The organism is Acidimicrobiia bacterium, from assembly GCA_041394025.1.
Classification (GTDB): Bacteria; Actinomycetota; Acidimicrobiia; order IMCC26256; family JAOSJL01; genus JAOSJL01.
This window is the reverse complement of record JAWKJA010000002.1, coordinates 576,717-633,851: the sequence shown is the minus strand read 5'-3', so window position 1 is coordinate 633,851 and position 57,135 is coordinate 576,717. Positions and strand designations below refer to the sequence as shown.

At 69.7% G+C, this 57,135-nt stretch carries 58 protein-coding genes and 1 pseudogene (2 of these 59 running past the window's edge); 19 read left to right on the top strand and 40 right to left on the bottom strand.

Features of this window, described 5'->3' with window-relative positions:
• From R3A49_02895 to R3A49_02870, 6 genes are all read left to right on the top strand, one after another.
• Positions 1–240: the 3' portion of a MerR family transcriptional regulator gene (locus tag R3A49_02895; GenBank protein ID MEZ5169678.1), read on the top strand. Its footprint begins 306 nt before the window's first position; only the last 240 of its 546 coding nucleotides appear in the window; its start codon lies beyond the left edge, outside the window; its stop codon occupies positions 238–240.
• A gap of 33 nt (positions 241–273) precedes the next feature.
• Positions 274–681, top strand: a complete 408-nt coding sequence (locus R3A49_02890; protein MEZ5169677.1) for a hypothetical protein — start codon at positions 274–276, stop codon at positions 679–681.
• A complete protein-coding gene (gcvT, locus tag R3A49_02885; protein ID MEZ5169676.1) occupies positions 678–1,772 on the top strand; it encodes a glycine cleavage system aminomethyltransferase GcvT in 1,095 nt (364 codons plus the stop codon). Before R3A49_02890 ends, gcvT begins: the two co-directional genes overlap by 4 nt.
• Positions 1,773–1,919: 147 nt before the next feature.
• The gene (gene gcvPA / locus R3A49_02880) at positions 1,920–3,260 is read left to right on the top strand and encodes an aminomethyl-transferring glycine dehydrogenase subunit GcvPA (protein ID MEZ5169675.1); all 1,341 of its coding nucleotides are present in this window, start codon (positions 1,920–1,922) and stop codon (positions 3,258–3,260) included.
• Complete coding sequence (gcvPB, locus tag R3A49_02875; protein ID MEZ5169674.1) at positions 3,257–4,822, top strand: aminomethyl-transferring glycine dehydrogenase subunit GcvPB; 1,566 nt, start codon at positions 3,257–3,259, stop codon at positions 4,820–4,822. Before gcvPA ends, gcvPB begins: the two co-directional genes overlap by 4 nt.
• Positions 4,819–5,712, top strand: coding sequence for a TIGR03564 family F420-dependent LLM class oxidoreductase (locus tag R3A49_02870; GenBank protein MEZ5169673.1), 894 nt, complete (start codon positions 4,819–4,821; stop codon positions 5,710–5,712). The genes gcvPB and R3A49_02870 overlap by 4 nt, the downstream gene beginning before the upstream one ends.
• On the opposite strand, the gene R3A49_02865 is transcribed toward R3A49_02870, so the two are convergent.
• Both R3A49_02865 and R3A49_02860 read right to left on the bottom strand, forming a co-directional pair.
• Complete coding sequence (locus tag R3A49_02865) at positions 5,701–6,330, bottom strand: hypothetical protein (protein ID MEZ5169672.1); 630 nt, start codon at positions 6,328–6,330, stop codon at positions 5,701–5,703. The two genes, R3A49_02870 and R3A49_02865, sit on opposite strands and share 12 nt — an antisense overlap.
• 87 nt (positions 6,331–6,417) lie before the next feature.
• Positions 6,418–6,882, bottom strand: coding sequence for a hypothetical protein (locus R3A49_02860; protein MEZ5169671.1), 465 nt, complete (start codon positions 6,880–6,882; stop codon positions 6,418–6,420).
• A 296-nt stretch (positions 6,883–7,178) separates the two neighbouring features.
• On the opposite strand from R3A49_02860, the gene R3A49_02855 reads away from it, so the two are divergent.
• Positions 7,179–7,577 carry an SHOCT domain-containing protein gene (locus R3A49_02855; GenBank protein MEZ5169670.1) on the top strand — a complete coding sequence of 133 codons (399 nt, stop codon included), beginning with the start codon at positions 7,179–7,181 and terminating at the stop codon, positions 7,575–7,577.
• A gap of 212 nt (positions 7,578–7,789) precedes the next feature.
• Here the strand turns inward: R3A49_02855 and R3A49_02850 are convergent, their stop codons facing one another.
• The 5 genes from R3A49_02850 to R3A49_02830 form a co-directional block, all read right to left on the bottom strand.
• A complete protein-coding gene (locus tag R3A49_02850; protein MEZ5169669.1) occupies positions 7,790–8,269 on the bottom strand; it encodes a GNAT family N-acetyltransferase in 480 nt (159 codons plus the stop codon).
• Positions 8,270–8,287: 18 nt separating this feature from the next.
• Positions 8,288–8,845, bottom strand: coding sequence for a hypothetical protein (locus R3A49_02845; GenBank protein MEZ5169668.1), 558 nt, complete (start codon positions 8,843–8,845; stop codon positions 8,288–8,290).
• Between the two features lie 30 nt (positions 8,846–8,875).
• Complete coding sequence (gene lnt / locus R3A49_02840; protein MEZ5169667.1) at positions 8,876–10,474, bottom strand: apolipoprotein N-acyltransferase; 1,599 nt, start codon at positions 10,472–10,474, stop codon at positions 8,876–8,878.
• Positions 10,475–10,476: 2 nt separating this feature from the next.
• Positions 10,477–11,016: a DUF4193 family protein gene (locus R3A49_02835; protein ID MEZ5169666.1), complete on the bottom strand. Its 540-nt coding sequence runs from the start codon at positions 11,014–11,016 to the stop codon at positions 10,477–10,479.
• A gap of 408 nt (positions 11,017–11,424) precedes the next feature.
• A complete protein-coding gene (locus tag R3A49_02830; protein MEZ5169665.1) occupies positions 11,425–13,029 on the bottom strand; it encodes an FAD-dependent thymidylate synthase in 1,605 nt (534 codons plus the stop codon).
• A gap of 131 nt (positions 13,030–13,160) precedes the next feature.
• Here R3A49_02830 and R3A49_02825 point away from each other — a divergent pair, with 131 nt between their 5' ends.
• Positions 13,161–14,579 carry a hypothetical protein gene (locus R3A49_02825; GenBank protein ID MEZ5169664.1) on the top strand — a complete coding sequence of 473 codons (1,419 nt, stop codon included), beginning with the start codon at positions 13,161–13,163 and terminating at the stop codon, positions 14,577–14,579.
• Here the strand turns inward: R3A49_02825 and R3A49_02820 are convergent.
• Genes R3A49_02820 through R3A49_02790 form a run of 7 tightly spaced genes read right to left on the bottom strand, consistent with a single transcriptional unit; the run spans position 14,550 to position 19,489 of the window.
• On the bottom strand, positions 14,550–15,296 hold the full coding sequence (locus tag R3A49_02820) for a hypothetical protein (protein MEZ5169663.1): 747 nt from the start codon (positions 15,294–15,296) through the stop codon (positions 14,550–14,552). The genes R3A49_02825 and R3A49_02820 overlap by 30 nt on opposite strands.
• Before the next feature lie 3 nt (positions 15,297–15,299).
• Positions 15,300–17,465, bottom strand: coding sequence for a DEAD/DEAH box helicase (locus R3A49_02815; protein ID MEZ5169662.1), 2,166 nt, complete (start codon positions 17,463–17,465; stop codon positions 15,300–15,302).
• A gap of 9 nt (positions 17,466–17,474) precedes the next feature.
• The gene (locus tag R3A49_02810; protein ID MEZ5169661.1) at positions 17,475–17,756 is read right to left on the bottom strand and encodes a hypothetical protein; all 282 of its coding nucleotides are present in this window, start codon (positions 17,754–17,756) and stop codon (positions 17,475–17,477) included.
• A complete protein-coding gene (gene tatC / locus R3A49_02805; GenBank protein ID MEZ5169660.1) occupies positions 17,753–18,484 on the bottom strand; it encodes a twin-arginine translocase subunit TatC in 732 nt (243 codons plus the stop codon). Before tatC ends, R3A49_02810 begins: the two co-directional genes overlap by 4 nt.
• Before the next feature lie 9 nt (positions 18,485–18,493).
• On the bottom strand, positions 18,494–18,868 hold the full coding sequence (locus R3A49_02800; protein MEZ5169659.1) for a twin-arginine translocase TatA/TatE family subunit: 375 nt from the start codon (positions 18,866–18,868) through the stop codon (positions 18,494–18,496).
• A gap of 37 nt (positions 18,869–18,905) precedes the next feature.
• Complete coding sequence (locus R3A49_02795; GenBank protein ID MEZ5169658.1) at positions 18,906–19,133, bottom strand: hypothetical protein; 228 nt, start codon at positions 19,131–19,133, stop codon at positions 18,906–18,908.
• A gap of 11 nt (positions 19,134–19,144) precedes the next feature.
• Entirely contained in the window at positions 19,145–19,489 is a 345-nt protein-coding gene (locus R3A49_02790) for a hypothetical protein (protein ID MEZ5169657.1), read from the bottom strand.
• Between the two features lie 158 nt (positions 19,490–19,647).
• Here R3A49_02790 and R3A49_02785 point away from each other — a divergent pair, with 158 nt between their 5' ends.
• Positions 19,648–20,334, top strand: coding sequence for a glycerophosphodiester phosphodiesterase (locus tag R3A49_02785; GenBank protein MEZ5169656.1), 687 nt, complete (start codon positions 19,648–19,650; stop codon positions 20,332–20,334).
• A 3-nt stretch (positions 20,335–20,337) separates the two neighbouring features.
• On the opposite strand, the gene lepB is transcribed toward R3A49_02785, so the two are convergent.
• The 10 genes from lepB to arc form a co-directional block, all read right to left on the bottom strand.
• The gene (gene lepB, locus R3A49_02780) at positions 20,338–20,964 is read right to left on the bottom strand and encodes a signal peptidase I (GenBank protein MEZ5169655.1); all 627 of its coding nucleotides are present in this window, start codon (positions 20,962–20,964) and stop codon (positions 20,338–20,340) included.
• 30 nt (positions 20,965–20,994) lie between these two features.
• On the bottom strand, positions 20,995–21,930 hold the full coding sequence (locus R3A49_02775; GenBank protein ID MEZ5169654.1) for a WYL domain-containing protein: 936 nt from the start codon (positions 21,928–21,930) through the stop codon (positions 20,995–20,997).
• The gene (locus tag R3A49_02770; GenBank protein MEZ5169653.1) at positions 21,927–22,871 is read right to left on the bottom strand and encodes a WYL domain-containing protein; all 945 of its coding nucleotides are present in this window, start codon (positions 22,869–22,871) and stop codon (positions 21,927–21,929) included. Before R3A49_02770 ends, R3A49_02775 begins: the two co-directional genes overlap by 4 nt.
• A 57-nt stretch (positions 22,872–22,928) precedes the next feature.
• Positions 22,929–24,020: a DUF3866 family protein gene (locus tag R3A49_02765; GenBank protein MEZ5169652.1), complete on the bottom strand. Its 1,092-nt coding sequence runs from the start codon at positions 24,018–24,020 to the stop codon at positions 22,929–22,931.
• A 60-nt stretch (positions 24,021–24,080) separates the two neighbouring features.
• On the bottom strand, positions 24,081–25,439 hold the full coding sequence (gene pafA / locus R3A49_02760; protein MEZ5169651.1) for a Pup--protein ligase: 1,359 nt from the start codon (positions 25,437–25,439) through the stop codon (positions 24,081–24,083).
• A gap of 81 nt (positions 25,440–25,520) precedes the next feature.
• Entirely contained in the window at positions 25,521–26,201 is a 681-nt protein-coding gene (gene prcA, locus R3A49_02755; protein MEZ5169650.1) for a proteasome subunit alpha, read from the bottom strand.
• Positions 26,198–27,034 carry a proteasome subunit beta gene (prcB, locus tag R3A49_02750; GenBank protein MEZ5169649.1) on the bottom strand — a complete coding sequence of 279 codons (837 nt, stop codon included), beginning with the start codon at positions 27,032–27,034 and terminating at the stop codon, positions 26,198–26,200. The genes prcA and prcB overlap by 4 nt, the downstream gene beginning before the upstream one ends.
• 25 nt (positions 27,035–27,059) lie before the next feature.
• Positions 27,060–27,251 carry a ubiquitin-like protein Pup gene (locus tag R3A49_02745; GenBank protein ID MEZ5169648.1) on the bottom strand — a complete coding sequence of 64 codons (192 nt, stop codon included), beginning with the start codon at positions 27,249–27,251 and terminating at the stop codon, positions 27,060–27,062.
• Positions 27,252–27,263: 12 nt separating this feature from the next.
• A complete protein-coding gene (gene dop / locus R3A49_02740; GenBank protein ID MEZ5169647.1) occupies positions 27,264–28,751 on the bottom strand; it encodes a depupylase/deamidase Dop in 1,488 nt (495 codons plus the stop codon).
• 31 nt (positions 28,752–28,782) lie between these two features.
• Positions 28,783–30,540: a proteasome ATPase gene (gene arc, locus R3A49_02735; GenBank protein ID MEZ5169646.1), complete on the bottom strand. Its 1,758-nt coding sequence runs from the start codon at positions 30,538–30,540 to the stop codon at positions 28,783–28,785.
• A gap of 246 nt (positions 30,541–30,786) precedes the next feature.
• Here arc and R3A49_02730 point away from each other — a divergent pair, with 246 nt between their 5' ends.
• Entirely contained in the window at positions 30,787–31,023 is a 237-nt protein-coding gene (locus R3A49_02730; protein ID MEZ5169645.1) for a ferredoxin, read from the top strand.
• 9 nt (positions 31,024–31,032) lie between these two features.
• Here R3A49_02730 and R3A49_02725 read toward each other — a convergent pair whose 3' ends face one another.
• The 9 genes from R3A49_02725 to R3A49_02685 form a co-directional block, all read right to left on the bottom strand.
• The gene (locus R3A49_02725) at positions 31,033–32,196 is read right to left on the bottom strand and encodes a MarP family serine protease (protein MEZ5169644.1); all 1,164 of its coding nucleotides are present in this window, start codon (positions 32,194–32,196) and stop codon (positions 31,033–31,035) included.
• Entirely contained in the window at positions 32,193–33,047 is an 855-nt protein-coding gene (locus R3A49_02720) for a tRNA (adenine-N1)-methyltransferase (GenBank protein MEZ5169643.1), read from the bottom strand. Before R3A49_02720 ends, R3A49_02725 begins: the two co-directional genes overlap by 4 nt.
• A 4-nt stretch (positions 33,048–33,051) precedes the next feature.
• Positions 33,052–33,234, bottom strand: a complete 183-nt coding sequence (locus R3A49_02715) for a hypothetical protein (GenBank protein MEZ5169642.1) — start codon at positions 33,232–33,234, stop codon at positions 33,052–33,054.
• Between the two features lie 34 nt (positions 33,235–33,268).
• Entirely contained in the window at positions 33,269–33,493 is a 225-nt protein-coding gene (locus R3A49_02710; protein MEZ5169641.1) for a hypothetical protein, read from the bottom strand.
• Complete coding sequence (locus R3A49_02705; GenBank protein ID MEZ5169640.1) at positions 33,490–33,879, bottom strand: phage holin family protein; 390 nt, start codon at positions 33,877–33,879, stop codon at positions 33,490–33,492. Before R3A49_02705 ends, R3A49_02710 begins: the two co-directional genes overlap by 4 nt.
• Before the next feature lie 90 nt (positions 33,880–33,969).
• Positions 33,970–35,379 carry a D-alanyl-D-alanine carboxypeptidase/D-alanyl-D-alanine-endopeptidase gene (gene dacB, locus R3A49_02700; GenBank protein MEZ5169639.1) on the bottom strand — a complete coding sequence of 470 codons (1,410 nt, stop codon included), beginning with the start codon at positions 35,377–35,379 and terminating at the stop codon, positions 33,970–33,972.
• Positions 35,376–37,565, bottom strand: a complete 2,190-nt coding sequence (locus R3A49_02695; GenBank protein MEZ5169638.1) for an acetate--CoA ligase family protein — start codon at positions 37,563–37,565, stop codon at positions 35,376–35,378. The genes dacB and R3A49_02695 overlap by 4 nt, the downstream gene beginning before the upstream one ends.
• Before the next feature lie 70 nt (positions 37,566–37,635).
• Entirely contained in the window at positions 37,636–38,085 is a 450-nt protein-coding gene (locus R3A49_02690; GenBank protein ID MEZ5169637.1) for a hypothetical protein, read from the bottom strand.
• A gap of 9 nt (positions 38,086–38,094) precedes the next feature.
• On the bottom strand, positions 38,095–38,697 hold the full coding sequence (locus R3A49_02685) for a TetR/AcrR family transcriptional regulator (GenBank protein ID MEZ5169636.1): 603 nt from the start codon (positions 38,695–38,697) through the stop codon (positions 38,095–38,097).
• 367 nt (positions 38,698–39,064) lie between these two features.
• On the opposite strand from R3A49_02685, the gene R3A49_02680 reads away from it, so the two are divergent.
• From R3A49_02680 to R3A49_02665, 4 genes and pseudogenes are all read left to right on the top strand, one after another.
• Positions 39,065–41,203, top strand: coding sequence for a hypothetical protein (locus tag R3A49_02680; protein ID MEZ5169635.1), 2,139 nt, complete (start codon positions 39,065–39,067; stop codon positions 41,201–41,203).
• Between the two features lie 127 nt (positions 41,204–41,330).
• A pseudogene (locus R3A49_02675) lies at positions 41,331–42,074 on the top strand (hypothetical protein).
• Positions 42,075–42,081: 7 nt separating this feature from the next.
• Positions 42,082–42,417, top strand: coding sequence for a hypothetical protein (locus R3A49_02670; protein ID MEZ5169634.1), 336 nt, complete (start codon positions 42,082–42,084; stop codon positions 42,415–42,417).
• Positions 42,344–43,258, top strand: coding sequence for a transketolase C-terminal domain-containing protein (locus R3A49_02665; GenBank protein ID MEZ5169633.1), 915 nt, complete (start codon positions 42,344–42,346; stop codon positions 43,256–43,258). Before R3A49_02670 ends, R3A49_02665 begins: the two co-directional genes overlap by 74 nt.
• A gap of 13 nt (positions 43,259–43,271) precedes the next feature.
• Here the strand turns inward: R3A49_02665 and R3A49_02660 are convergent, their stop codons facing one another.
• Positions 43,272–43,955 (bottom strand): mismatch-specific DNA-glycosylase, encoded by a 684-nt coding sequence (locus R3A49_02660; protein ID MEZ5169632.1) that lies wholly within the window; start codon positions 43,953–43,955, stop codon positions 43,272–43,274.
• Between the two features lie 87 nt (positions 43,956–44,042).
• Between R3A49_02660 and zwf the strand changes: the two genes are divergently transcribed.
• Complete coding sequence (gene zwf / locus R3A49_02655; GenBank protein MEZ5169631.1) at positions 44,043–45,527, top strand: glucose-6-phosphate dehydrogenase; 1,485 nt, start codon at positions 44,043–44,045, stop codon at positions 45,525–45,527.
• Complete coding sequence (gene pgl / locus R3A49_02650; GenBank protein MEZ5169630.1) at positions 45,524–46,234, top strand: 6-phosphogluconolactonase; 711 nt, start codon at positions 45,524–45,526, stop codon at positions 46,232–46,234. The genes zwf and pgl overlap by 4 nt, the downstream gene beginning before the upstream one ends.
• A gap of 24 nt (positions 46,235–46,258) precedes the next feature.
• On the opposite strand, the gene R3A49_02645 is transcribed toward pgl, so the two are convergent.
• The 4 genes from R3A49_02645 to R3A49_02630 are packed head-to-tail and all read right to left on the bottom strand — an operon-like array spanning position 46,259 to position 51,183.
• Positions 46,259–47,887, bottom strand: a complete 1,629-nt coding sequence (locus tag R3A49_02645) for an AMP-binding protein (GenBank protein ID MEZ5169629.1) — start codon at positions 47,885–47,887, stop codon at positions 46,259–46,261.
• A gap of 15 nt (positions 47,888–47,902) precedes the next feature.
• Entirely contained in the window at positions 47,903–49,183 is a 1,281-nt protein-coding gene (locus R3A49_02640) for a thiolase family protein (GenBank protein ID MEZ5169628.1), read from the bottom strand.
• Entirely contained in the window at positions 49,183–49,971 is a 789-nt protein-coding gene (locus R3A49_02635) for a nitroreductase family protein (protein MEZ5169627.1), read from the bottom strand. The genes R3A49_02640 and R3A49_02635 overlap by 1 nt, the downstream gene beginning before the upstream one ends.
• A gap of 9 nt (positions 49,972–49,980) precedes the next feature.
• Positions 49,981–51,183 carry an acyl-CoA dehydrogenase family protein gene (locus tag R3A49_02630; protein ID MEZ5169626.1) on the bottom strand — a complete coding sequence of 401 codons (1,203 nt, stop codon included), beginning with the start codon at positions 51,181–51,183 and terminating at the stop codon, positions 49,981–49,983.
• A gap of 129 nt (positions 51,184–51,312) precedes the next feature.
• Between R3A49_02630 and cofH the strand changes: the two genes are divergently transcribed.
• The 3 genes from cofH to R3A49_02615 are packed head-to-tail and all read left to right on the top strand — an operon-like array spanning position 51,313 to position 55,780.
• Positions 51,313–53,760: a 5-amino-6-(D-ribitylamino)uracil--L-tyrosine 4-hydroxyphenyl transferase CofH gene (gene cofH / locus R3A49_02625; protein ID MEZ5169625.1), complete on the top strand. Its 2,448-nt coding sequence runs from the start codon at positions 51,313–51,315 to the stop codon at positions 53,758–53,760.
• Positions 53,757–54,749 (top strand): adenosine kinase, encoded by a 993-nt coding sequence (locus R3A49_02620; protein MEZ5169624.1) that lies wholly within the window; start codon positions 53,757–53,759, stop codon positions 54,747–54,749. Before cofH ends, R3A49_02620 begins: the two co-directional genes overlap by 4 nt.
• A gap of 2 nt (positions 54,750–54,751) precedes the next feature.
• Positions 54,752–55,780: a TIGR00730 family Rossman fold protein gene (locus tag R3A49_02615; GenBank protein MEZ5169623.1), complete on the top strand. Its 1,029-nt coding sequence runs from the start codon at positions 54,752–54,754 to the stop codon at positions 55,778–55,780.
• A gap of 60 nt (positions 55,781–55,840) precedes the next feature.
• Here R3A49_02615 and R3A49_02610 read toward each other — a convergent pair whose 3' ends face one another.
• The gene (locus tag R3A49_02610; protein ID MEZ5169622.1) at positions 55,841–56,038 is read right to left on the bottom strand and encodes a hypothetical protein; all 198 of its coding nucleotides are present in this window, start codon (positions 56,036–56,038) and stop codon (positions 55,841–55,843) included.
• Positions 56,022–57,135 carry the 3' portion of a (Fe-S)-binding protein gene (locus tag R3A49_02605; protein MEZ5169621.1) on the bottom strand. 146 nt of this gene lie beyond the right edge of the window, so the window shows 1,114 of its 1,260 coding nt (coding positions 147–1,260); the start codon falls outside the window, past its right edge; its stop codon occupies positions 56,022–56,024. Before R3A49_02605 ends, R3A49_02610 begins: the two co-directional genes overlap by 17 nt.

Genomic DNA, 57,135 nt, shown 5'->3' with positions numbered 1-57,135 from the left:
GCCACTGCGAGCCTGGTGATCGACGGGAAGAACTCGGTCGTCACGCGCAGCGGCGACGACCTGCTCGACCTCGTACGGCAGGGACAGGGTGTCCTGAACATCGTGCCGATCGGCTCCATGGTCGACGAGCTCGACGCCCAGATCGTCGAACTCGTCCCCGGGCCGTCGGCCGACCACCGCGCCTCCCCGCGCCCCGACGACGGGGTCACGCCCTCTCGGGCGGCGGGAGCGGAGGACTGACACATCGACACGGAGCGCCTCCCACACGAGGACGTGCGTTTCGCGCACAACTCCGAGCGCCAGTTCGCGAAGCTGCTCGACTTCTACAACATCAGCTGGGAGTACGAGCCGCGTACGTTCACGCTGGAGCATGATTCCGAAGGCAACCCGGTCCAGGCGTTCTCTCCCGACTTCTACCTCCCCGAGCACGACCTCTTCATCGAGATCACGACGCTGAACCAGAAGCTCGTCACCAGGAAGAACCGGAAGGTGCGGCGACTGCGTGAGCAGTATCCCGAGGTAAACGTGAAGATCTTCTACCAGCGCGACTATCTCCACCTCCTCGTGAAGTACGGACTGGAGCCTCCGTCCCAGCTCGAGGACCATCCGACGCTGCGCCCCGTTTCCGATGCTCCGGGCCTCGACCTCGGCCCGCGGGTTCGCGAGGCGGGATCTGCGTGACGGGATCGGCTCACCACAGCCCGCTGGAAGCCAGACACCGTGGTCTCGGCGCGAAGCTCGTCGACTTCGCGGGGTGGGACATGCCGATCGACTACGGGAGTGTTCTCGACGAGCACCGGCGCTGCCGCGAGGACGTCGTCGTGTTCGACGTCTCGCACCTCGGGACCGTCAGCGTCAACGGGCCGGGGGCGTTCGAGGCTCTCCAGTGGCTGCTCACCAACGACCTCCGGCGGATCGGCGTCGGGCGCGCCCAGTACACCCATGCCCTCGACCCCGACGACGCCCATGTCGTCGACGACGTCATCGTGTGGTGGCTCGGCGACGAGGACTTCTTCGTGCTTCCCAACGCCGCCAACATGGCCCCCTTCCTGGCTGCTCTGGGAGAGGCGGCCGACAGGGTGCCGGGTGCCTGCGTGTTCGAGGACCTGACCGCCGATCGGGCACTCCTGGCCGTCCAGGGCCCACGGTCGGGCGAGGTCGTGTCGGCGGTTCTCGGCGACGTGGGGCTCCCGGGTCACTTCGGTGTCGCCCGTACGTCGTGGGATGGCGCCGACGTCGTGGTGGCCGGTACGGGCTACACGGGCGAGGACGGCGTCGAGATCCACGTGCCCGCCGCGAACGCGGGCGCGCTCTGGGATGCTCTGCTGGCGGAGGGCGCGAGCCCCGCGGGCCTCGGCGCCCGTGACACGCTTCGCCTCGAGATGGGTTACCCACTGCACGGCCACGAGCTCGGTGAGGGGATCACACCCCTCCAGGCCCGGCTGGGCTGGGTGGTCGGCTGGGACAAGGTGGACTTCCGCGGGCGTGAGGCCCTGGCACGCGAGCGCGAGAGCGGCCCGGCCCGTCTCCTGTTCGGCCTGTCCCTCGACGGGCGCCGGTTCCCCCGTGAGGGCTACACCGTTCTGGCGGATCGCGACCCCGACGAGGTGCTCGGAGCCGTCACGAGCGGGAACTTCTCGCCCACGACCGGGCACGGCATCGCCCTGGCCCTGCTGCGCTCCGACGTGGAGGTGGGCGACGGCGTCGCCGTCGACATCCGAGGGAGGGCCACCCCGGCCACGGTGGTGGACCCACCCTTCATCGAGCGCTGAGGAGCCGGGCGCACCCGGGCCGGGCCCGGAGCGTTGGAGAGGGTGGCGCCGGGTCCGCGATGATGAAGCCCGGTGCCGTCGCCTCACCGCAACCACGGGGCGCGCAGTGCCGGACCGAGACAGGCGCGACGAGAGGGCGGACGCCGAGTGGGCCACTACGTTCCCCACACCGACGACGAGATCAGGGCGATGCTGGCATTCTGCGGGCTCGACTCACTCGATGACCTCTACGCACACATTCCGGAGGCTGTGCGCCTCGCAGGTGGTCTCGACATGGTCGACGGGCTCGCCGAAGCCGACGCCTCGGCCGGCCTGGCCGCCATGGCCGGCCACAACCGAACCGCGGCGAACGACCTCGTGTCGTTCGCCGGGTACGGCGCCTACGAGCACGAGCTCCCCGCAGCCGTCCCGGCTCTCATGATGCGTTCGGAGTTCGTCACCTCCTACACGCCGTATCAGCCGGAGCTGTCGCAGGGTGTGCTCCAGGCCCTCTTCGAGTACCAGACGATGGTGGCCTCGCTCTACGGGCTCGAGATTGCCAACGCCTCGCTCTACGACGGTGCCTCGGCGGCGGTGGAGGCACTCAACCTGGCGGCTGCGGCCACGAAACGGCGCACGGTCTGGGTGTCCGAGGGTGTCCACCCCAATGTCCGCGAGGTCATCGCGACACTCACCGGTCCACGGCTCGATATCCGTCCCGCACCGCTCGTCAACGGCGTGACCGTGTGGCCCGACGACCTCGGCGAGCCGGCCGCACTCCTGGTGGGCCACCCCAACGCACTCGGGGCCCTGGAGGACGTGCCGGCTGCGGCGGCACTCGCTCACGACGCCGGCGCGCTGCTGGTGGCCTCCGCCGACCCCGTCGCCGCCGGTGTGCTGCGCTCCGCCGGTGGTCAGGGCGCCGATGTGGCGGTGGGGGAGGGTCAGCCCTTCGGTACACCGCTCGGGCTCGGTGGCCCCTACCTCGGACTGTTCGCCTGCCGCGACGCCCCCTGGGTGCGGCGCTGGCTCCCGGGGCGCCTCGTCGGCGAGACCGTCGACGCGAACGACCGCCGGTCGTACGTGCTCACGCTCTCGACGCGCGAGCAGCACATCCGACGGGAGAAGGCCTCCTCGAACGTCTGCACCAACCAGACCCTGATCGCCGTCGCGGCGGCCATCCACCTCTCGTGGCTCGGGCCGCACGGGCTCCGTGAGCTCGCCACGCGGTGTGTGCGGGGCGCCCACTACGCCAGGGCCCAGCTCCTGGGGATTCCCGGTGTCGAGCCGGCCGTCGGTGCCGACACGCTCTACGAGTTCCCGATCCGCCTCCCGCGACCGGTCACGGAGGTCCTCGACGCCGTGGCCGAGGCCGGCTACCTCGGCGGGGTCGACCTCACGACCGACTTCCCGGACCTGGGTCACACGATGCTGGTGTCCGTCACCGAGACCCGTACCCGCGAGCAGATCGACGGCTTCGCCGCCGCACTGGAGAAGGCCCTCTCGTGACATCTCCGAGCGCACGCAATCGCGACGTTCCGGCCTCCCTGGCTACCCCGAGCGCCGGGCGGGCAGCGTCGACCCCCGTCGCGGGAAAGGCCACCGAGCCCACGATCTTCGAGCTGTCGTCGCCGGGCCGGCGTGCATGGTCGTTCGCCGCCACCGACATCCCCGAGGTCGAGTTGTCGTCGGTCGTGGGGTCGGAGCACCTCGCCGAGGACCTCCCACTCCTCCCGGAGGTGTCCGAACGCGACCTCGTCGCGCACGTGACGCGCCTCAGCTCACGTAACTACTCCGTCGACCACGGCGCCTACCCGCTGGGCTCCTGCACGATGAAGTACAACCCGAAGCTGTGCGACGCCACCACGGCGCTCGCCGGGTTCGCCGGCGCGCATCCCGCCCAGCCCACGAGCCAGATCCAGGGGTGGATGGAACTCCTCGTGGGTCTCGAGGAGAGCCTGTGCGCGGTCACGGGGATGCACGCCGCCACGTTGCAGCCGGCCGCCGGCGCCGCGGGGGAACTCACGGGGCTACTGCTCATGCGGGCCTGGCACGCCGCGCGGGGGCGTCAGCGCTCCAAGGTCCTGATCCCCGACAGCGCGCACGGCACGAACCCCGCGTCGGTCACCCTCGGGGGTTTCGACGTCGTCGAGGTCCCCACCGACGAGCGGGGACTCGTCGATCTCGGGGCCCTGCGGGATCTCGTCGACGAGGACGTCGCCGGCCTCATGCTCACCAACCCGAACACCCTGGGTCTCTTCGAGCGCGACATCCAGGAGATCGCCGCCGTCCTCCATGACGCAGGCTCGCTTCTCTACTACGACGGCGCCAACCTGAACGCCATCCTCGGCGTCGTCCGCCCCGGCGACATGGGCTTCGACATCGTCCACCTGAACCTCCACAAGACGTTCGCCGTCCCCCACGGGGGAGGTGGCCCCGGTGCCGGGCCCGTTGCGGTCTCCGAGCGACTGGCACCGTTCCTGCCGGGCCCACGACCGGAGTTCGACGACGAGAGTGGTCGCTTCGAGTGGACCACGCCGGAGTGCTCGATCGGTCGCATCCACGGATGGCACGGCAACGCGCTCGCGCTGGCCCGCGCGTACGCCTACATCCTCGTGAACGGCGGCGACGGACTGCGCCGGGTGGCCGACGCGGCTGTCCTCAACGCCCGGTATCTCCAGGAACGGCTGCGGGGCGTGTTCGAGTTCCCCTACGACGAACCGTGCATGCACGAGTTCGTGGCGTCGGCGACTCCACTGAAGGCGCGCGCCGACGTGCGGGCGATCGACGTCGCCAAGCGCTTCATCGACGAGGGCTTCCATCCTCCCACGATGTACTTCCCCCTGATCGTCGACGAGGCGCTCATGGTGGAGCCCACCGAGACCGAGAGCCCCCAGACGGTCGAGGCGATGGCGGCGGCATTCGAGCGCATCGTCGCCGAGGCCGACACCGACGGGGGAGAGGCTGCCCGCTCCGCTCCGCACGCCACACCCGTGGGCCGGGTCGACGAGGTGGCGGCCGCCAAGCGGCTCCGGTTGCGCTGGACACCCGAGAACGGAGACGGATCATGAACATCGGCATACTGGGACGAGCAGGGAGCCTCGAGGATCAACTCGCTCACGCGACCGGTGCCGAGGCCGACGGCTTCGCGAGCTGGGCACTCCCGCAGATCATGGCCGAGGACGCTCTCACGACGTTGGCCGTTGCGGGCACCCGCACCGACCGGATCACCCTCGGAACCGCTGTGGTGCCGGTCTACGGACGGCACCCCGCCAACCTGGCCATGCAGGCCACGACGGTCAACGCTGCCACGGGTGGACGGCTGCTCCTCGGTATCGGCCTGTCGCACCAGGTGATGATCGAGGGTGTGTTCGGTATCAGTTTCGACAAGCCTGTCGGCTACCTCAGCGAGTACCTCGACATCCTCTTGCCGGCCATGGCAGGGGAGGTCGTCGACGTGGAGGGTGACCGCAACAGCTTCCACGGAGCGACACAGCCCGTCGCCGCGGCGCCCCCCGTCGTGGTCGCCGCCCTCGGCCCGCAGATGCTCCGCTTGGCGGGCCAACGCACCGACGGGACGATCACATGGATGACGGGTCGCCGAACACTCGGTGACCACACCGTGCCGACGATCACGCAGGCCGCCGCGGAGGCCGGCCGTCCGGCACCGCGGATCATCGTCGGGCTTCCGGTGTGCGTGACCGACGACGTCGACGGTGCCCGGGCCCGCGCGAACGAGCTGTTCGCCATCTACGGCGAGCTCCCGTCGTACCGGGCCATGCTGGACCGGGAGGGAGCAGAGTCACCCGGCGACGTCGCCATCATCGGCGCCGAGGAGTCAGTGGTCGACCAGATCCAGGCTCTGGCGGGGGAGGGCGTCACCGATTTCGGCGCCTCCGAGTTCGCGACCAACGCCGACGAGGCCGCCCGCACCCGCCAGGCGTTGCGTTCACTTCTCTAGGGTCCGGCGATACCCGGTCGGCGGATAGTTGCCGACCGACGATCGATACCTCCACAGAAGCCGTCCGCCCAGCCGAATCCCCTCTGGCTTCTTGCTCCGGGCGTACGGCCCCATGTGGACCGCTACAGCGGCGTCGGGTGGCGAGACAAGAACCCCAAGCGGGCTCGTCGGATCTCCCACGATTCGCACGGCGCCTCCGTCGCATCCCTCGACCGGTCGATAGCGCCGAAATGTCCGACGAATGCTGCTGACGTGGCGGCTGTAGACCGCGGACGCCGGGTCCGCGGCATCCTGGTCGAGGTGCAGCACTGCCTGCCAGGTGGTGCCGTGCCACTCGTTGTAGCCGAACCGGCATCCGCGTTCGACCCACGGATTCGTGGACACCATGTGGCGAATCCCGAGATACCAGTTCCAGGCCCAGTAGCCGACGGCGACGATCCCCCCACCGAACGACATCGGATACCACGCCTTGGGCCAGTCCCAGACGACCAGAGCGACCACGCTGATTCCGATGAAACCCGCCCCGACGACCACGATCCCGACGATCCAGGGAACACACGACCGCAGGAACGCCTGCGCTGCCGGTTCTTCGATCGCGGCCCCTGTGTTCATCGGCATCCAGCCATCATGCCCCATGATCCGGCGGCCGGACGCGAAACGGGGGCCCGAAGGCCCCCGTTCGCATTCCCTACGTGAGGGGGGAGATCACGTGGGGTCGAAACGCCACACGGCGCTCGACCCGCCGTTCTCACAGTTGCTCACAGCGACGCCCGCCAGACCCGCCTCGGGGACGTTCCGGGGATCGTCGTCGATGATCCAGTCGCAGTCGTGGCCGTTCTTCAGCTTGTAGTTGATGGTCCCCTGGTACTCGTAGCCGTTGGCCTTGCGGTGGATGTCGACGGCGATGACGGTGTTGCTACCGTCGGGTCGCGTCACGGGTCCCACGCCGACGATGGAGACGACCTTGCCCTCGGCGTCGTGGGTGAACTTCAGACCTGGCCCTCCCACGAGCCCTTCGGCGTGTTCGGCGGGGAAGTTGGGCCCGTTGACGGCCATGTAGGCACGGCCGCCGCAGGCGGAGAGGCCGACGACGGCGAGTCCGACGAGGGCCAGGGCCCTGAGGCCGCGGCGGCGAGGCCGGGTCGCAGGTGGGGTGGGCTGGGCGTTCATGGAGTAGTCCTTTCACCAAGAGTGGTTATCTGGCTTTCGCGAAGTGTATTGGTTGTAGTCGTGTTTGTCCACGGCAAACCGGACTTTCGGTGCATTGTGGCGCAGCATGGCGACAGGGATCCGTGTGAGCGACGGAGGACGTCGTCGTCGGCGCACCCCGGCGGCGTGGTCCGGGACGTCTGTCCTCCCGAGCGGAGCGGCAGGCCCGCTCCGGCACGGCGTAGGGGCCGCCGCCGTGGCAGAATCACCCGCGCCCGTACCAGCCGGTCCGGGGGTGAACATCATCAAGGAGAGCGATGAGTCTCGGTGCAGAGTTCGGTAGCGGTCAGGCGTTCCTGACCGTCCTGTGGATCTTCCTGTTCGTCATCTGGTTCTGGCTGATCATCTCGATCTTCTCGGACCTGTTCCGGGACCACGAGGAGTCGGGATGGGCGAAGTTCGGCTGGTCGATGCTGATCATCATCCTGCCGTTCTTCGGCGCCTTCATCTACCTGATCGTGCGCGGTCAGGGCATGGGGGAGCGGGCCCTGGCCCAGCAACAGGCGGCCCAGAAGCAGTTCGACGAGTACGTGCGCACGACCGCCGGTGGCGGCGGTGGCAGCGTCGCCGACGAGCTCGCCAAGCTGGCCGACCTCAAGGCCAACGGAACGATCTCCGAGGACGAGTACAACAAGGCCAAGGCCAAGCTCCTCTGAGCCTCTCCGCCCTCCGGGGCGGGAACGACAGGATTCGGGCGCCTCGAGGAACCGGGGCGCCCTGTCGCGTCCGGGGGACAGCAGCGACGCCGGAGAGAAACGCCTCCCGCCGTACTGCCCGTCCACCCGTACTTTACATAACGAGGATTATCGGCGGTAGAGGTGAGGAGCCGTGGGCCCTCGGCGGGCAACGCCACCCGGGCAGTGCCCGCTCAGGAGGCGGTCCCGTCGAGGGAACGGTGCATCACGAGGGAGCGTGCGGTGAAGCCCGACGCCTCGAAGAAGTTCTTCGTGGCACGCTGGCCGGGGAGCGCCAGGGCGTCGATGCCGGCGCATCCCCGCTCGGCGCAGGCGACCACGACGTCGCGGATCATCGCCTCCCCCACACCGACACCCCTGGCGGCGGGGTCCACGTAGATCTCGCGGAGGCGCCCGAGCAGGGAGCCGTCACGCAGGGCCTCGAACTCCAGGATCGCGAAGCCGACGACCGTGTCGTCGATGGTTCCGACGACGACGTGGACGTCGTCGGCAGCCACCAGCACCGCAAGAGACTTGGGCGTGAGGGTGTCGCGGGCCTCCCGGCGCGCCCAGAGAGGGCCACCCCGCTCCCGTAGTAGTTCGGCAACGGCGGCGCCGGCGAGATCGACAACGGCCTCGACGTCGGCGGCTCGTGCCGGCCGGGAGGCTTCCACGGGCGCTCTGTCGCCGCCTCAGCTCGTGAGCTGGTCGATGCGGCCGAGAACCGTCTTGCGCCCGCGGTGGGACGACTCGTACTCGCGTATCGACCGCAGCTCGTCGTCGCGCAGGCCGCTCAGGCGGTCGACCACCTGGGAGGCGGCGAGTACGTCGTAGTCGGGAATCGGCAGGTCGGCGCGCTCCTCGGTCTGATCGGGCACGGCACTGAGCTGTCCGTTGGTGGACGGGTCCGCCGCCGGGGACGAGGTCGGTGCGGCGGTGTCGGACCGGCCCGGGAGGCCGGCCCGAAACTCGGCGATCTCGGCGATGGCTTCCGTGGCACGTTCACGCGCGATGCGCAACTGCCTCTCGACGAAACCCGGAGCGGCGGCGGCGGCCACCTGGCCGATACCCCGGGCCCTCGTGACCTCCTGGTCCACCCTGTCCTGGTGTGCCTCGAGCTCGGCACGGCCACGCGACACGGCCAGCGCCACGAATCCCGGCAGAAAGTCTCGGGCCAGGGAGGCCACGCCGACCGGCGCATAGACGAGCACGTCGGCGGCCGTGGGCTTGTGGCTGGAGGACGAGGGCACGTCTACCTCCTCGAGGGTCGGTCCCCGAGTCTACGGACGTGCCCGCCGGGCGAACAATCCGTGGCCCACTGCCCCGAGAAGGGTGAGCACCGACGCCAGGAGGATCCAGTCGCCGAAGCGCAAGTAGGGGGTCTCGCCGGTCATCGTCGTCGAGGTGCCCGCCAGCACCGTCGTCTCGAACTGCGGAGTGGTCGCCTCGATGGTGCCATCGGCCGCGATCACGGCGCTGCTGCCCGACACCGATGCGTGCAGTACCGCCCTGCCAGTCTCCACCGCCCGCATCTGCGACATGGCGATGTGCTGCTCGCTGTTCGAGGAGCGCCGGTAGGACCGGTTGTTGGTCTGCACCACGACGATCTCCGCTCCGGCCTCGACGGTCTCGCGGTAGGTGGCGCCGAAGGCCGACTCGAAGCAGATGACGCTGCCCACCGTGTGGCCGGCAACCTGGAACTCACCGACCTCGTCGCCGGCGACGTTGTCGCGGGGCACCTGGTCGAGCGCCCCGATCCAGTCGAGGTAGCGGCGCCCCGGCACGTACTCCCCGAACGGGACCAGATGCTGCTTCACGTAGGTGCCCTGAAGGGTGCCGTCGGGGTCGTAGAGGAAGTTCGTGTTCTCGAGTTCGTCGTTGCCCACCTCCACGGACGCGTTCGCCAGCACGGCAGCGTCGTGGGTTGTTGCGACGTCGGCGATCTCGTCATCGAGGGCGCCGAGGTCGTCATTCGGGTAGCCGGGGTCGATGCGGGGATCCCAGTCGAGACCCGACTCGGGGATCACGATGAGGTCGACGTCGTCTTCGGAGACGCCCTCGAGGTCGGCCGCCTCCGCCAGGTGGCGCCGCGGCAGGTAGCGGGCGTTCAGTTCCGCGTCGGTCAGGTCGCGGTTGATGTCGTTGGCCTGCACGAGAGCGAAGGACATCTCCCCGGTGGGGGTCGGCTCGAAGACGGCGACGTGGAGCCCGACGGTGACGAGGGCCACGATCCCGATGCCGACTCCGGCGCGTAGGAGGGACCGCCCGGCGCCGGCACCCTGCGGCACCGCCCTCCGACGCGACAGCGCCACGCCGATGTCGAGAAGCAGCGCGTTGACGGCCACGACCACGAAGGAGATGACCAGGACCCCGCCCCACGAGGCGAGGGAGCGCACCACCCCCACGCCGTGGAAGGCGTAGCCGACCTCGCCCCACGAGAAGCCACCCAGAGGGATCCTTCCCATGAAGGCTTCGACCAGGACCCACACGGCGGCGGTGGTCCACGGGGAGCGGACGTCGAGGCGGGCGAGGCCGGCCACGGCGGCGCCGATGAGGGCCCACATGGCCGCCAGGGCCGCGACCAGGGGGACCACGGCGAACGGGCCGAAGAAGAAGACCCACGACAGGAGCAGCGCGAAGTAGACACACCCGGCCAGGAAGCCGTAGCCGGCGGCTCGACGCGCCCCGCTCCCCCGCCAGGCCCACAGCAGGGGGACGAGGGCCACGAACGCGCTCCAGCCGAGGTCGACGGGCGGCATAGACAGGAACACCAGCAGCCCCGACAGCACCGACGCCGTGACGGGTGTGAACCACACGCGCCGCTGCGACGGTTCGCGTGTTTCCTGCGCCGCGGGTGACGGGGCCGTGGTCGACCCCATTCTCACGCGCAGTCGCGACAGAGCTGGTTCTTCTCGTCCGCGAGCTGGTTGCGCGGGAGGACGAGGAAGCACGAGGAGCAGAGGAACTCGTCGGAGCCCCGGGGTGTGATGCGGCGGGGGCCGTCGGGGCCCGCGTCACCGGACGAATCGTCGGTGTCCTCGGGGGTGGCTGTGCGCTCCCGCAGTACGACGTCGAGAGGCTCCTCGACGTCGTCGGGGTGGTGTTCCTCCTCGAGGTCCATTCCCTCGTCGTCGCCACCACGCCCGCCCGCCGGTCGTTTCGAGGCGGCTTCGCCGCTCAGGTCGCCCGTGTCGAGGCGCTCGTCGTCCTCGTCGTCGTCCTCGTCATCGTCTTCGTCGTCGCGTGCCAGGACGTCGTCGTCGAGGTCGTCGTCGTCGAGGTCGTCGTCGAGGTCGTCGTCGTCGAGATCGAGCTCGTCGTCGAGGTCGTCGTCGAAGTCGTCGTCGAGGTCGTCGTCGTCCGTTGCCTCGTCGTCGACACCCGGGTCGGCGTCCTTCTGACTCGTCTTGCTGGCGGTCATGGGTGGACCGTTTCTCCTCACGCCCGTTGTCCGTCGGGCCTACGCGGGCGCGGAGTATAACCCCGGCATGTGACGAAACCGGCGCATGACCCGTCGTCGGTGGGGTGAACGCTTCCGACGCTTCCGGGCATTCCCGGGGACTGCGGAGCGCCCGGCCGGTGGGTGGAACCCGGGAGACCGTTGGGGCCACTGTTTGGCCCGACCCGACGGAACGGGTGGGTTATTCCAGCGTTCTCTACTGGGTCTCCCAGGCCCCCCCGAGCCCGGCGCTCCCACGACCGGAGGGACGCGGGCGCAATGCATTTGGCCAAATGAAATGGCCCGTGTCAAGCGGGAGCCGGCGGGCCGGCCACGCTCTGACCTGCATCGATACGCGTTGGTGCTGGTCAGCGGACCGTGAGAAAAATCTCAGGCGCCCGGGCTCTGCCGGCGCCGCTCCGCCGCCCGCTCGGCCTCCAGTCGCTCGAGGTCGTGCTGGGTGTCGTCGACATGGCGCATGGCCGCCGCGATGAGGCGGTGCCCGGCGCGGTGCTCGATCTGACGGTGCATCTCCTGGGCGATGGCGCGGTAGACGGGATGGCCCTGCGGCGTCGAGCGGAGCTCCAGCACGTGCATGGCCTCGCGCGCGTTCATCTGCATGACGAAGCGGACCTTGTATCCGAGCGCGACGGCGTAGGAGGCCTGGTCGGGGAACTGCTCGCGCAGCGCGCCGTACAGACCGGCGGAGCGGCCCATCGCCTCCCGGTAGCGGTCGGCCTCACCCGCCTCGATGACGGCTTCGGGCACGTCGTAGCCGTGCGAGGGGACGAGCGGCTGCCACTCGAGCGTGAGCATTCGGTGACGTTGAAGATCGCGGAAGGCGCCGTAGTCGCACAGGACGTCGAAGCGGTAGGAGACCCGCTCGAACGCGCGCCCGGGTCGGTGCCTCCGGTTGACGCGCTCCCCGACGTAGGCGTCCATCAGGGCGCTCCTGGAGCCGGCGTCCATCTGGCGGATGCGCTCGAACACCTGGATCTCGGGCAGATCGGTGTGGGCGTAGCAGATCGCCGCCAGGACCTTGTCCTCGCCCTCCGGGTCCCAGTCGGTGAGGGTGACCGCGGGCGCCTCCGCCGGCTCGGTGTCACCGAGCAACGCGCTGGCGGCCGCGGCCGTCTCGTCGCGTGTCTCCGCGAGGTAGTCGCTCCACGCCACTCCCCTTTCCTCGCGATCGACCCTGCTCAGGAAGGACGGCACCACCTTGCGGAGCTCGGTGAGCATGAGAGCGGCGTATTCGCGCGCCTCGGGGAGCGGGTGCGCGCGCATCCGCAGCAGCAGTGCCTCGTAGGCCTGGCCGGTTCCGTAGATCCCGACGTTCGAGAGGGTGGCGGCAGGCAGCAGGCCGCGCAGGGCGTCGCACGCCTTGGCCTTGATGGTCTGCTTGTAGACGAAATCGGAGTCGCCGGGATCCTTGGGGTGACGCTCCCTCGCCCACTCCAGCATGACGGGCAGCATCTCGGAGTAGGTGGAGAAGATCGTGTCCATGTCGGACACGTAGCGCGCACCCAGGGACGAGCCGAGGACGTCGGGGTCGCGCCGGTAGCGGTAGTGCCCGCCCAGGCGGATGTCATAGGGGATGTAGCGCGTCGACTGCTCGAGATACGACATCAGGCGACCCCACTCGAGGATCTTCGTGAGGACGTTGCTCGCCTGCTCGCACGCCAGGTGCACACCCCCGAGCTGTGCTACCGAGTCATCGCCGTACTCGACGAACACGCGCTCGTAGAGCTCCTCGGCGCGGCGTAGGCCGACCGTGGCGTCGACCGTGAGGTCACCGGTGAGGTCGAGGTCGCCCACGAACTCGTCGAGAAACAACCGTCGGAGGCTCTTGGAGGAGCGGGAGTAGCGGGCGAACAGCGCGCCCTTGACGACCTCGGGGAGGTTCACGAGGGCGAACACCGGCCCCTCGAGATTCGTGAAGTAGGGCCGCAGAACGGTGGCTTCGTCGTCGGTGAAGCTCTCCGCCACGTAGGTCATGGGACGCCGAGCCTACCGGTGCCCCACCCCACCCCCGGGGACCGCCCCGAACCCTCAGGTTCCGGCCCGGTCGGCCGATCAGGACCCCCGGAGACGGCCCACCGGTCCCGGTCGTCCGTGAAAGGAACCGGATGCGTGCACGCAGAAGTCTGCCCGTTCTGGCGGCCTGCGCCCTCGTGGTGGCCCTGGCCGCCCCGGCAGCCGCCGAGACGTTCGAATGGGACACCGTCGACGCACCACCGGAGTTCGACGTGCCGCGCTTCTTTGCAGCGGGAGCCGCCAATCCCGCCGGGACCCAGGCCGTCGTCTACGGCGGGAAGCCCGACGGGCCTCCCGGGCCCGGCGTCCCGTACGCCGACACCTGGGTGTACGAGGGCGGCGACTGGGAGCCGCGGTGTGGCACCTCGGTGAGCGGCGCCGACTCCCCCTGCGGACCCGGCAACACCTTCTTCCACGGCGCGGGAACCGGGCCGGCGGGTGTCGTGATGTTCGGCGCCGGCGAGACGGCCGGTGAACGCGGAACGACCTGGAACTGGGACGGCTCGTCGTGGTCGGTTCTCTGCGACCAGACCGGGTGCCCTCCCGGTGGCGGCGACGCGGTTCCCGTCGGTCGCCTCACCATGGCCATGGCGGGAAACGGCGCCCAGGTTCTGATGTACGGCGGTCTGATCGGAGGGCCGGGTGGAGCGTCCGACACGTGGTCGTTCGACGGCGCGAACTGGACGGAGATCTGCAGCGCGTGTGCTCCCGGTGGTCTGATCTCCACGCAGATGGGCTGGGACGGTGAGAAGTTCGTGATGTTCGGCGGGCAGTCGGGCCCGGGGCAGCCGACAAACGCCAACACGTGGACCTTCACGCCGGGCGACTCCGACTGGGTACAGGCCTGCGGGCCGGCCGACTGCGGCCCGTCACCACGCGCGCTCCAGGCCATGGGCGCCGTGACGGGTGCGAACCCCGGGGTTCTCATGCTCGGCGGCAATGCCGACCCCGGCGGGTCGGGTGACAGCCTGGAGCGCGACTTCTGGTTCTGGGAGCAGGCAACCGACTCGTGGTCGCCCGTCGCTGCCGGCCCCTGGGAGTCCGACGGCCAGGCGTGCGGCTTCCCCGTCTTCATCGCCGGGGGCCTCCAGAACGGCGCGGTCGCCGGTATCGGTTTCGGCGGCCTGGGTTTCGTGGGCGCCCCCGACCTCGCGCAGTCGACGGAGAGCTTCTGCCCGGCAGGTGGTGATCCCGGTGGTGGTGATCCCGGTGGTGGCGATCCCGGTGGTGGTGATCCCGGTGGTGGTGATCCCGGCGGGAGCGCCCCGGGTGGCACGGATCCCGGCGGCGGCACTCCCGGCGCCGACGGCCCGAGTGGCAGCGGCCCCGACGGCTCCGGTGGTGCGAGCGGCGGCACTCCGACACTCCCCGCCACCGGGCCCTCCGACATCCTGATCGCCGCGGCGAGCGCACTGATGGCTCTCACGCTGGGGCTCGCTCTCGTCGCCGGGTCACGACGCCGTGTCGTCCCGGCGGTCCGGCTAGAGCGCGAGTCGAACCGCGCCCGGTAGAACGGTCACCTCGAGCCCCGACACGGGTGCCCGGGGAACAGCATCCGCCTCCAGGGGCCACGAGCCCGTCGGGACCGTCACCTCGACACGGCGACCGCTGCGTTCGAGGATGCCGGGATGGGGAAGGTGGCCGGCCGTCGCGAGGCGCTCCCGCATGACCTTCCGCTGGCGGCGTTCCAGCGTGTAGACCTGGACCTCGAGGCGCCCGTCACCCGGGTGGCCCCGCGGTACGAGATCAGCGCCGCGGAGGAACTCGCCCGACGCCACGACGACCGTCGTCATCTTCCCTGCGAACACCTCACGACCGTCGACGGCGACGCGCACGTGGAACGAACGCGACAGGCGTCCCAGCCGGTCGGGTGGCGTCCCGAGCACCACCGTCCCGATCGCCGGGAACTCCGACACGGGGCGCTCGAGGCGCTCCCGCCGCCGGTCGGCCGGGCGCGACGACAGCGAGGGAGGGATCTCACCAACGCACCACATCCCGTCGAGTGCCACGACCCGGTCTCCCGGCGCCGTCGGTTCGGTTCCCGACGTGCGCGTCGTCGTTCCGAGGACACGGGCGATGTCGGACGACGCGTCGGGCCGGAAGGCGATCACGCTGCCCGGATCCTCGTGCCAGGCGGCCGCCAGCTCCGCGTCGACACCCTCGACGACACGTGGGCCCTCACCCGCGGTCGGGCTCTCCCACGGTCGACCCGGCTCGACGCCTCCCACGGCTCAGCGTTCCTCGGACGCGGCGATGACACCTCGCAGCGCGGCGTCGGCCGCCTCCGCCGCCACCCCTGCTGTCTCCCGCTCCCCCGCTGCCCGGGCCGCCTCGGCGACCTGCCGCAGGAGGTCGAGGAGCTGTCGGACGCAACGAACGAAGTCGCCGCCGGTGATGTCGTCGGCGAGGACGTCGGCCAGTGCGTCACCCCGCGTCCACTCGTAGGCCTCGTGGGCGAAGCCCGAGTCGATCGCCCGCGTGACCGGCAGATCGGCGTCGGTCTCGGCGGCCCCCAGCGCGTCGGAGATCCGCTGGAGCCGTCGCACACGGGCGCCGACCTCCCGGGTGGGTGCCCCGACGGGAGCGCTGTCGTCGTCGGAGCCACGACGCTCGAACGTGCAGCAGGACACGACCGACGCCACCGACGGGGCGTCCAGATCCTGCAGGAGCCCCTCGGCCATCATCTCCGCCGCCACGAGGTCCAGCTCACAGTGCAGGCCGGCCAGCACCTCACCCCGCGCGGTGAGGGACCAGCCCTCCACATAACCCCAGCTGTCGAGGAGCCCGATGACGCGGTCGAACGATCTCGACAGGTTCTCCGAACGGCCCGCGATGCGTCGCTCGAGACGTGCCACCTTCCTGGCGGGTCGTGACGTCGACTCCCCGCGCTTCTCCGCGCGGCGGAGATCACGGCGTCGCTTGCGAAGCTGGCGTTCGAGGCCCACGACCGCCCGGTCGCTCTGGAACTGGGCAAAGCTCAGGTTCAGCAGTTCGTGCGCCTCGGCCCGCTCGTGGCTCTTCACGAGGTTGGCGGCCATGTTGTAGGTCGGGCGGAACGACGACCGGAGCTCGTAGGTGGTCCGCGCTGCCAGCGCCGCCACCTGGTCGAACGTGACGAACGGGCTCCAGCACACGTAGACCTGCCCGGCCGCATCGAGACCACGCCGGCCGGCGCGCCCACCGAGCTGGGTGTACTCGGCGGCGGTGAGCATCTCGTGGCCGGTGCCGGTGAACTTCGTGATCTTCTCGAGCACCACAGACCGGGCCGGCATGTTCACACCCAGGGCGAGTGTCTCGGTGGCGAACACGACCTGCACGAGACCGGCGACGAAGGCCTCCTCCACGGCTTCCTTCATGGCCGGAACCATTCCGGCATGGTGAGCGGCCAGGCCCCGTTCGAGAGCGTGGAGCCAGCGGCTGTACCCCAGGGCGTCGAGGTCGCGGTCATCGAGGGCAGCCGTTCGGGACTCGGCGATCCCGCGGATCCGGCGGGCCTCGTCGGCGGTCGTGAACCGCACACCGGCCGAGACGCACTCGTCGAGGGCGCGGTCGCAGCCGGCGCGGCTGAAGATGAAGTAGATGGCCGGGAGCTCGTCGCGGTCCCGCAAAGCGTCGAGGAGCTCCACCCGGCCGGGCTGTCGCAGCGCACTCCGGCCGCGGCCGCCTCGCCGGCCGCCTCGCTGGTGCGCTCGCGTGCGGCGCGGGGCGTGGTCGGCCTCCAGAATGACAGCGTCGGGGTTCGGGACCTCGACTCCTCTCCGGGTCGCGAAGGTCGGGAGGATCACGAGGTCATCGTGCCGGTCGGCCGCGACCCAGAAGTGGTCCAGGGGCACGGGTCGCTCCTGCTCGACGACGGTGACGACGTCGCCACGTACCTCCCGCAGCCAGTCCGCGAACTCGTCGGCGTTCGACACCGTCGCGGACAGGCAGACGATCCCGATCTCCGGAGGGAGGTGGATGATGATCTCCTCCCACACCGCTCCGCGCGCCCGGTCCTGGAGATAGTGGACCTCGTCGAGCACCACGGTGCCGAGACCCTTGAGTGCCGGGGAGTCGGCGTAGAGCATGTTGCGTAACACCTCGGTGGTCATGACGACGATCGACGCTCGCGGGCTGATGCTCGTGTCGCCGGTGAGGAGGCCGACGCGGGACTCCCCCACCTGCTCCCGGAGGTCGCGGTACTTCTGGTTCGACAACGCCTTGATGGGTGTCGTGTAGAAGGCGCGCCCGCCGGCCCCGAGCGCCGCCACGACCGCGAACTCGGCGATGAGGGTCTTGCCCGCCCCCGTCGGCGCACACACGAGAACTGAGGAGCCCGCGTCCAGTGCGTCCATCGCGTCGCGCTGGAAGGAGTCGAGCGTCAGGCCCCGATCCTCGGCGAAGCGACGCGGGTCCACGAGCGACGGTCAGGACGGCGGGGGTGCCGGGTCCGTCGACGAATCCGGGACGGGAGCGGGGGCTGTCGGGCCCGCCGGTGCCGTCGTCGGTGGTTGCTCGGGAACCACTCCGGTGTCGGGGATCTCGGGAATGGAGGGAGGCAGCTCGGTGACGTCGGGTTCACTCTCGCCGGGCTTCATGAGAAAGATCGCGAGGGCGGTGAGGGCGACCACCGCCAATGCCGCCGCCACGGCGATGAGCTTGTCGCGGGCCGAGTAGTGGCGTGCCGCCCGGGGCTTGTTGGCGCTCATCTCTTCATGATCCTTCCGATCAGGATGGCGACCTCGTAGAAGACCCACATGGGGACGGCCATCAGGAGCAGAGAGTAGGGATCCTGGCTCGGTGTGATCACAGCGGCGAAGGCCACGACACCCACGATCACGTAGCGGCGCCACCGCGTGAGCTGAGCGACGCTGATGACCCGCGCCATGAGGAGGAACACGATCAGCACGGGGAACTCGAAAGCCACGCCGAACGCCACCATCATCAGAGTCACCAGTGACACGTAGCTCCCCGCTGCGATGAAGGGCTCCAGCTCGTCGCCACCGATCCCGAGGAGGAAGTCGAGGGCGCGGGGGAACGTGATCCACGCCACTACCGCACCCAGGGCGAAGAACAGCAGCGACGCCACGATGAACGGGATGGCGTAGCGCTTCTCCTTCGGGTTGAGCGCCGGCGTCACGAACCGCCACACCTGCCAGAGCACGACTGGGGACGCGAGGACGAAGCCCCCGTAGGTGGCGACCTTGAGGCGTGTGGCGAACGCTTCACCCGTTCCGGTGAAGATCAGGTCCTGGTCGGTGATGTCGTGGTAGGGCCCCACGAGAAAGCCCATCAGCCAGTTGAAGATCATGAACACCACGACGGCGCCGACGGCGATGGCGATCATGCTGATGATCAACCGGCGGCGGAGCTCACCGAGATGTTCGATCACCGACATCTGCGCGTCGGGATCCCGCTTCTTGCGCCGACGTGCCACGGGAACGCCTCAGTCGGCCTGGTCAGTGGTGTCGGACGTGGCGAGGTCGCCCGTGTCGGCACCGGGCACACCGCCTCCGTCGCCGGTGGGGGCGTCGTCGCTGTCGTCGAGGGTGGGAGCGGACCCCTCCCCGGCGGGCTCGTCGAGGGCCTTGCGCCCGGGGCCGTCCGGGGGGATGTCGGTGACAGGGGTGGCCGTCGTGGAGTCGTCGGGCGTGACGTCGACCATCATGTCGTCGAGCTCGCCCTTGAGGGTCTGCTGGAAGCTGCGCAGCTCCTTCATGCCCCGTCCGATCTGGCGGCTGAGCTCGGGGAGCTTCTTCGGCCCGAACACGAGCAGTGCGACGACGAAGACAACGATGATCTCGGCAGGGCCGAGGTTCATGGCAGGCCCTTTCGGTGCAGTCGGCCGGAAACCGAGCCTACCGTGGGCCCGTCTTCTGTCGGGGTAGGCGGATCTCCTCGAGGCGCCGTTCCATGGCGGCCTGGTCCTCCCGCAACCCCTGGATCTCGGGGGCGAGCTCGCGCCCGAGCCTCGACAGCTCGTTCACCGTCGGGGCGAGCTGCGCGGAGAGCCGGAACACGAGGATGATGGCCAGGACCGTCCCGAGACCGGCGATCACGAGCGCAACGGTGAGCCACGCGGACATCACCGCTCAGGCTAGTGGCGGGGCGTACCCTCGACCATCTCGGAGCAGCTGTCGAACCAGTCGGCGCGGCCGAGCAGCAGGTGGAAGTCGAGCAGGTCGTCGTGGTTGAGCGGCGGGCCCACACGCGCCTCCGACAGCTCGGCGGGCAGGCGCCACTCCTGCTTGCGGACCCCCGACGACGCCAGGAGGTCCACGATGCGGGTGCTGGCGTCCTTGGAAACCGCCAGATCGCACGACGGGCAGCGGAAGCAGTAGGCGCCGCCCTCGTCGTCGTCGAGGCACACGCGCACGATGAGGTCCTCGGCCTGGAGTTGGATGTCGCCGCAGCTCGGGCAGCTGGCTCGGATGGTGGTCACGTCGTGCTCCCTGGTCACGTGTGCTTCCCATCGGCACGGATCCCACCCCCCTGAAGGGGTTGTTGACCCCGGATCGGCCGCAGCCGGGCCGTGTCCGGATTGTCCCGGTTTCTCGGTGGTGGTTCACGCTCCGTGCCCGCCATCCGCGACGCTGTGGTGTGCCGCCGATCACGTTCGCCCACCGGGGAGGCCGGGCCCACGAGGCCGAGAACACCCTCCCGGCCTTCTCGCGGGCTCTCTCGACGGGTGCCGCCGGGCTCGAGTCCGACGTGTGGCGCGCCGCCGACGGCGTCCCGGTCCTCGCCCACGACGGAGCCATCCGGCGCGGGCTCCGGCGGACGCGTGTCGCCACCACGCCGTCGGACCGGCTCGCGGAGCTGGGTGTTCCCACGCTCGCCGAGCTCTACGAGACCTGTGGCACCGACTTCGAGCTGTCGCTCGACCTCAAGCATCCCGAGGCCGCCGAGCCGACACTCGAGACCTCACGCCGCTTCGGCGCCGAGCAGCGCCTGTGGCTGTGCTCCCCCGACGACGCCCACCTCGTGGCTCTGCGGGGGCGCAACCCCGACGTCCACCTGGTCCACTCGCAACGTTCGTCCCGGATCGGGGCACCCATGGAACGTCATGCCGCCGACCTGGCGGCCGCCGGTGTCGAGGCCATGAACATGCACCACACGGAATGGACCGGCGGGTTGGTCGCGTTGTTCCACCGTTTCGGGGTACTCGCATTCGCGTGGGACGCCCAGGAGATCCGTCAGATCCGCGCGGTCGTGCGTATGGGCGTCGACGGCGTGTTCAGCGACCACGTCGACCGGATGCTCGAGGTCGTGACGCGGCCTGCCTGATCGCTACATGAAACCGGCGGAGCCGGGTGGCCAGATCTTGAGGAACACACGCCCGATGATGTCGGAGCCGGGAATCTCACCGAAGTACGTGGAGTCCTTCGAGTTCTGCCTGTTGTCGCCCAGAACCCAGTAGTGGTCGTTGCTGACCGTGACCGGCCCGAAGTCGGGTGAGACGACGTCGTCGGGCAGATAGGGCTCCTCCAGCAGCTGACCGTCGATGTAGACCTGGCCGTCGTGGGCCTCGACGGTCTCGCCCGGAAGTCCGACGACGCGTTTCACGAAGTCCTCGATGTCGTCGCTCGCGACCCCATCGGGTGCCTTGAACACGACGATGTCGCCCCGGTTCACGTCGTGGAGCCGGTAGCTCAGCTTGTTGACGAGGACCCGGTCGTCCTTCTTGAGCGTCGGGTACATCGACTCCGAGGGGATGTAGAAGGACTGGAACAGGAACGTCTTGATGAGCAGCGCGATGAGCAGCGCAGCGCCGAGCAGCACACCCCACTCGATGAGCTGGCGTTGCAGGCGTTTCCCGCGGCGCGGCGTGGCGTCGTCGTCGACCTCGACGGCGTCGATGACCGCCGTGCCGTCGTCGGACGCGGAGCGCTCCACGGGTGGGTGAGAAGTCGTCACCGCGCCATCTTCCCACGTGGGGGAGGCCTCTCAGGTGCGGTAGCGCTCGAGGACCCGACCGGCGGTGTCGGCGGCGATCTCCGCCGCGTGCGGTGGATCGACCACACGGGCCGACTCTCCCAACTGGAGGAGCAGCCGCGCCAGCCACGCACTCTCGCTCACGGCCAGCGTGACGACCATGGTCCCGTCGGTTTCCTCGTGGGCCTCCTCCACCGGGTACGTCTCGGCGACCCAGGCCGCCGAGGCGTCGAGCGCAAGGGTCACGCGCAGATCCTCGGGTGCCGGCTCGAACACGCGGTGCACATCGGCCTCGTCGCCGAGTGGCTCGAAGGTCTCACCCGTTTCACGGATCGCTCGCACCCTGTCGACGCGGAACAGCCGTTCAGCGTCCGCCCGGTGGCAGTGGGCAGCGATGTACCACGACCCGAGGGCGTGGAACACGCCCGTCGGGTCGATCCGCCGCGTGGTCAGCTCGTCGCGCCCGAAGGAGTGGTAGTCGATCTCCAGGCGGCGTCGGTCGGTGGCGGCCGTCCGGGCCTCCTCGAGGAACTCGGGCTCCCCGACCTCGATCTGTACGCCGTCACCGACCTCGAGGACCGCTTCGAGTTTCGCAAGCGCCGTGGCGAGTGGTCCGTCGTGATCGGATCCCGGGACGGCGAGGAGCGCGCGGCCGGCGGCCAGCAGCGCCAGGCCTTCGGCGGGAGAGAGGCGCAGAGGCCGCTCGAAGTACTCGGCGAAGTGGACCGACACGTGGCCGTCGACGAGGCGCACGTCGATCAGTCGGTCGGGCGTGTAGGGAGGAAGGCCGCAGAACGGCAGTAGCTCGAGGTCGCGCTCGAGCTCGGGGAGCCCGACGCCGAAGCGTGTGGCGAGCTCCTCCACGGGTGTGTCCGGGTTCTCGGCGAGGAACGGGAGCATCGCCAGGACCCGGCGGAGACGGGGGGCCACCTTGGGTCGCGGGCTCATGCGGAGCCACCGCCCCCGGCCCCTGCGATGGTCCTCTCCAGACGGGCCACGAACGCCTCTCGGATTGCTGCCGGCCCGAGGATCTCGACCCTGTCGAGGTGCGCGGCGACGAAGGCCTGGAAGCTGTCGGTGTCCGACACCGGAAAGGTGAACACGGTCGAGCCGTCGTCGCGCCTGTCGACGACGCTGTCGGGAAAGCGCCGCGACCAGTCGGCGGCCACGACCGGGTCCGCCAGGACGAGGCACTCGACGGGTGGTCCCTCGCCGAAGGTCCACGGCCGCTCCCGGATGAGGCCGGACGGGTCGCCGTCGGGGAGCTCGAAGGAACCGTCCTCGCCCACCTCGACGGGTTCGTCGACCCGGTCCACACGAAACGACCGGGGTGCGTCCCGGTCGTGGGCCCGCCCCACCAGGTACCAGCGCCCGCTTCGGAACACCACACCCCACGGGTCGACGCTGCGTCGCTCACCCTTGTACCCGAACGTCACGGGGGCTCGCCTCCGGTAGGCCTCGAAGAGGTCGGGCAGCGCGGGCTGCACGTCGAGGGCCGCCAGGGCCGGTGCTCCCTCCCCCTCGATCCCCCCGAGCTTCCACAGGGCCTCCTCCCCCTCTCCGCCGTCGAGGCGAACCGCCGTGACGGCCACGTGGAGGGCGGCCCGCTCGGCGTCGGTGAGATCGAGCTCGGGGAGGTGGTACTCCTCGGGATGGATGCGGTAGCCCGTTTCCGGGCCGAAGGCGTCGAGGGATTCGACCGAGAGTGGAATGCCGAGGCCGCGCAGCGTGTCCTTGTCGCGCTCGAACTGCCGACGGTACGCCGTGAGGTCGCCGGGGTAGCCGGGAACAGCGTCGACGATCTCCTCGAGGGTGAGCGGCCGCCGCGTGTCGAGCAGGATGGCCACGAGGTTCGTGAGGCGCTCGAGGCGGTCGATGTCGGTGGTCACCGCAGCATCGTAGAGCGCGCTCCGCGGCTCACAGCCGTTCCGTAGCCCGGCATGAAGCTACGACTCGGGCGGCCCGTAGCCGTCGGCGGGGATACGGTCGGCAGCGAGGCGACCCGCGGCGGCGGCGGCCTGGAAGAGCACGGGATCCTCGGCCGCACTGCGGCCCATGGACGTGATCTCGAGCCCGTGGTCGCTGAAGAGGCGCAGCACGTCGGGGGGCTCGACGTCGACGAGGTCGTGGCGCTCCCCGATCCCGGAGCTGTCGAGCGTCTCGCGCAGGCGGAGCTCCTCGCTGCCCCCGATCGCCGGCACCGCCACGAGTGCCCGGTCGCGTGCGGCGAGGCGCAGCGTGGTGAGGGTGTGGTGGGACACGCTCACGTGGCGGGGCCGCGGGTCGGCGAACGACGCCCGCAGGCACGCCACGGCTGTGCCGCCGAGTGCCGTCGTGGCATCGAGGACCTGACCGACCTCGAGACCCGTGAAGCCGAGGCGCGTGGCCGTCCCGACGATCCCGGGCCCCATGGCGACGATCGTCACGTCGGCGTCGGTCACGTGCCGGGCGACCGCCAGCGCCGAGAAGACCGACACGGCCTCGTAGTCGCCCCCGAAGGCGTGCCCGCAGGTGATCGTGGCATCGAGGAGGCCGCGCTCGGTGAGGCCGGCCACGAGGTCGGACAACGCCAGAGGGAGCGCGGCACCGTCGGTCATCACGTACGCGATCCGGGCCTCGGGGCGCCGTTCGCGCACGGCGACGGCAACCGCGGGCAGTTGGCTGTGCAGCGCCGCTGCCACCACCGGCATGCCGTCGATCGACTCGATCTCCGCCAGGTGCTCGGTGTGCTCCTCGGTGCTCCCGACGTCGGTCTGGAGGCTCGTGTAGCGCGCCTTGATGATGTGGCCCGGGCCCGGCTCGCTCCACTCCTCACGTTCGAGGTTCCAGTGCACGACGTGCCAGCCGCCCGTGCCGAGGCCGAGGTCGACGGCCGTGGTGTTCACGACGACACGGTCGTTCGGCGCGACGTCACCCGTGAGTTGTGTCAGAACGTAGGCACGTTCGGCGTTCCCGTCGCCCAGGTCCACCTCGACACGCTGGAGACCGGGACGTTCGTGGAGGACACTTCGTACGGCGCCGGTGCGGAACGAGGGCACGCCCGGCAGCGTAACCCGAAGCGATGTGAGCGAACCGTCGACGGGATGTGCGTACGCCCCTCAGAGTGAGGCGATCAGGCGTTCCACGCGGTCGTCGTGCGCCTTGAAGGGGTCCTTGCACAGGACCGTACGTTGCGCCTGGTCGTTGAGCTTCAGGTGCACCCAGTCGACCGTGTAGTCGCGCTTGCGCTCCTTCGCTCTCTTGATGAACGCGCCACGGAGGCGCGCCCGGGTCGTCTCGGGTGGCTCCGTCATGGCCGCGTTGATGGCCTTGTCGGTGACGGTGCGGTCGACCCGGCCGTGTCGCTCGAGCAGGTAGTACAGCGAGCGGTCGCGGGTGACGTCGTGGTAGGCGAGGTCGAGGAGCGCCACGCGGGGATGTGAGAGCGGCAGGTCGTCGCGCTTCCGGTAGGCCTCCAGGAGGTGGTACTTGACGACCCAGTCGACCTCGGTGCGCAGCTTCAACGGGTCGCCTTCGAGGTGTGTCATGACGTGCTCCCACATCTCCAGTGCCTGCGCCTCCAGGGGCGCCAGGCCGTGGCGTGCGGCGAACCGCTGGGAGCGGGCCAGGTACTCGGCCTGGATCTCGACAGCGGAGAGCTCACGGCCGTTGGCGAGGCGGACCTTCCGGCGGCACGTCATGTCGTGGCTGATCTCGCGGATCGCCCGTATCGGGTTCTCGAGAGTGAGGTCGCGCCACGGGCCCGGGTCCTCCTCCAGCATCCGCAGCAGGATCGACATGGTGCCGACCTTCAGGAACGTCGTGTACTCACTCATGTTCGAGTCGCCGACGATCACGTGCAGGCGCCGGAACCGCTCGGCGTCGGCGTGGGGTTCGTCACGAGTGTTGATGATCGGACGTGAGCGCGTCGTCGCACTCGACACGCCCTCCCAGATGTGCTCGGCACGCTGGGAGATGCAGTACATCGCGCCGCGGGCGGTCTGGAGGACCTTGCCGGCACCCGCGTAGACCTGGCGCGTGACGAGGAACGGGATGAGGACGTCGGTGAAGCGGGAGAAGTCGCCCTCCCGGTCGACGAGGTAGTTCTCGTGGCAGCCGTAGGAGTTCCCGGCGGAGTCGGTGTTGTTCTTGAACAGGTAGACCTCCCCGCGGATCCCCTCCTCACGCAGGCGCTGCTCGGCACTGCTCACGAGCCCTTCGAGGATCCTCTCCCCCGCTTTGTCGTGGACGACGAGGTCGTCGATGGCGTCGCACTCGGGCGAGGCGTACTCAGGGTGGCTGCCGACGTCGAGATAGAGACGGGCGCCGTTCTCGAGGAACACGTTGCTCGAGCGGCCCCACGACACGACCCGCCGGAAGAGGTAGCGGGCCACCTCGTCGGGGCTGAGACGGCGCTGCCCGCGCAGGGTGCACGTGACGCCGTACTCGTTCTCGAGCCCGAAGATGCGACGTTCCACCGGAATCGAGTGTAAGCCCGCCGGCGGGTCGCGACGGCCCACCGCCGGGAGCGCCCCGGGAAACGGGCGCTGACCTGCGGGTCAGCCGAGGAGCGTGGTGAGCTCGTCGGAGTGCAGCCTCCGGAAGGCTCGGCCCGGCCGCGACCGGTCGAGCACTCCGACCTCGAGGGCGTCGACGCCGAGTGCGCCGTTGTCGTCGCTCCCGAGTACCTCGGCACCCAGGCGCACCGAGGCCGCCAGGTCGAGACCGTCGGCGTAGCCCTCCCCCAGCGCCTCTGCGATCTCGTCGGCACGCCCACCCAGGACGGTGAAGCCCTCCTTGTCCATGACGGTGCCGTCGTAGAGGAGGTGGAACAACTCGTCGTCGGCCGGGTCGTCGGCCACCTGGGCCACGAGGATCTCGACCTCGTAGGGCTTCATCTCGTGGGTGAAGACCTGCCCGAGGGTCTGGGCGTACGCGTTGGCGAGAGAGCGCGCGTTGACGTCGTGACGGGAGTAGGAGAAACCCTTGAGGTCGGCGTGGCGAACACCCGCGATCTTGAGCATCTGGAACTCGTTGTACTTGCCGACCCCGGCGAACGCGATGCGGTCGTAGATCTCGGAGATCTTGTAGAGCGTGCGTGACGGGTTGTCGGCGACGATCGTGATGCCGTCGGCGCCCTCCAGCGCGACGAGGCTGCGCCCACGCGCGATTCCCTTCCGGGCGTAGTCGGCCCGGTCCTTCATGACCTGCTCCGGCGAGACGTAGAACGGAGCCGTCACGTGCCCGCTCCTTCCTCACGACCCCCGATGAGGCTTGCTGCCCGCTCGGCCACGGCGTCGTCGCCCAGCGCGCTGTAGCCGTCGGCGCTGATGGTGGCGACGTTCGGGAAGATCCGCCGCACCAGGTCGGGCCCGCCCGTGGCGGCGTCCTCGTCGGCGGCGGCGAAGAGGGAACGCAAGGCGAGGTCGACGGCCTCATCGGTGCTGATCGACTCGCTCCACTGTGCCTTCACCCAGTTACGGGCGTGGACGCCGCCCGAGCCCGTGGCGTGGTAGTCGGCTTCCTCGTAGCGCCCGCCGGTGACGTCGAAGCGGAAGAGCCGTCCGCGCTGCTCGTGGAGGTCGTAGCCGGCGAAGAGCGGCACGACGGCGAGGCCCTGCATCGCGGCCGGGAGGTTGGCCCGCACCAGCTGCGACAGCCGGTTGGCTTTCCCCTCCAGCGTGAGCGGCTCACCCTCGATCTTCTCGTAGTGCTCGAGCTCGGTCTGGAAGAGGCGCACCATCTCCATCGCAGGGCCGGCCGCCCCCGCGATGGAGACACCCGAGTGGGCGTCGGCCGGGTAGACCTTCTCGATGCGGCGGTTGGCGATCGCGAAGCCCTCCGTGGCGCGCCGGTCGCCGGCCATCACGACACCGTCGACACAGCGGATGGACACGACCGTCGTGGCGTGCACCGCCTGGGGCACGTCACTCACCGTGTCGTGGAGCGACGCACCCGGCAGCGCATGTGGCGCATCGCGTCGGAGCAGCTCGGTGAAGGAGGAGCCCGGGTCGTTGCCGGCCCCCGGCATGTGGAGGGCGTCGGGCACCGGGTGGTCGAAGGGGGCGGTCATCGCGAAGAGGTGCCCGGCGGGCGTGCTACTCGCCACCCTTCTGGACGTAGGAGCGCACGAAGTCCTCGGCGTTCTCCTCGAGCACCTCGTCGATCTCGTCGAGGAGGTCGTCGAGCTCCTCCTTGAGCTCCTCACCCTGCTTGGCGGGCGCGGACGCGTCGGGGTGCTCCTCGCGCTCCCGTGGTGCGGGCTTCTGCTTGCGCTCACGCTCTGGCATGGATCGACTCCTTCACGACGCCAATCGGTCTACCAGCTCCGCCGGCGTCGTACAGGCATCAAGTATCGCACCCACGTGGTCCTCGCTCCCCCGCAAAGGCTCCATCATCGGGATTCGCCGCAACGGGTCACTCCCGACGTCGAGGATCAGGCTGTCCCAGTTGGCGGCCACAACGGCGTCGGGGAAGCGCTCGAGGCAGCGCCCGCGGAAGTAGGCCCGGGTCGTGGGCGGCGGCTCGGTCACGGCGTGGGTGACATCCGACTCGTCGAGGATCCGGACGATCTTGCCGGCCCGTACCAACTTCTCGTACAGCGACCGGTCCGCACGGACATCGTGGTACTGGAGGTCGAGCAGGGCGAGTTTCGCGTCGGACCACTCGAGACCGTCGCGGTTCATGTAGGCCTGGAGAAGGTTCTGCTTCGTGACCCAGTCGAGGGTGCCGTCGAGGCTCGCGGGGTCGCGTTCGAGGCCCTCGAGAGCGTTCTCCCACCGCGTGAGGACCTCGTCACCGTGCTCCTCGCTCCCGCAGACTGCGAGGCCTGTCTCGTCGGCGTACTTGCGGGCGAGGCGCAGGAACTCCCACTGGACGTCGAGCGCGGTCGCCGTTCCGCCCTCGGCCATCTCGACGGTGGTGGTGCACGTCGGGTCGTGCGACACCGCGTGCATGGCCGGAACCGGGTCGACGATCGCGAGGTCCTTGTCGATGAAGTCGTCCTCGATCATCGCCAGAACGATCGCGGTGGTGCCGATCTTGAGGAACGTGGAGACCTCGCAGAGGTTGGCGTCACCCACGATCACGTGGAGTCGACGGAACTGCTGCGGGTCGGCGTGAGGCTCGTCGCGGGTGTTGACGATGGGCCGTTTCAGGGTCGTCTCGAGGCCCACCTCCTCCTCGAAGAAGTCGGCCCGCTGGGAGATCTGGAAGTCGACGTCGTCGGTGCCGTTCTCCGATCCGATCTTTCCGGCGCCCGTGAAGACCTGACGCGTCACGAACCAGGGGATCATGTGGTGCACGAGCGTCGCGAACGGGAGGTTGCGGTCGACCAGGTAGTTCTCGTGGGCACCGTACGAGTTGCCCTTGCCGTCGGAGTTGTTCTTGTAGACGACGATCTCCTCGCCCTCCCCCACGAGTCGGGCCGAGGCACGCATCGAGGCCCGGAGGATGCGCTCGCCGGCCTTGTCCCACAGCGTGGCCTCGCGGGCGTCGAGGCACTCGGGAGACGAGAACTCGGGATGCGCGTGGTCGACGTAGTAGCGGGCGCCGTTCGTGAGGACCGTGTTGACGAGATGGGTCTCGACATCGGGCGCCGCCGAGCCCTCGCGGCTGAACCCGCGCGCGTCGCGCCCGGGTGTCTCGTCGTCGAAGTCCCAGCCGATGCGCCGGTGCTCGACGTAGGCGTTGATCAGCAGCGACGAGGCCAGAACCGGGTTCGGGTCGGTCGCGCCGCGCAGAACGACGCCGTACTCCGTTTCGGTTCCGCAGACCTTGGGGACGGCCACCGCGTCAGACTAACCCCGGCCCACAACAGGCTCAGAGGTACTGGCCGGTGGTGACACCTTCGATCTGGCGTCCGCCGTGGGCGTCGTCGTCGCCCTCCGCGATGAGCGTGCGCACGTAGACGATGCGCTCACCCTTCTGGCCCGAGATCTTCGCCCAGTCGTCGGGGTTGGTCGTGTTGGGCAGGTCCTCGTGCTCGCGGAACTCCTGCTGGATGGACTCCACGAGGTCGGAGGCCACGATCCCGTGCTCCCCACCCGCGATGGCGCGCTTGATGGCGAGCTTCTTGGAGCGGCGCACGACATTCTCGATCATGGCCCCGGAGGCGAAGTCCTTGAAGTAGAGGATCTCCTTGTCGCCACCCTGGTAGGTGACCTCGAGGAAGCGGTTCTCGTCGCCCACGCTGTACATCACGTCGACGGCGGTGTCGATCATGGACTCGACGGCCTCCGGACGACCCGACGAGGCGGCGATCTCGCTGTCGGCGACCGGGACGCCGGCTCCGAGGTAGCGGGCGAACACGGCTCGTGCACCGGCCACGTCGGGGCGCTCGATCTTGATCTTCACGTCGAGGCGCCCGGGACGCAGGATGGCCGGGTCGATGAGGTCCTCGCGGTTGGAGGCACCGATCACGATCACGTTCTTCAACGCCTCGACACCGTCGATCTCCGACAGGAGCTGCGGGACGATCGTCGACTCGATGTCGGAGGAGATCCCGCTGCCGCGCGTGCGGAAGAGGGAGTCCATCTCGTCGAAGAACACGATGACCGGCACGCCCTCCTCCGATTTTTCGCGGGCCCGCTGGAAGATCAGGCGGATCTGGCGCTCGGTCTCCCCGACGTACTTGTTGAGTAGCTCGGGCCCCTTGATGTTGAGGAAGTAGGAGCGGGTGTTCTCCTCACCCGTCTTCTCCGCGACGCGCTGGGCCAGGGAGTTGGCCACGGCCTTGGCGATGAGCGTCTTGCCGCAACCCGGCGGCCCGTAGAGCAGGATGCCCTTGGGGGGCTGGAGGTCGTGCTCGTGGAAGAGCTCCGCGTGGAGGTAGGGAAGCTCCACGGCGTCGCGGATCTGTTCGATCTGGTCGTCGAGGCCGCCGACGTCGGCGTAGGAGACGTCGGGCACCTCCTCGAGGATCAGCTCCTCCACCTCGGGGCGCGGCAGGCGCTCGAGGACCAGCGCGGAGCGCGGGTCGAGGAGCAGATGGTCGCCGGCGCGTAGCGGGCCGTCGAGGACCTCCGGGGCGAACTCGACGACACGTTCCTCGTCGGCGCGTCCGATCACGATGCCGCGCCGGTCGTCGTGCAGCAGCTCCTTCAAGGTGACGACCTCACCCGACTTTTCGAGACCGCGCGCCAGCACGACGTTGAGCGACTCGTTGAGAACCACCTCCTGGCCGCGGTCGAGATCGGCGAGAGGGATCTCGGGGTGCACCGCCACCCGCATCTTGCGGCCCGACGTGAAGATGTCGGCGGTGCCGTCGTCGTTGCCCGACAGGAACGTGCCGTAGGCGCTCGGGGGCATCGTGAGCTTCTCGACCTCCTCCCGCAGCGCGCCGATGTGCTCCCGTGCCTCGCGCAGGGTCGCCGACAGCTTCTCGTTGTGCGAGAGTGCCTGGGCGAGTTGCCCCTTGGTCTCGAGCAGGCGCTCCTCGAGGGTGCGAACCCGCTTGGGGGCGTCCTGGAGGCGGCGGCGCAGGAGGACGACCTCCTCCTCGAGCGTCTTGACCTGCTGTTGCAGGTCGCCGACCTGACGCTCGTACTCGACCAGCCGTCGTTCGTGTTCCGTGGCCACGACCACCTCCGGTGCGCTCGCGGCGACCCTACCCCCGCCCCGGTGCACATCGGCGTCATATCCGTCACCCTCCCCATCGGCGGGGATCCTGCCCTCATTCATTTCCGCGGTCCTCATGTGGTAAATTCAGGGGCACAGACGGACCACCCGTGGCCGTCCCCGCTTCGACAGGGGGTCTCCCCCTTGTGGAAGCCTGTCGATTCGCCGAGGCACACCGGCTCGGCCAGGAGAGCGAGGAACACACACATGAAGGTCTGGATCGACCAGGACCTCTGCACCGGCGACGGGCTGTGCGAGGAGATCGCCCCCGACGTCTTCACGCTGCTCGACGACGGGCTCGCCTACGTCAAGGAGGGCGACAAGGTCTTCAGCGACCCGGGCGGGGCCGAGGGCCTCGCTACGGTTCCCGCCGGCATGGAGGAGGCCACCATCGAGTCGGCCGAGGAGTGCCCCGGCGAGTGCATCTTCATCGAGGTCGACTGAGGCTCACCCTCAGGGCACCACGCACTCCCCGGTGTCCACCCTGTCGGGCGCGATGTCGTCGCGCACCGCATCGACCTCCGCGTTCGTGAGGGCGTACGCCACCTCGTCGTCCGTCGGGTCGACAGCGAACGCCACACCCACGACAGCCCCCGAGCCGTCCACGAGTGGCCCACCGGAGTCGCCCGGTTCCAGCGCCGCCGCCAGGACGTAGACCGACCGCTCCGTGTCGTCGGCCTCGTAGATGTCGGTGCCGAGCGCCTGTATCTCGTCGGCGATCCGGGCGGGCGCTGCTCGCAGGTCCCGGCCACCGGGATGCCCGAACACCGCTCCCACCGAGCCCACCTCACCGTCGGCGAGGGTGAGCGCGGCCAGTTCGAGGCCGCGGACCCGGACGACCGCCAGGTCGCGGTCGGGATCGAAGAGGGCCACGTCGCCGGTCAGGCGGCGCCCGTCACCCGTGAGGATCTCGGTGCGGCTCTCCCCGGCCACCACGTGCGCGTTGGTCACGACGAGATCGTCGCCCACGGCGAATCCGGTCCCCTCCTGGATCTGCCGGCACGCCTGGCCGACGATCTTGACGGTCGATGCGGACACGGCGTCCTCGACGTCGGGCGGGAGTGCCAACTCCGGGATCTCGCCCGCGTCGGGTGGATCTCCGGCGTCGCCGAACACCTGCGGGAACACCGATTCCCCCGAGAGGTCCGACAGTGCCGTGAGGGAGTCAGGTGAGTCGGGTGCGTAGCGCGCCAGGGCGTCGAGCACGGCGCTGTCGCGTGCGGCTCCCGCCGTGCGGCCGGGAGCGCCGAGGAGGGCGGGCGCCAGGAGCCAGAGCAGCACGGCGAGTCCGGCGGCCCCCGCCAGCGCCCCGGCGAACTGGTCGAAGCGTCGTGCGGCACCCTGCGGGCGGGGACGGGGCACGACCCGGGCCAGCAGCGCCCCGAGTGCCTGGCCGCCCACGCCGAGGCCGAGGGCGAACATCGTGCCGGCCAGGAGCCGGATCTCGGGAGTGGAACCGTCGAACAGGTCGATCACGGAGTCGAGGAACGCGACGCCGACGAGGACGCCGAGGATCAGGCCGGCCCACGACAGCGACCGTGCGGTGAACCCGACCCGCCAGCCGCCGTAGACCGACACGGCCAGGACCGCCAGGATGACGACGTCGAGACCGTTCACGCGTCCGACAGCGTGCCACCGTCGGCGTCGGCGGTGCCGTCGCCCCCGCCCTGGTTCACCGGTGCCGCGTCGTCGCCGTCGCCGAGCAGCCGTGCGTGGGTGAGGAACCCCGTGTGGGCCACCATGCGGTGGTCGGGGCGCACCGACGCCCCCTCGACGTGCCAGTGGCGTTGCAGCACCTCGACGGTGTCGGCCATGCCGAAGGCCGAGGAGGCGAGCTCCTCTCGAAGTCGGGTGACCTGACCGATCGTCGGCAGGTAGCTGAGAAGGATCCCGCCCGGCCGGAGGGCTGCCCGGGCGTGGTCGACGACACGCCACGGCTCGGGCAGGTCGAGCAGCACACGGTCGAGTGCTTCCACCGCGATGCCGTCGTAGCAGTCGCGCACCTCGACGGTGAGCGGCACGTCGTCGCCGAGGAACCCGGCCACGTTGCGTTGCGCCCGCTCGGCGAAGTCCGGGCGGATCTCGTACCCGGTGACGTGGCCGGCCGGGCCGACCGCCCTGAGGAGTGCCGCCGTGAGCGCACCGGAGCCCATGCCCGACTCGAAGACCCGCGCACCGGGGAACACGTCGGCGAGCACCAGGATCGGCCCGAGATCCTTGGGGTAGATGACCTGCGCACCGCGGGGCATCTCGAGCACGTAGTCGGACAGGGTGGGGCGCACAACGGTGTAGCGCAGTCCCTGGGCCGTGGCGACACGCACACCCTCGGGCCGCCCGATCACGTCGTCGTGCGCGAGGGTCCCGGCGTGGGAGTGGAGCGTGGCGCCCTTCTCGAGCGTGACGAGGCGCCGTCGCCGTTTCGTGTCGACGAGCAGCACCCGGTCGCCCGCGGCGAACGGTCCGGGCACGCGCTCAGCGCTCGGGGGCGCGGGTGATGATCTCGAGCGACTCCCCGGGCTCGAGCACGGCCCGGCTCACCACGACGGGCTTCGGACGCACCAGCCAGCGCAGGACCCGCACACCGGACGCCACGACGCCGAGGTACAGCCAGGGCCTCGAGCCCCCCGCCCCACGGCGCAGGCCCGTGGTGGCCACCCAGGTGAGGCCCCGGACCGGCAGGGGCGTCTTGTCAGATCCGCCGGATCTCGACGACCGTTTGGCGCTTCTTGCCACGTCGCCTCCCGAGTGCGAAAGCCACCACCACGAGGGTACCGACCGCGGCGACGGCGGCCACGGCGATCATGGACTGGGCGGACTCGACACGCTCGTCGGTGCTCCCCTGGAGCTCACCGAACTTCGCCTTGATGTCGTCGGGCGTGATCTTCTTGCTGTCCGTGTCGTCAGGCGGGCTCATGTGGCGTCCTTGGTCCCCGTCGCGTCGTTGGCCTTCTTCTTTTTCTGCTTCTTGTCGGTGGCGCTCCATGTCAGTGCCGCCCCGAGGAGCAGCACGACCGTGACGATGGCGTACGGCGCCCACGACCAGTTGCCGGTGAAGGTCGTGCCGGTCTCGCCCTGGAGCGCCCGTAGCCCCGCCATGGTCAGGAAGACCACACCCAGCCCCAGCAGGAGCGACCCCACCACGCCGAAGGCGACGTAGGTGCGGATGGCCTTGAGCGGCTCGAGCGTCTCCTGGCGCAGGTACGCCAGGATGAGGTCCCACAGCTCCCGGGCCACCTGCGCGGGGGGCTTCTCACGCCGGGGGGCGAGCTGCTGGAGCCCGCTGCGTTCGGTGTCCGGCACTGGTGGTCCCATCGGTCGGTGTGCGCCCGGCGTCGGTCGGCAGACCGTCGAGTCTTGCCGCACGACCGCCGGGGTGCAAGGACCGTACCCTCACGGCCCCACGGGCGACGGAGCGGGAACGAGCTCCCCGGATCCCGGCACGTCGGGATAGGCGGCGATGGCGCCCGCCACCTCGGACTGGAGCCGGAACGCGCCGGCCTCGTCGAAGTCGCCGTTGCCGAGGAACGCGAACGTGAGAGGTCGGCCCTGCTCGGTGTCGACGACACCGGCGAGGGCCGTGACGCCGTCGAGGTAGCCGGTCTTTGCACGCAGTCGCCCGTCGAGGGGTGTTCCGTCGAAGCGCAGCGCAAGTGTCCCCGTCTCGCCTGCCACCGCGAGGCCATCGCGTACCGCTGCGGTCGACTCGCGGGGCGCCAGGGCGTCGAGGAGGGCGGCGCACGCAACCCGGTTCTCCCGGCTGAGGCCTGAACCGTCGGACAGAGAGCGCCGCGGGTCGATGCCGAGCTCGTCGAGTGCTCCGGCCGAAACCTCCAGCCCACCCGCGGTCGTGCCCTCCCCCGTGCCCGACTCCGTGTCGAGCTCACGGGTCAGCACCTCGGCGCTCTGGTTGTCGCTGGATCGGACCATCCCGGCGACGAGGTCACCGAGCGGGGCCGAGTCGACGGAGGCGAGCGGCTCGGCGTCGTCGGGTGCGGCGTCGGTGCCGGTCGTGTCCTCGACGGTGACACCACGGTCCTCGAGCAGCCGGGCGAGCTCGTCGGCGGCGTAGGCGGCCGGGTCGGGTGCGCCGACGTTGGGTGTGCCCCACTCGACGTAGCCGTCGTTGACGGTCAGCGCCGACAGCGGGCCGATCACGCCCTGGTCGGGGTAGCTGGGATCCCAGCCCTCCACGGTGCGGGCCGTGTCCTGTCGGGTGTCGTCCCCGTGGAGCGTGCCGATGCTGCGTACGCCTGCCGCCACCACGCCGTCGGCGAGCTCCTCGAGAGACGTCGTGGGGTCGAAGATCTTCGAGGGGTCCTCCGCCAGGTGGGCACGGTACTCGGCGGTGGCGAGAACGGGGTCTCCCCCGCCGACGAGCCACGCCTGATCGACGACACCGGCACCGTCAGGGGCTCCCACGGCCTCGACAGTCGTCGTGAACCGGTGGTCGGCGCCGAAGGTGGCCAGGAGGCCCGCGCCCGTGAGGAGCTTGGTGGCCGACGCCGGGATGAGCTCCTTGTCGTCGCCCAGGGAGGCGCGCCGGGTCCGCTCGTCGTCCACGAGGACACACGCGTCGACGTCGGACACGGCGAGGCCGAGCCCGTAGGCGAGGCGCCGGGCGCCGATGTCCTCGCGCACGGGCTCGGGCGCGCGACGTGCCGACCACAGGGGCGTGGCGAGGAGAGGGTCTCCGACGGCATCCGACGTCTCGCGCGGCTGGAACGCCCACACACCGAGCCCCGCCGCCGCCCCGAGAAGGGCGACCACCAGCAGCCACCGGAGCCAGTGCCTCTCGTTCATCGTCGGGCCCGGTCGGCGGCGTAGCGGTGGAGGTGCTCCAGGGCGCGCACGGCACGCTCGGCGGAGTGGTGAAGGTACGCGCCCACGTCGCGGGCCGCCACGACCGCGGTGTTGTCGGGTGCGGCCACGGCCAGCTCCGTGGCGGCGAGGACGGGTTTGCCCGAGCGGGCCGCGGCCTCGACCGTCGCGTTGACGAAGCGCACGTCCTGGCGCTCGTGGTACTCCACGATCCGCTCGAGGCCCTCGCCGGGCCAGAACCGTCCGCTCCGCATGGCGGCGGCCTGGTTCGACTGGATGCCCACACCCAGCAGGACGACGGCGTCGACGTCGGGATCGTCGACGAGGAGGTCGAGGACCTCGGGAATCGTGTCGCGGGTCTCACCCCCGGCGAGGTCGACAGGGTTGTTGCGGCTCCACCGGGGCGGGAGCTTCTCGTCGAGGGCGGCCACGAGGCGCTCCGGGAGGGCCACGAGATCCAGTCTGCTGCGGGTGATGGCGTCGGCGGCGGCCACGCCCCATCCTCCCGCGGTGGTGAGTACCACCGTCCGCGGGCCTGCGGGAAGTGGTTGTGTGGCAAAGGTGGCAGCAGCGTCGAAGCCCTCCTGCACCGAGTGCACGCGCGTTGCGCCGGCCGCCCGACAGATCCCGTCGAAGATCGCGTCGTCACCGGCCAGCGAGCCGGTGTGGGAGGCGGCGGCGCGCCGTCCCCCCTCGGTGGCGCCACCCTTGAGGACGACGACGGGCTTCTCGGAGGCCGCTGTGCGCAGGTGCTCCGTGAAGCTCGGTCCGTCGGCGACGCCCTCGAGGTAGAGGAGGCTCACGGACGTCTCGGGGTCGGCGGTGAAGTAGTCGAGGTAGTCGGTGATGCCGACCATCGAGGCGTTGCCCGCCGACACGGCCCGGGAGATCCCGACGCCGCTGTGGCGCGCCAGGTTCCCGAAGGCCGACACGAAGTTCCCCGATTGGCTGGCCACGGCGACGTGGCCCCGCGGTGGGTAGGGGGCGACGATCTGGGCGCAGAGCCCGACGGGCGTCGACACCAGACCCTGCCCGTTCGGCCCGGCGATGAGCATTCCCGTGTCGGCCGCCACTGCTGCCAGTTCGGCCTCCAGCTCTGTGCCGTCGTCCCCGGCCTCCGAATAGCCCCCCGAGGCGACGAACGCAGCGCGTGCACCGCGAACGGCGCAGGCGCGCAGCAGTTCGGCGTTGGCGGCGGGCGGTGTGCACGCCACCACCAGGTCGACGCTCCCGTCGGGGATCTCGGCCGGGTCCCGCAGCGCGTCGAGGCCGAGAACCGTGCCGCCTCTGGCGTTGAGCGCCAGGACCTCGCCCTCGTAGTCGTGGGTGAGGATGTTGTGCAGCGCCACGAAGCCGAACTTGCCGGGGTGTGACGACGCACCCGCCACCACGACACCGCGTGGCTCGAACAGCGGGGAGAACCGCTCCCTCACGTCGGCGACATCTGAGGTCCTGCTCCGGGCAGGTGGGCCCGCAGTAGACGCGTCCGGATCGGCCCCGTCGGGGGAGGTCGCCTCGACCTCGACGAGGGCATCGAGCGCCACGAGGCCGCCGGTGGTGACGGCCAGCGGGTTCACGTCGACCGATACCAGGCCCGGAACCGTGTCGAACAGCTCCGAGATGTGGACGAGCACCTCGGTGAGCTCGCCGCGGTCGACGGGTTCCTCACCCCGGAACGCACCGAGGAGGGCGTCCTGGTCGACGTCGTCGATCATGGCGAGTGCCCCGGTCGTCGACAGCGGAGCGGGTCGGACGACCGACGCCGCCGCGACCTCCGCGAGGATCCCGCCGACCCCGAGCAGCACGGCCGGGCCGAGCAGGTCGTCCCTCACGGCGCCGACGATCAGCTCACGGGTGAACGGAACCATCGGCGCCACGAGCACCTGCGCCGGGCCGTCCTCGGATGTCGCCGAGGCGAGGAGGTCCGCGCTCGCGGCCGTCACGGCCTCGGCGTCGGGCAGACCGAGACGGACGAGGCCCCGCTCGGTCTTGTGGGCCAGGCCGTCAGCGCACAACTTGGCCACGACCGGGAAGCCGAGCCCGGCGGCCGCCTGTGCAGCCTCCGCCGGCGTGTCGACGAGGTACTCGGGGACCACGGGCACGCCGACCTCGGCCAGGAGCTGTTTCGAGGCGTGCTCCGAGAGGAGTCGTCGCTCCACGATCGTCACGCCCTGCGCTCCCCTGCTCCCGTCTGCCCGCCCGTCCCACGCCCGGTGGGGCGGCCAGCCTACGTGGCGGTCAGCGCTCAGCGGCTGCCGTGCTCGACGCTCCTTCGCGCAGTCGGTCCCACCCGTACTGCCAGATGGCACGGAACTCGCGCTCGACAACAGCGAGCACGTCGGCGTCGTCGGCGAAGGCGGTCACGTCGATCTCCTCGAAGCCGGTGATCCGCGTGCCACTCTCGACCGGCTCGAGGTGGACAGCCCCCCGCCCGGCGAACGTCCCGCGCAAATCCCACGCCGCGTGCTCGTTCTGGCGCGACGTCGTGATTCGGGCCTCGAGGTCGGGCCGCTCGCCCGGCAACGGAACGGCGAACCATCCTTCTCCGAGTTCGCGGACGTCACCGAAGGCTCCGTAGAGCCGCGGCCACTCCTCAGGAGACCGAAGATAGCCGTAGACCTCCTCGACCGGCACGGGAACCGTTTCGTCGAAGTCGACTCGCATCATCGTCGTGGTGTCAGTCGGCATGGTCTCTCCCTACTCGCCGGCACTTGTTCCGGATTCGTCCGCCCGCAGCGCCCGCCACGCGGCTTCGGCGAAGGCCAGCACGGTGTCGACCGTGTCGTCGCCGGGGCTCATACGACGCGAGAGCGTGGCGGTGGAGTGCATGTAGCTCGGGCCGAAGATCACCGCTGCGAACACCGCGGGATCCAGGCGGCGGAGCTCCCCCGCTTCCATGTGCGGTTCCGCCCAGCGGGCGAGTTCGTCGACGAGCGCGTCGTTGGCGGGACGCCAGCGCTCGGCCGAACCCGAGATCTCGGCCACGTTGCCGGAGGTCATGAGGAAACGGGCACCGTGGGTGTTGCGTGCCACCCACTCGTGGTGGGCGCCTACGAGACCGCGGACACCTGCTTCCGCCGATGTGACCGACTCCGTCACATTGATCAACGTCTGCTGGTAGCTCTCGAGCACGTCGGCGTACACGGCAGCGGCGACGCCGGCCTTGTTCGCGAAGTGGTGGTACAGCGAACCCACGCTGATCCCCGCCGCGTCGCACAGCATCGCCACCGACGTGGCCTCGTAGCCGTGCTCGCTGAACACATGGAGCGACCGTTCGACGACACGGGAACGAAGCGGCACCGTCGCAGCTCGCGGCTTCGAGCCAACAGTCATCGATCCGCCTCCCTCTCCCCATCCCGGACGCTAGAATACTATTCTAGAATAGTATTCGCGTTTCAGACTGAGATGAAAGCCGATACCTGGCTCCGGAGACGAAGGCCCGAGTTTGGGGCGGGTCCGGCGGAAACGTCACGAAGCGTTGTGAACAGCAGCGAACCGTGGTCAGACGGTCCCGCGGGACCGTTCCCTGACGACTCGAGCGCCAACGACCACTCGGCAGCCGCACTCGATGACCGAATCTCACGCTTCGTGCACGCGTGAGAGGGGATCGGTAGGATCGACGTGTTCCTGCTAGTGCGGGGTGGTTCTGCAAGCTGATAGGGGTCGAATGAACAAGCGGGGCCGGAGCCGGGCCACGAGGCACACGCTCTGCGGTTTCGTTCTCGTGCTTCTGGTGGCCGGTGCCTGCACCAACGGCGGCAATGGCACGAGCGGCAACGACGAACCCCTCGAGAGTGGGCCGACCACTAACGAGGCAAGCCTCGATACAACAGCTGTCGAGGCCACCGAGGACGACACGCCCGATGTTTCGGGGCCGGTCGAGGTCGCGGGCCTGTCGGGCGTCACATCGGTGTCCGCCGGCAGGAGCCACTCCTGCGCATTGCTCGGCGACGGGTCCGTTTCCTGTTGGGGCCGGAACGGTTCGGGCCAACTCGGCGACGGCACGGGAGTCGACAGCTCCGTACCCGTTCCCGTTTCAGGGCTTTCTGGCGCGTCGGCCGTTGCGAGCTTTGACGACTACTCGTGTGCGCTGCTCAACAATGGGACGGTCTCGTGCTGGGGCGACGGCGGCAGGCCGCAATCGTCCGACGTGCCCATCAAGGTCGCGGGGATCACAAACGCCACGGCAATCGCGGCGGGCGGGGGCTCGTCGTGTGCACTACTCGCCGACGGGACAGTCTCCTGTTGGGGAGCCATCGTCGTCGGCGATGGACTAGTAGGCGACCGAACCGAGGTGCCAATACAGGTTCACGGCATCGCCGACGCAACGGCGATCTCGAACCAATGCGCGGTGCTCGGCGACGCGACTGTCTCCTGCTGGCCGCGGGTCGGGGGCGAGAACGATTCCGAACCCGTCTCGTTCGAGGGCATCAACGACGCCGTGGCGATGTCGGACGGAAACTGCGTAATCCTCGGGGACGGGACTGTCGTCTGCCTCGAGTCCATGCCGGAGTTCGGCAATCTGCAAAGCAATCTGCAAAGCGTGGTGGAGAGCCTTGACGGCGTCACGGCGATCTCCAGTGCCTGGGGCGACGGTGGGAACCAGACCTGCGGACTGCTCGCGGACGGGACTGTCTCCTGCTGGAAAGGCGAAAACCGGTCAGACGCCGGCGCTTTGGGCCTTCTATCCCCGGGTTTTCCCATCACCCACGTGTTCTCGGAACCAATTGCGGTCGACGGCATCACCGACGCCACTGCCGTCGCGACGGGACCGGCACACGCCTGCGCGCTGCGCAAAGCTGGCACAGTTTCCTGCTGGGGAGAGGTCGAGATGCTCGGCGACGGAACGTGGGAGCCGGACCGGCCGGCCGGCCCGGAACAAGTGGAGCAGATCATCGACGCCACTGCTGTTTCAGTCGGCGACAAGCATGCGTGTGTCCTTCTGGCAGACGGGACCGTTTCCTGCTGGGGAGACAACTCGGATGGCCAATTGGGCAACGACGCCGTCGGAGACTTCGAGCGTATACCTGTGCCGGTCGAAGGCATCACCGACGCAACGGCAATCGCCTCAGGGACGAACGACACCTGCGCACTCCTCGCAGACGGCACCGTCTCCTGCTGGGGAATGATTGTCTTAGGGAACGTGACCGGAATCCAGCCCACACCCGTTTCCGTCAACGGCGCCCCCGATACCGACATTCCCGGCGCCAGGGCGACCTCGGAGTCGTGCGCCGTTGTAAAGAACGGGGCCGTGGGTTGCTGGTCGTGGACGGAGTACCCAGGTGTCGCGGTCAACCTCGTCGCCGGTGCAACGGCGATCTCCTCAGGGGCGGGCGGCAACTGCGCACTCCTCGCAGACGGCACCGTCTCCTGCTGGATTCAAGGCGACCTTGGATATAGGACGCCGGCGCGAGTTCCGGGCGTTGCTAATGCAACGGCGGTTTCCGGCGGCCCAGACCGTGCGTGCGCGATTCTCGCCGATGGGACTGTGTCCTGCTGGGACGGCGAAGACAGCAGCGCAGGTTTCGACTGGAAGGTTCGACCCGCGCCGGCAATATCGAACGCGGTGTCGATCGCGGTGGGCGCGGCGTCTTGCGCAACCCTCGCCGACGGGACCGTCTCCTGTTGGGGAGCAAACGAAGGTGGCCAGCTCGGTGACGGCACGTTCGCGCCCCGGTTAACACCCGCGACGGTACGGGGGCTGCCCGACGCTGTGGCCGTCTCGACCGGCGGTGGCTACAGCTGCGCTCTGCTGGCCGACGGGACCGTCTCGTGTTGGGGCGAGATGACGCCCCGACCTGGCTGAGATCGGCCGTTCTCCCGTCGGTCGGGCCTAGTCTGAGCGCTTCGGGTTGGAGCAGACCAGAAGGGGCCGACGGGTGAGCACTCAGGAGATCGAACAGCGGGGCGTCGACGTCATTCGCGGGTTGTCGATGGACGCCGTGCAGAAGGCGAACTCCGGGCACCCCGGCACGCCGATGGCGCTCGCTCCCCTGGCACACGTGTTGTGGACGCGTCATGAACTACGGCGCGTCGGATCCCGACTGGGTCGACCGCGACCGCTTCGTGCTGTCGTGCGGCCAGCGTCGATGCTCCTCTACTCGGTATGCACCTCACCGGCTACGGCGTGAGGCCTCCACGACATCGAGGAATTCCGCCAGTGAGGCTCCATCACGCCGGGTCACCCCGAGATGCACGACACCCCCGGTGTCGAGGTCACGACCGGTCCCCTGGGTCAGGGTTTCGCCATGTCGGTCGGCATGGCGATGGCCGAGCGGCGCCTGCGCGCGCAGTTCGGCTCGACCGTGTGCGACCACCACGTCTTCGTGATGGCCTCCGACGGCGACTTCATGGAGGGGGTGAGCCACGAGGCAGCGTCGCTCGCCGGCCATCTCGACCTCGGCAAGCTCGTGGTCGTCTACGACGACAACCACATCACCATCGACGGGCCCACCGAGCTGGCCTACACCGACAACGTCCCCGAGCGCTTCGCCGCCTACGGCTGGGACGTCGTGGAGCTCGGCGAAGTGGCGAACGACCTCGATGCCCTCGAAGCCGGCGTGCGGCGCGGCATGGACAACGAGCACCACCCGAGCCTCATCGTGTTGCGCAGCCACATCGGCTACCCCTCGCCCGAGTTCACCGACACGGCGGCCGCACGGCAGTCCCCTCGGTGAGGACGAGGTGAAGCGCGTCAAGGAGATCCTCGGCCTGCCGCCCGACGAGCACTTCTACGTGCCCGACGACGTCGCCGAGATGTACCGCGCCGCGGGTTCCGCGGCGTGGGCGAGCGCAGCGGCACGCCACGCGTACGTGAGTGGCGTGAGAGCGACGCCGATCGCGCGGCGAAGTACGGCGCTGCCTCGCCGCCACCGGTCTCCCGGGCTGGGAGAAGAACCTCCCCGAGTGGAAGCCCGGCGAAGGGCCGATCGCCACGCGCGCGGCAATGGCCGACACCCTCAGCGCCGTGGCCGACGACATCCCTCCGATGCTCTCGGGCGCCGCCGACCTCCTCGGTAACACCGGCACCAAGATCGCCGACGCGTCGGCGATCACGCGTGAGGAGTTCACCGGGCGTCTCGTGCACTACGGAATCCGCGAGTTCGGCATGGCCGCCGCCATGAACGGCATGGCTGCCTCGGGCGGGGTGCTCCCCTTCGGCGGCACCTTCTTCATCTTCAGCGACTACATGCGCGGCGCCGTGCGCCTCGCCGCCCTCCAGGGCACGAAGGTGGGCTTCATCTGGTCGCACGACTCGATCGGTCTCGGCGAGGACGGCCCCACCCACCAGCCGGTCGAGCAGCTCGCCTCGCTGCGGGCGATGCCCGGCCTCACCCTGATCCGCCCGGCCGACGCCAACGAGGCGGCTCAGGCGCTGAAGGTCCACGTCGAGGGTGACGGGCCCACCGGGCTCGTGCTGACACGCCAGAAGCTGCCGATCCTCGAGAACAGCGCGCAGCGCTCGGTCGACGGCGTGCCGCGGGGCGCCTACACGATCGTCGACGAGGACGCCGACGCCCCCCACGTGATCCTCGTGGGCACAGGCTCGGAGGTGTCGCTGTGTGTGGAGGCCCGCGAGCTGCTCACGGCCAAGGGGCACACCGTACGGGTCGTGTCGATGCCGTCGTGGGAGCTCTTTGCCGACCAGAGCCCCGAGTACCGCGACTCGGTCCTGCCTCCGGGTGTGCCGACCGTCGCCGTCGAGGCCGGATCGACCTTCGGGTGGGAGCGCTACGCCGACGACGTCATCGGCATCGACCGCTTCGGCGCCTCCGCGCCGGGCGCCACCGTCATGAAGGAGTACGGCTTCACACCCGAGAACGTGGCCCGGCGCGCCGAGGACCTCCTGGGCGCCGTCTGAGGGCGGATCTCCCCTACCGGCCCTGCGCCCCGAGTTTCGCCGCCGCGCGCAGGTGGTCGGCGCAGTCGTCGACCGTCGTGTGCGCGTTGAGGCCGCTCGTGGAGCCCATGACGTAGACCGGCCGTCCCCCGAGGTCGGAGGGCTGGACCCCGGCGGTGGCGTGGCGATCGACGGCTGCGCGCCAGCCGGCGAGGCCGACGAAGCACACCGCTCCGGGTTGCAGCCAGGCTGTGAGGCGCTCGACGCGGGCGAGGCCGTCGCGGTACTCGTCGGCGCTCAACTCCTCCGCCTTCGCCGTCGCCCGCTTCACGAGGTCCGTCATGCCCACACTCCGGTCGAGTGCGGCGAGAGGATCACGATCGTCGGTGACCAGGCCCGACGCCAGCGCCGCGGGCCAGAAGCGGTTGCCCGGTCGGGCGAACCCGACTCCGGCGTCGGCTGCGTAGAGGCTGGGGTTGAGGCCGCACACGAGCAGGGACATGCCGGGACCGACGGTGTCGGGGAGGCTGCGCACCCGTGTCGCCGTGGCCGGCTCGTCGGTGTCGGCCCCGGCGGGCTCGAAGCCTGCACCGACGAGCAGATCGGTGAGGGACGGCACGCCGCCGGGATTCTCCCTGGCCGATTCGGCCTCGACGACGGCGACGTCGCCGGGTCGCGTGTCGTGGTGGATCTCCGCCAGCCGGCGTGGCCACGTCACGGCGAGACCCTCGAGGCGGACACGAACTGGTTCCGAGGAATCGGTTCGCCTCCCGGCCGCGCTCATGCGCCCCTATCATCGCCCACGATGAGCGACGAACGCACCGCCCCCAACGCCGCACTCGTCGTCATCGGCGCCACCGGAGACCTGGCGAACCGCAAGCTCTACCCCGCGCTCGGCGCGCTGGCCGCCGAGGGACGCCTCCCCGAGCGTCTCGCGGTCATCGGCTCGGCCCGCACCGTGATGGGCGACGACGACTTCGAGCAGCGTGTGCGGGAGGCCGTCGAGACAACGAGCGACGGCTACGGCTGGGAGGAGCTCGCCAAGTGCGCCACGTTCCGCTACGTCGCCGGAGGCATCGGCGACCGGGAGGCCCTGGCCGAGCTGTCGTCGGTCCTCGAGGCGTGCGCCGACGAGGGAGTCACCGACGGCAACCACATCTACTACCTGGCCACCGTCCCCCAGCTCTTCGAGCCGGCCATCACGGGACTGGGCGAGGTGGGGCTCCTCGACGAGAAGGAGGGCTTCCGCCGGATCGTGATCGAGAAGCCGTTCGGCCACGACCTGGTGAGCGCCCGCGAGCTCAACGAGGTCGTGCTCTCCCAGGTCGCCGAGCACCAGGTGTACCGGATCGACCACTACCTCGCCAAGGACACCGTGCAGAACATCCTGGCGCTGCGCTTCGCCAACGCCATCTTCGAGCCGTTGTGGAACCGGCGCTACGTCGACAACATGCAGATCACCGTCGCCGAGCCGCTCGGTGTCGGCCACCGCGGCACCTTCTACGAGCAGTCAGGGGCGTTGCGCGACATCCTCCAGAACCACGTGCTCCAGGTGTTGGCCCTCACCGCGATGGAATCCCCGGCGGCCTTCAGCGCCGGCTCCATCCGCGACGAGAAGGTCAAGCTCCTCCGTTCGATCCGCCCCCTCGACATCCACGACCTCGCCCACACGGTCGTGCGCGGGCAGTACTCCGCCGGCGTGATCGACGGCGAGCCCGTTCCCGGCTACCGCGAGGAGGAGGGAGTCGCCGACGACTCGACGGTCGAGACCTATCTCGCCGTACGCCTCGAGATCGACAACTGGCGCTGGGCGGGTGTCCCGGTGTTCCTCCGCACCGGCAAGCGGCTCCCGAAACGCGTCACGGAGGTGGCGCTCCAGTTCAAGGAGGTTCCGCACCTGGCGCTGCCCGGTGAGGTGGAGTCACTCGAGCCCAACAGCATGGTGCTGCGTATCCAGCCCGACGAGGGGATCTGCCTGTTCTTCGGCGCCAAGGTCCCGGGCTCGGCCTTCGACGTCCGAACCGTGTCCATGGACTTCAACTACAACGACACGTTCGCCGAGCGCTCCGGCGACGCTTACGAGCGACTGCTGCTCGACGTCATGGTCGGTGACGCCACCCTGTTCATCCGGGCCGACGAGATCGACCAGTCCTGGCAGGTCGTCCAGCCGCTCATCGACGGCTTCCCCCTCGGTGAGGTCCCCATCCGCTTCTACGAGGCGGGTACGTGGGGGCCCGAGAGCGCGGACGAGCTCCTCGCATCCGAAGGCGACCACTGGAGGGAACCGTGAGCGACACAGCCGGTAGCGACAACCCGCCGAGCACGGTCAGCTACGAAGTCGTCGACGACGTTCCGGCTGCCTTCGCCGCACACGTCGCCGACGTGGCCCCGTCGTCCATCGCCTTCTCCGGTGGCAGCACGGCCCGCGACGCCTACAGCGCACTGGCGGCCCAGAGCTCCCTCGACTGGAGTCATATCGACGTCTACTGGGGCGACGAGCGCTTCGTGCCCGTGACGGACCCCGACTCCAACGAGGGCATGACCCGCGAGATGCTCCTCGACGGTGTCTCGCCCCGCAACGTGTTCTCGATGCGCGGTGACGCCCGCACCCCCGAGGAGGCGGCAGCCGCCTACGACACGATCGTGCGTGACGCGGAGGGCGTCGAGCTCACCCACCTCGGCCTGGGTCCCGACGGCCACACGTGCTCCCTGTTCCCGAACACGGCGGCCCTGGACGTGACCGACCGCTGGGTGACGACGAACGCCGACGACGAGCACCCCCACCCCCGACTCACCTTCACCTACCCGGCGGTGGCGGCGTCGTCGCAGGTCGTCTTCACCGTCGTCGGAGAGGAGAAGCGCGCCGCCTACGACGGCGTCCGGCGCCACGACCACTCCCTGCCGGCCGCCCGGATCCGCGCACCGCACATCCTCTGGCTCACCGATCCCGCCGCCGCCGGATCCTGGGAGTCGGGCGCCGAGATCCTGCGGGACTGACCTCGACCACTCGGGTCGTGGAGGTCATCCCTCGGTACGGACGCCGTCGGCATCGGGGGAGAACTCCGCGGAGAGGATCTTCTCCAACGGTTTCTCCGATGCGGTCTTGGGGATCTCGTCGACGTGCTGGAGGTAGGTGGGCACGAAGTTCGCCTCGAGCTCCGATCGGCAGGTGGCGAAGACCGAGTCGGGATCGAGAGATGCTCCCGGTGCCGGCACGACGGCCGCCACGATGTCGCTCTCACCGGGTGCGCCCGACGCCGCCGGTACGCCGTAGACGAACACGTCGCCCACCGCCGGGTGCTCGGCGATCACCTTCTCCACGAACCCTGCGTTCACGAACTCGCCGTTGCGGCGGATCCCGCCACCGGCGCGGAAGTCGAAGAACAACCAACCATCGGCGTCGCGGTGACCCATGTCGCCGCTGCGGTTCCAACCCGAACGGATCTTGGCCCGCGACGCCTCGGGATCGCCGTGGTAGTCGATCGTCGCCTCACCTCCCTCCGGTCGGCTGCAGATCTCGCCGATCACGCCGGGCGGGCACTCGGCGCCCTCCTCGTCGAGGATCTTCATCTCGACGCCGTCGATGGGCTTACCGAAAGAACCGATCGGGCCCTCCCCGATCGGCTTGTAGGCCACACCGCCACCGTCCATGGCACCGTAGAACTCGAGGTTCCGTACGCCGAAGCGATCCTCGAACGCCTCCCACAGTCCGGCGGGCATTCCGCCGCTGACCACCATCCGCACCGGGTTGTCGGCGTCGTCGGGCCGGGGAGGCTCGCTGTAGATCGCGGTGGCGATACCACCCAGGAGGGAGAACGTCGTACAACCGTGGGCACGACACACGTCCCACAGCTTCGATCGGGTGAAGCGGCGACTGAACACGGCTCGGAGACCCATGTGGAGCGCGGGGGCGAGCGTCACCGACTGGGCGTTGCCGTGGGTGAGCGACAGCCCTGTGTAGGGACGGTCGTCGGGCCCGTAGTCGAAGAGGTGTCCGAGCAGTGCGGCGCCACAGAACCGGAAGTTCGATCCCACGATCCCCTTCGGGTCTCCGGTGGTGCCGGAGGTGAACATGATCTGCAGCGGTGCCTCGGGACCGGGTGTGCGCACGTCGAGCGTGACGCCCTCACGCTCGAGGAACTCCCCCATCGGCCGCACCTCCGGGAATGACGCCACCTCGAGGGTGTCGCGCGTCTCGAAACCCGTGTCGAGGGCGAGCACCCAGCCCAGGTCGGGAAGCCGGTCCCGAACCCTGTCGATCTCGCTCAGGCAGTCGTCGGAGGTGACGAGACCCCTGCAGCCGGCGGTGGCGAGCATGTAGGCGAGCTTGTCCCCGCGTGTCCGTGGGTCGATGGGAACGAACACCGTGCCGGTGATCGACGCTGCGACCATCGTCTCGACGAACTCGGGATGGTTGCGCATCATGATCGCGAACCGGTCGCCGGGCTCCATGCCGAGCTCGACGAGCCCCGCGGCGATGCGGTGGGCGTTTTCGGCGAGATCTGCGTAGGTCCGCACCTCGTCGGAGGTGGCTCCCCCGTCGAGTGAGAGGTGCTCGAAGGTGAGCACGTCGAGATCGGGTTGTTCCTCGGCGCGCAGCGCGATGAGGTCCGCGAGCACCATCTCGTCGCGATCGGGGTCCGGGCTCATCGGCCTCTGCTCCACTCAGGCTCGGAGCACCGTGACGAGCATCGCGGCTGCGTCGTTGCCCGACTTGCCGCCACCGTTGTGGGCCAGGGCGGTTCGGGCGCCCTCGACCTGGCGCGCGCCGGCACGCCCCCGGAGCTGCGAGGTCAGCTCCGTGATCTGCGCCAGCCCGGTCGCGCCGACCGGATGCCCCTTGCGCAGCAACCCACCCGAGGTGTTGACGGGTAGCCGCCCACCGAGGCTGGTGTCGCCGGATTCGACCAGCTTCCCGCCGTCACCCTGGGCGCAGAGCCCCAGCTGTTCGTAGGCGATGATCTCCGCCGGAGCCGAGGCGTCGTGCAACTCGACGACGTCGAGGTCGTCGGGACCCAGACCGGCCTCCTCGTAGGCCTCGGCCGCGCAGAGCTGCACAGTGTCGGGCTCGTCCTCGGTGTGGTTCCAGCCCGAGTGCATCACCATCGTGGCGACCGTGACGGGCTTGTCGACACCGAGCTCGGTCGCCTTCCGTGGGCTCATCACCACGGCGGCCGCGGCACCGTCACCGATCGGCGAACACATCGAGCGTGTCAGGGGCTCGACGATGAGGCGGTCGGCCAGCACCTCGTCGACGCTGAGTTCGTCCCGGAACTGGGCAAGAGGATTGAGGCTGCCGTGCAGGGAGTTCTTGGAGGCCACTGCGGCGAACTGGCGCTTCGTGGTGCCGTAGCGGTCCATGTGGTGGCGGGCGGCCATGGCGTAGATGTCCATGAACATCGAACGGTTCGTACCGGCGCCGCCCCCGTCGGCGCCGCCGCCACCGTTGCCGCGTTCCGTACCGTCCTCCTCCGTGCCACCGGAAGCGCTACCCGCGGGGCTGGAACCGGCGAACAGCGCCATCATCTCGCCCAGCTCGTCGACGTCCATCGCCCCGGCGAACGCGGCGAAGCTCCGCATCTTGTCGGGATGGGTGAGCTTCTCCACTCCGAGAGCCAGTACGACGTCGTGCATCCCCGTGGTGACCATTGCACAGGCCTGGTAGAGCGCCGTCGAACCGCTCGCGCACGCGTTCTCGACGTTGACGATCGGGATCTTTCCCACACCGAGCGGAGAGAGGACCACCTGGCCACGCACCGACTCCTGGCCCGTCACGAGACCGGCGGCGCAGTTACCCACATACGCCGCGTCCAGGTCGTCGAGCGCGACGCCGGCGTCGGACACGGCGGCGTTCACCGCCTCGGCGCTCAGATCCTTGAGGCCCCGGTCGGGGTGCTTGGCGAATCGGGTCATGCCGACCCCGGCGATGACGGCGTCGAAGCGCATCAGAGCAGCCCCTGGCCCTTCAGGTCGAGGCCACGGCGCAGATAGCGAAGCTCCTCCTCGCGCCACGGCAACGGTGCCGGATCCTGGATCATCTTCTGTCGCTTCAGGTCGTCGACGACCTCCTCGGAGCGGGGGAAGGCCTCCCCGTAGGAGTTGAGGTGGAACATCTCGCCGAAGGGCGGACGGGGTCGTTGCCCACCGGCTTCGGGCTGTTCGGCCGGGTAGCCGACCGTCTGCGTGACGAGGACCCGGCACGTGTCGGGGAGCCCCAACTTCTGGCGCACGCCGTCGGGGTCACCCGAACCCAGACAGCAGGTTCCCAGACCGAGGGAGAAGGCCACGAGTGTGGCCTGGGCGATGCCCTGGCCGCAGTCGACCTCTCCGAGGCCCGGCTGGCGCAGGACCTCACTGGCCGCCTCCATCACGGGAATCAGCTGCGTTTCGGCTTCCTCGCGCTTGTCGTCGCCGTAACCGACCGCGCCGACGTCGACCAGCTCTCGCAGACGGTCACCGACCTCGGCGGTGGCGCCGGTCTCGATGTACCACACGATCACCACCGGAGCGAGGGGAACCTGATATCCGCCGACCGGCGACGGCAGCGCGTCGAGCACCTCCTGCGAGGCGTGATCTCGTTCGATCACCAGCGCGCGCAGGCTCGCGACGTTGCCCCAGTGGGAGGCCAGGCGTGCGGCTTCGAGCATGCACTGGATCTTCTCGTGCTCCACGGGCCGGAACGGGAGCAGGAACCGGATGGAACGTCGTCGGCCGATCGTTTCGAACAACTCCACAGTTGCCTCCTACAGCTTCGAAGCCCCGACGAGGGAGAGCACCTCGTTGCAGCCGTCCTCGATGAGCGACGCTCGCGCGTCACGCAGGATCTTCTCGATCGGGTACTCGCGGCTCAGGCCGTTGCCACCGAAGATCTGCAGCGCGGCGGTCGCCACGTCGAAAGCCGTCTGGGTGCAGAAGACCTTCGTGGCGATCGAGTACTGAAGTACCGGTTCCGAGGCGGCGTTGCAGGCGGCAACGCGGCGGGCCATCGCCCGCGCCGCCTCGGTTCGGGTGAACATGTCGAAGACGCGACCGCGCACGCTCTGGTGCTCGAAGATGGGCCGACCCCCCTGCACGCGGTCCTTCGAGTAGTCGAGTGCCAGCTCGTACGCCGCACGGGCAACGCCGACGAAGAGCTGACCCATGGCCGCATTGGCGTAGGCGAGCATTCCCTCGAGGGCGAATGGGTACATCTCGGGGTCGACCACGCGGTGCGAAGCCGGGACACGCACGTCGCCGAAGAAGATCTCACCCTGGTTGAGGGAACGCTGGCCGAGCTTGTCGAGCGGCCGCGGACGTTCGACGCCGGGGAGGTCGAGCGGAACGACGAACACCGAGCCGCCGAGGGTGGCGCGACCGTCGTCGAACGCGCAGAACACCACGGCGAGATCCGCGATCGAACCGTTGGACACCCACGCGGCCTTCTGGCCACTGATCACGTAGTCGGAGCCCTCGGGCCGGGCGATGCAGTTCGGACGTCTCGTCGGGTCGGTGAGGTAGTCCTCGGGAGGACCCACCGTGTCGCTCCCGTGGTCGGGCTCCGTGAGCGCCCAGCAACCGATCGTGGGTCGTTTCGGCGAGCAGTAGCGTTCGATCAGCTCGGAGTCGGCGGACATCTCCACGAACGGAGGGTGGAACCCGCTCAGGCCCAGGGAGATCGCCAGGCCGACGTCGCCCCAGGCCAGCTCCTCGTTGACGATGCAGCCGAGGTGGGCCTGGGCCACGGGGTCGAGCGACGGATCCTGCGCCATGGCGTCGAGACCCAGCTCGCGGTAGCGCCTGAATGCGTCCCAGAGCGGGGAGCCGTCAGCGATGACCTCGGCGGGATCGACCATACGGTCCAGCTCGCGCCCGACGGGTCGCAGGACCTCGGCCGCGAACCGGTGCGCGGTGGACTGCACCGCCCGGTCCTCGTCGGTGAGGCCGACGTCGAGATCACTGATCGCCATGTTCTTGTGCTGCTCCCGAGCTCCAGAGGGAACATAGCTGCGCTGACGCGCTGTGTGCGATCCTGCCCGTGACCGTGGATGACGCCGACGTGTGCCCGAACGCAACATCGGGGGGCATAGGCTGCGGCAATGCTCCAGCCCTCACAGGTGTCCCCGGATCGTGGCCGTGCGGCACGCAGTCCAGCACACGCCGGTGCACCAGACCCCGGTGCCGCGTACGCCCTCGCCGCTGAGACACCCGGGAGCCTGGCGCCCGACGCGGTCCGCGTCCGGGACCGGGCGTTCGGACACCGCATCACCTACTCGCCCAAGGTGTTCATCCCGCTCACGATGCTCTGTCGCGACCGATGCGGCTACTGCACCTTCGCCAAGCCCCCGGCCCGGCTCGACTCGCCGTATCTGAGCATCGACGAGGTCCTCGCGCTTGCGCGCCACGGGGCCGCCGCAGGCTGCCACGAGGCACTCTTCACGCTCGGCGAGGCCCCCGAGGAGCGCTATCCGGCTGCCGCCGACTGGCTCGACGCCAACGGCTATGCCTCGACGGTCGACTACCTCGCCCATGCCGCGGGCGCTGTCGTCGAGGAAACCGGGCTGCTTCCCCACGCCAACGCCGGGGCTCTCTCACAGGACGACCTCACGATGCTGCGGGAGGTCGCCCCGTCACAGGGGATGATGGTCGAGTCGCTCGCCGACCGCCTGTGTGGGCCCGGCGGCCCCCACCACGGCGCGCCCGACAAGACCGCGGCGAGACGCCTCGCCACCCTGGAAGCCGCCGGACGCGCATCGGTCCCCTTCACGACCGGCATCCTCGTGGGGATCGGTGAGACACGGGAGGAACGCATCGACGCGTTGCTCGCCATCAACGACTCCCATCGACGCCACGGCCACGTGCAGGAGGTGATCGTCCAGAACTTCCTCCCCAAGGCAGGCACCGCCATGCAGCGCGCCGAACCGTGTGACGTGGACGATTTCCTCTGGACCGTCGCGGCCGCACGGCTGGTTCTCGACGGTTCCATCCACCTCCAGGCTCCCCCGAACCTGAGCGACGACGCCGGCGCGCTCGTCCGGTGCGGAATCGACGACTGGGGCGGGGTGTCGCCCGTCACGCCCGACCACGTGAACCCGGAACGGCCCTGGCCGGCACTCGACCGCCTCCGCGCCATCACCGAGTCGGAGGGCAAGGCCCTCGCGCCGCGCCTCACCGTCTACCCGGAGTTCGTCGCCGATGCCGACCGGTGGCTGCACGCCGACACGCGCTTCGGAGTCCTCGTACGCTCCGACGCCGAGGGCCTCGCCCGCGACGACGACTGGTCGTCGGGGGGCACGGTGACGCCGCCCGACCTCCTCGTCGGGACGGCCACGGCCCGCGGGCCCGTCGAGGAGGTCCTGGCAGACGTTCGGGCCGGGCGCGAGCCCGATGTCGCCGCTCTCACCACGCTCTTCGAGGCGCGTGGCACCGAGGTGCGTGCCGTGGCCGAGGTGGCCGACGACCTGCGGACGGCGATCTCGGGTGACGTCGTCACGTTCGTCCGGAACCGCAACATCAACTACACCAACATCTGCACCTTCAAGTGCCGGTTCTGTGCCTTCTCGAAGGGTCCTCTGTCGCTGAACCTGCGTGGCACGCCGTACCTGCTCGACACCGGGGAGATCCAGCGGCGCGTCGTGGAGGCCCTGGAGTGCGGCGCCACCGAGGTGTGCCTCCAGGGGGGTATCCACCCCGACTTCGACGGCGACTACTACCGCGACGTCGTCCGCGCCGTTCAGGCCGTTGCTCCCGACATCCACGTGCACGGTTTCACCGCACTCGAGGTCACCGAAGGGGCGAAGCGTCTCGGCGTGTCGCTGCGCGACTACCTCGTGTCGATGAGGGATGCCGGGCTCTCCACACTGCCGGGCACAGCCGCCGAGGTCCTCGACGACGAGGTCCGCGCCGAGCTCTGCCCCGACAAGATCACGACCGACGAGTGGCTCGATACCCACCGCACGGCGCACGGCGTCGGCCTCCGCTCGAACGTCACGCTCATGTTCGGCCACATCGAGAAGCCGCTGCACCTCGCACGTCACCTCGTACGGACGCGCGAGCTCCAGAAGGACACCGGCGGCTTCACGGAGTTCGTGCCGCTGCCGTTCGTCCACATGGCCTCGCCGATCTTCCTCCAGGGAAAGGCACGTCCGGGCCCGACCTGGCGCGAGACGCTGCTCGTGCACGCCGTGGCCCGTATCGCCTACCGCGGCTGGATCGACAACATCCAGGTGTCGTGGGTCAAGACCGGGGCCGACGGCGCCCGGCAGCTCCTCCGTGCCGGGGCCAACGACCTGGGCGGCACGCTCATGGACGAGAACATCTCGCGTGCGGCCGGCGCCGACCACGGTCAGGAGCTCGGCGAGGACGAGTTCCGCAGCATCGTCGAGCCCCTCGGGCGCACCCTCGCGCAGCGCACGACCCTCTATGGACGCGTCCACACCGAGGGACGGCGGCTCCGGACGGCCGGGCCCGATCACGGTGCGCCCTGGTGCGGCGACGCCCCGATTCCCCTCGAGATCTCGCCGGCACCTCTGGAGGCCCTCCCGTGACCGACACGACCCTCGATGTCGTCGCCATCGGCAACGCCCTCGTCGACGTCCTCAGCATGGAGCCCGACGAGTTCGTGGTCCGCCACGACCTGGCCCGTGGCGCCATGACGATGGTCGATCAGGAACGCAGCGAGAAGATCTACGCCGACATGGGCCCGACCACCGACACCAGTGGCGGGTCGGCGGCCAACACCATTGCCGGGCTGGCGTCCTTCGGCTCGTCTGCGGGCTTCGTCGGCCGCGTCCATGCCGACGAGCTGGGACGCTCGTTCCAGCACGACCTCCGCTCACTCGGCGTCCGGTTCAACGCGACACCCACGACGGAGGGGCCACCGACGGGCCGCTGCCTCGTGGTGGTCGCCCCCAACGCGGAACGGACCCTGTGCACCTACCTCGGGTGCGCCGCCGAGCTCGACGCGTCCGACCTCGACGCAGAGCTGCTCCGCGAGGCCCGCGTCACCTACGTCGAGGGCTATCTGTGGGACCAGCCCCCTGCCATGGAGGCGATCCGTGAGGCGTTCACCATCGCCGGTGAGGCCGACCGGAAGGTGGCCATGACGTTGTCGGACCCGTTCTGCGTCGACCGCCATCGGGACGACTTCCAGAGCCTCCTCGACGACGGGATCGACATCCTGTTCGCCAACGAGGACGAGATCCGCTCGCTCTTCGAGGTCGACACCTTCGACGAGGCACTCCAGCAGGTACGCGGGCGCTGCGAGGTGGCCGCTCTCACCCGTGGGCCGTCGGGATCCGTCATCCTCACCGACGGCGAGGTGCACGTTGTCGACGCGCACACCGTCGACGACGTCGTCGACACCACGGGCGCGGGGGACCTCTACGCAGCCGGATTCCTGCACGGTTTCGTCAACGGTGAGCCGCTGAATGTCTGCGGCGAACTCGGATCGCTCGCAGCGGCCGAGGCGATCAGTCACATCGGCCCCCGCCCCATGGTGTCGCTCGCGGAGCTGGCCGCCACGTCACGGCGCTGAGCGTGGAGAAGCTTCCGAAGTACCGAACGGGGGTGGCGTCGATCGACGCCACACTCGAGAGCCTGGTCGACGAGCTCGACGGCGGGAACGACGATCTCGTCTTCGAGCTGATCGCCTCGGCTGTACGCCTGTCCCGCGACGACGCCGGACGCGGCGACCTCAAGATCGCCAGCGCCGCCCTGAAGGAGATGCGCTACGCCTTCCACGTCTTCGCCCCGTACCGCAGTGCGCGCAAGGTGGCCATCTTCGGGTCGGCGCGCACGAAGACCGACGACCCCCTCTACGAGCAGACACGCGAGTTCGCACGACGGATGGCCGACCTCGACTGGATGGCCATCACGGGTGCCGGCCCCGGGATCATGGAGGCCGGCATCGAGGGTGCGGGGCCCGACCAGTCGTTCGGTGTCGGGATCCGTCTTCCCTTCGAGGCCGCCACCACGCAGTTCCTCGACAACGATCCGAAGCTCATCAACTTCCGCTACTTCTTCACGCGCAAGCTCACGTTCGTGAAGGAGTCACACGCCTTCTGTCTCCTGCCCGGCGGTTTCGGCACACTGGACGAGGCCTTCGAGCTGTTGACCCTCGTCCAGACGGGAAAGAGCACACCGGCACCGATCGTGCTGCTCGACGTGCCCGGGGGCCACTACTGGGACACGTGGCGCGACTTCGTGCGCCGCGAGCTGGAGAGCCGTGGGTACATCGTGCCCGAGGACCTCGACCTCGTCCGGGTGACCGACAGTGTTGAGGAGGCGGTCGACGAGATCACCCGCTTCTACAGCAACTACCACTCGCAGCGTTTCGTCGGCAGCCGCCTCGTGCTCCGCATGAGGAAGGCACCCGACGACACCGTTCTCGTCGAACTCGCCCGCGACTTCGCGGACATCATCGAGTCGGGCACGATCGAACGCATCGACGCCACCGAGGCCGAACGGCGCGACGACGACCACGTCGACCTCGACCGGCTCGCTCTGCGCTTCGACCGGCACCACTGGGCGCGCCTGCGCCAGCTGATCGACGCGCTCAACGCCTGAGCCGGGTCCAGCTGTCGTCCCGATCGTCCTCCCGCTGTCGAGCATCCGGCAGCTGCGGCATCAGGAGAACGGGTCGGGCTCGCTCCCGAGAGCCTTGAGCGCACGCGCCACGGCGCGGCGGGCCTGCTCCAGGCGTTTCTCGTCCTCCTTCGCACCGTCCACGCCATCGGCGCGGTCCCGGAGACGGTCGAAGGCGAGGTCACGGAGTTGCTCCTCGATCGACTGCAACTGGGCGATGAGGTCACTGAGATCGGTCACGGCGTGCTCCTCCACGATCAGGGTCGAGGGCGTCGACCACGAGCACCGACGGGTGGGCGACGCGGAGACCACCGCGTCGGAGCTGGAGGATGCACCCGGGGTTGGCAGAGGCCACGACGGGCTCGCCGTGCGCGGCGTCTCCCACGGCTGCCCGGATCGTCGCCACCTTGCGCCGCAGGATCTGCCCCGAGAGGTCGGGCTGCACGACGTTGTAGAGCCCTCCGGCGCCACAGCACAACCCGTCGTCGTCGGTGTCGACGACCGTGTACGCCCCGGCGAGGACGTCGCGCCATGCGCCCGTGAGGCCCTGGACGTGGCGGAGGTGGCACGGCTCCTGGAGCACGACGGCTCGGCCCGTGGGCCGGCACGCCACGTCGTCCGGTCGAAGGATCTCGGAGATGTCGCGGACCCGTGCCGAGAAGCGCTCGGCCTCGGGTGTACCGAGAAGATGTCCGTAGTCCTTCAGCGCGGCTCCGCATCCGGCGCTGTCGACCACGACGGGCGCGTCGCCCGGCATCGAGCGCATGACACGCCGCGCGAGGCGCTGCGCCCAGAACCGGCGCCCGGCGTGCAGATGGAGGGCACCGCAGCAGTCGCTCCCCCGCCCCGGGCGGGACACCGTGGCCCCGGTGTCCTCCAGGAGTCGCCGTGAGGCCTCCTGGGTGGCACCGAACCACGCGTCCATCACGCACCCGTCGAAGAGCCACAGGTCCGGGCCGCCCTCAGGAGCGGAGCCGCGGCGCGCGGCCCGAGCGCCCCGCGGTGGACCGGGAGGAGGGAGGGGGACACTGCGTCCCACGAGCGGCAGCCGCTGCACGAGGCGGATCACGGTCGTGAGGACGCGGAGCACTGCACGGTGCGCGATGACGCCGAGCCCCACCCGCTCCACGAGACGACGCGCTGCACCCGGTCGCGTGGCGGGAGCGTGGCGGAGCGCCGCGCGGGTGGCCTCCATCAGGTGACCGAACGGCACCGACGACGGGCACACCGCCTCGCACGCCCGGCACTGCACGCACGCCTCCATGAATCCGACGAAGGTCGGGCCCGCCTGTTCGCCACCCGACTCGACGGCCCGCATGGCGTTGATCCGCCCCCGC

Bases quoted from the DNA above. Each gene is read 5' to 3' on its own strand.
- R3A49_02870 (MEZ5169673.1), top strand. From the start codon at position 4,819: ATGAACATCGGCATACTGGGACGAGCAGGGAGCCTCGAGGATCAACTC.
- R3A49_02865 (MEZ5169672.1), bottom strand. From the start codon at position 6,330: ATGCCGATGAACACAGGGGCCGCGATCGAAGAACCGGCAGCGCAGGCG.
- R3A49_02860 (MEZ5169671.1), bottom strand. From the start codon at position 6,882: ATGAACGCCCAGCCCACCCCACCTGCGACCCGGCCTCGCCGCCGCGGC.
- R3A49_02855 (MEZ5169670.1), top strand. From the start codon at position 7,179: ATGAGTCTCGGTGCAGAGTTCGGTAGCGGTCAGGCGTTCCTGACCGTC.
- lnt (MEZ5169667.1), bottom strand. From the start codon at position 10,474: ATGGGGTCGACCACGGCCCCGTCACCCGCGGCGCAGGAAACACGCGAA.
- R3A49_02835 (MEZ5169666.1), bottom strand. From the start codon at position 11,016: ATGACCGCCAGCAAGACGAGTCAGAAGGACGCCGACCCGGGTGTCGAC.
- R3A49_02830 (MEZ5169665.1), bottom strand. From the start codon at position 13,029: ATGACCTACGTGGCGGAGAGCTTCACCGACGACGAAGCCACCGTTCTG.
- R3A49_02825 (MEZ5169664.1), top strand. From the start codon at position 13,161: ATGCGTGCACGCAGAAGTCTGCCCGTTCTGGCGGCCTGCGCCCTCGTG.
- R3A49_02810 (MEZ5169661.1), bottom strand. From the start codon at position 17,756: ATGAGCGCCAACAAGCCCCGGGCGGCACGCCACTACTCGGCCCGCGAC.
- R3A49_02800 (MEZ5169659.1), bottom strand. From the start codon at position 18,868: ATGAACCTCGGCCCTGCCGAGATCATCGTTGTCTTCGTCGTCGCACTG.
- R3A49_02795 (MEZ5169658.1), bottom strand. From the start codon at position 19,133: ATGTCCGCGTGGCTCACCGTTGCGCTCGTGATCGCCGGTCTCGGGACG.
- R3A49_02775 (MEZ5169654.1), bottom strand. From the start codon at position 21,930: ATGAGCCCGCGACCCAAGGTGGCCCCCCGTCTCCGCCGGGTCCTGGCG.
- prcB (MEZ5169649.1), bottom strand. From the start codon at position 27,034: ATGACCGCCCCCTTCGACCACCCGGTGCCCGACGCCCTCCACATGCCG.
- R3A49_02745 (MEZ5169648.1), bottom strand. From the start codon at position 27,251: ATGCCAGAGCGTGAGCGCAAGCAGAAGCCCGCACCACGGGAGCGCGAG.
- R3A49_02730 (MEZ5169645.1), top strand. From the start codon at position 30,787: ATGAAGGTCTGGATCGACCAGGACCTCTGCACCGGCGACGGGCTGTGC.
- R3A49_02710 (MEZ5169641.1), bottom strand. From the start codon at position 33,493: ATGAGCCCGCCTGACGACACGGACAGCAAGAAGATCACGCCCGACGAC.
- dacB (MEZ5169639.1), bottom strand. From the start codon at position 35,379: ATGAACGAGAGGCACTGGCTCCGGTGGCTGCTGGTGGTCGCCCTTCTC.
- R3A49_02690 (MEZ5169637.1), bottom strand. From the start codon at position 38,085: ATGCCGACTGACACCACGACGATGATGCGAGTCGACTTCGACGAAACG.
- R3A49_02680 (MEZ5169635.1), top strand. From the start codon at position 39,065: ATGAACAAGCGGGGCCGGAGCCGGGCCACGAGGCACACGCTCTGCGGT.
- R3A49_02665 (MEZ5169633.1), top strand. From the start codon at position 42,344: ATGGCCGACACCCTCAGCGCCGTGGCCGACGACATCCCTCCGATGCTC.
- zwf (MEZ5169631.1), top strand. From the start codon at position 44,043: ATGAGCGACGAACGCACCGCCCCCAACGCCGCACTCGTCGTCATCGGC.
- R3A49_02645 (MEZ5169629.1), bottom strand. From the start codon at position 47,887: ATGAGCCCGGACCCCGATCGCGACGAGATGGTGCTCGCGGACCTCATC.
- R3A49_02640 (MEZ5169628.1), bottom strand. From the start codon at position 49,183: ATGCGCTTCGACGCCGTCATCGCCGGGGTCGGCATGACCCGATTCGCC.
- R3A49_02630 (MEZ5169626.1), bottom strand. From the start codon at position 51,183: ATGGCGATCAGTGATCTCGACGTCGGCCTCACCGACGAGGACCGGGCG.
- cofH (MEZ5169625.1), top strand. From the start codon at position 51,313: ATGCTCCAGCCCTCACAGGTGTCCCCGGATCGTGGCCGTGCGGCACGC.